This is a genomic window from Nocardia sp. KT25-26 (genome assembly GCF_056627695.1).
Map to the genome: position 1 here is coordinate 3,610,274 of NZ_CM152813.1, position 55,280 is coordinate 3,665,553.

Annotated in this window: 59 protein-coding genes and 1 tRNA gene (2 of these 60 running past the window's edge); 26 read left to right on the forward strand and 34 right to left on the reverse strand. The window is 67.5% G+C overall.

Annotated elements, in window-relative coordinates; translation table 11 throughout:
- Window positions 1-400: the start of a flavin monoamine oxidase family protein gene (locus tag AC1HFH_RS16460; RefSeq protein ID WP_480243662.1), read on the reverse strand. It extends 956 nt beyond the left edge of the window; 400 of the gene's 1,356 nt are visible here — the first part of the coding sequence; it begins with the start codon at window positions 398-400; its stop codon lies beyond the left edge, outside the window.
- 49 nt (window positions 401-449) lie between these two features.
- Window positions 450-1,430, reverse strand: coding sequence for an NAD(P)H-dependent flavin oxidoreductase (locus AC1HFH_RS16465; protein WP_480243663.1), 981 nt, complete (start codon window positions 1,428-1,430; stop codon window positions 450-452).
- A 153-nt stretch (window positions 1,431-1,583) separates the two neighbouring features.
- Between AC1HFH_RS16465 and AC1HFH_RS16470 the strand changes: the two genes are divergently transcribed.
- A complete protein-coding gene (locus AC1HFH_RS16470; RefSeq protein ID WP_480243664.1) occupies window positions 1,584-2,033 on the forward strand; it encodes a MaoC family dehydratase in 450 nt (149 codons plus the stop codon).
- 63 nt (window positions 2,034-2,096) lie between these two features.
- Here AC1HFH_RS16470 and AC1HFH_RS16475 read toward each other — a convergent pair whose 3' ends face one another.
- The 8 genes from AC1HFH_RS16475 to AC1HFH_RS16510 all read right to left on the reverse strand — a co-directional run bounded on the left by AC1HFH_RS16475 (window position 2,097) and on the right by AC1HFH_RS16510 (window position 11,323).
- Complete coding sequence (locus tag AC1HFH_RS16475) at window positions 2,097-2,789, reverse strand: transporter (RefSeq protein ID WP_480243665.1); 693 nt, start codon at window positions 2,787-2,789, stop codon at window positions 2,097-2,099.
- A 47-nt stretch (window positions 2,790-2,836) separates the two neighbouring features.
- Complete coding sequence (locus AC1HFH_RS16480; protein WP_480243666.1) at window positions 2,837-4,135, reverse strand: NAD(P)/FAD-dependent oxidoreductase; 1,299 nt, start codon at window positions 4,133-4,135, stop codon at window positions 2,837-2,839.
- 4 nt (window positions 4,136-4,139) lie between these two features.
- On the reverse strand, window positions 4,140-4,514 hold the full coding sequence (locus AC1HFH_RS16485; RefSeq protein ID WP_480243667.1) for a hotdog domain-containing protein: 375 nt from the start codon (window positions 4,512-4,514) through the stop codon (window positions 4,140-4,142).
- Window positions 4,511-6,175, reverse strand: coding sequence for a flavin-containing monooxygenase (locus AC1HFH_RS16490; RefSeq protein ID WP_480243668.1), 1,665 nt, complete (start codon window positions 6,173-6,175; stop codon window positions 4,511-4,513). The genes AC1HFH_RS16485 and AC1HFH_RS16490 overlap by 4 nt, the downstream gene beginning before the upstream one ends.
- Window positions 6,176-6,286: 111 nt before the next feature.
- Window positions 6,287-7,744, reverse strand: coding sequence for an aldehyde dehydrogenase family protein (locus AC1HFH_RS16495; RefSeq protein ID WP_480243669.1), 1,458 nt, complete (start codon window positions 7,742-7,744; stop codon window positions 6,287-6,289).
- A 40-nt stretch (window positions 7,745-7,784) separates the two neighbouring features.
- Window positions 7,785-8,879, reverse strand: a complete 1,095-nt coding sequence (locus AC1HFH_RS16500) for a Zn-dependent alcohol dehydrogenase (protein ID WP_480243670.1) — start codon at window positions 8,877-8,879, stop codon at window positions 7,785-7,787.
- Between the two features lie 22 nt (window positions 8,880-8,901).
- A complete protein-coding gene (locus tag AC1HFH_RS16505) occupies window positions 8,902-9,672 on the reverse strand; it encodes an enoyl-CoA hydratase/isomerase family protein (RefSeq protein ID WP_480243671.1) in 771 nt (256 codons plus the stop codon).
- A 10-nt stretch (window positions 9,673-9,682) separates the two neighbouring features.
- Complete coding sequence (locus AC1HFH_RS16510; RefSeq protein WP_480243672.1) at window positions 9,683-11,323, reverse strand: class I adenylate-forming enzyme family protein; 1,641 nt, start codon at window positions 11,321-11,323, stop codon at window positions 9,683-9,685.
- Between the two features lie 291 nt (window positions 11,324-11,614).
- Between AC1HFH_RS16510 and AC1HFH_RS16515 the strand changes: the two genes are divergently transcribed.
- On the forward strand, window positions 11,615-12,289 hold the full coding sequence (locus AC1HFH_RS16515) for a TetR/AcrR family transcriptional regulator (RefSeq protein ID WP_480243673.1): 675 nt from the start codon (window positions 11,615-11,617) through the stop codon (window positions 12,287-12,289).
- A gap of 67 nt (window positions 12,290-12,356) precedes the next feature.
- On the opposite strand, the gene AC1HFH_RS16520 is transcribed toward AC1HFH_RS16515, so the two are convergent.
- From AC1HFH_RS16520 to AC1HFH_RS16530, 3 genes are read right to left on the reverse strand one after another with little or no spacing between them, the layout of a single operon-like run.
- Entirely contained in the window at window positions 12,357-13,130 is a 774-nt protein-coding gene (locus AC1HFH_RS16520; protein WP_480243674.1) for a gamma-glutamyl-gamma-aminobutyrate hydrolase family protein, read from the reverse strand.
- Window positions 13,127-14,482, reverse strand: coding sequence for a glutamine synthetase family protein (locus AC1HFH_RS16525; protein WP_480243675.1), 1,356 nt, complete (start codon window positions 14,480-14,482; stop codon window positions 13,127-13,129). Before AC1HFH_RS16525 ends, AC1HFH_RS16520 begins: the two co-directional genes overlap by 4 nt.
- Window positions 14,475-15,137, reverse strand: a complete 663-nt coding sequence (locus AC1HFH_RS16530; protein ID WP_480243676.1) for a hypothetical protein — start codon at window positions 15,135-15,137, stop codon at window positions 14,475-14,477. Before AC1HFH_RS16530 ends, AC1HFH_RS16525 begins: the two co-directional genes overlap by 8 nt.
- A gap of 157 nt (window positions 15,138-15,294) precedes the next feature.
- Between AC1HFH_RS16530 and AC1HFH_RS16535 the strand changes: the two genes are divergently transcribed.
- The gene (locus tag AC1HFH_RS16535; protein WP_480243677.1) at window positions 15,295-16,320 is read left to right on the forward strand and encodes an alpha/beta hydrolase; all 1,026 of its coding nucleotides are present in this window, start codon (window positions 15,295-15,297) and stop codon (window positions 16,318-16,320) included.
- Window positions 16,317-16,739, forward strand: a complete 423-nt coding sequence (locus AC1HFH_RS16540) for a VOC family protein (protein WP_480243678.1) — start codon at window positions 16,317-16,319, stop codon at window positions 16,737-16,739. The genes AC1HFH_RS16535 and AC1HFH_RS16540 overlap by 4 nt, the downstream gene beginning before the upstream one ends.
- Window positions 16,740-16,779: 40 nt before the next feature.
- Here AC1HFH_RS16540 and AC1HFH_RS16545 read toward each other — a convergent pair whose 3' ends face one another.
- The 3 genes from AC1HFH_RS16545 to AC1HFH_RS16555 all read right to left on the reverse strand — a co-directional run bounded on the left by AC1HFH_RS16545 (window position 16,780) and on the right by AC1HFH_RS16555 (window position 17,723).
- Entirely contained in the window at window positions 16,780-16,947 is a 168-nt protein-coding gene (locus AC1HFH_RS16545) for a hypothetical protein (RefSeq protein ID WP_480243679.1), read from the reverse strand.
- Window positions 16,948-17,031: 84 nt separating this feature from the next.
- On the reverse strand, window positions 17,032-17,268 hold the full coding sequence (locus AC1HFH_RS16550) for a hypothetical protein (protein WP_480243680.1): 237 nt from the start codon (window positions 17,266-17,268) through the stop codon (window positions 17,032-17,034).
- Window positions 17,269-17,303: 35 nt separating this feature from the next.
- Window positions 17,304-17,723 carry an Hsp20/alpha crystallin family protein gene (locus AC1HFH_RS16555; protein ID WP_480243681.1) on the reverse strand — a complete coding sequence of 140 codons (420 nt, stop codon included), beginning with the start codon at window positions 17,721-17,723 and terminating at the stop codon, window positions 17,304-17,306.
- 158 nt (window positions 17,724-17,881) lie between these two features.
- Between AC1HFH_RS16555 and AC1HFH_RS16560 the strand changes: the two genes are divergently transcribed.
- The 3 genes from AC1HFH_RS16560 to AC1HFH_RS16570 all read left to right on the forward strand — a co-directional run bounded on the left by AC1HFH_RS16560 (window position 17,882) and on the right by AC1HFH_RS16570 (window position 19,971).
- On the forward strand, window positions 17,882-18,259 hold the full coding sequence (locus tag AC1HFH_RS16560) for a MerR family transcriptional regulator (protein WP_480243682.1): 378 nt from the start codon (window positions 17,882-17,884) through the stop codon (window positions 18,257-18,259).
- A gap of 168 nt (window positions 18,260-18,427) precedes the next feature.
- Window positions 18,428-19,306 (forward strand): AraC family transcriptional regulator, encoded by an 879-nt coding sequence (locus AC1HFH_RS16565; RefSeq protein ID WP_480243683.1) that lies wholly within the window; start codon window positions 18,428-18,430, stop codon window positions 19,304-19,306.
- A gap of 401 nt (window positions 19,307-19,707) precedes the next feature.
- The gene (locus tag AC1HFH_RS16570) at window positions 19,708-19,971 is read left to right on the forward strand and encodes a hypothetical protein (protein WP_480243684.1); all 264 of its coding nucleotides are present in this window, start codon (window positions 19,708-19,710) and stop codon (window positions 19,969-19,971) included.
- A gap of 68 nt (window positions 19,972-20,039) precedes the next feature.
- Here AC1HFH_RS16570 and AC1HFH_RS16575 read toward each other — a convergent pair whose 3' ends face one another.
- The gene (locus AC1HFH_RS16575; RefSeq protein ID WP_480243685.1) at window positions 20,040-20,423 is read right to left on the reverse strand and encodes a hypothetical protein; all 384 of its coding nucleotides are present in this window, start codon (window positions 20,421-20,423) and stop codon (window positions 20,040-20,042) included.
- Between the two features lie 50 nt (window positions 20,424-20,473).
- Window positions 20,474-21,601, reverse strand: coding sequence for an NADH:flavin oxidoreductase (locus tag AC1HFH_RS16580; protein ID WP_480243686.1), 1,128 nt, complete (start codon window positions 21,599-21,601; stop codon window positions 20,474-20,476).
- Between the two features lie 116 nt (window positions 21,602-21,717).
- Here AC1HFH_RS16580 and AC1HFH_RS16585 point away from each other — a divergent pair, with 116 nt between their 5' ends.
- The 5 genes from AC1HFH_RS16585 to AC1HFH_RS16605 all read left to right on the forward strand — a co-directional run bounded on the left by AC1HFH_RS16585 (window position 21,718) and on the right by AC1HFH_RS16605 (window position 26,852).
- Complete coding sequence (locus tag AC1HFH_RS16585; RefSeq protein ID WP_480243687.1) at window positions 21,718-22,149, forward strand: MarR family winged helix-turn-helix transcriptional regulator; 432 nt, start codon at window positions 21,718-21,720, stop codon at window positions 22,147-22,149.
- Window positions 22,150-22,303: 154 nt separating this feature from the next.
- Window positions 22,304-22,708 (forward strand): hypothetical protein, encoded by a 405-nt coding sequence (locus AC1HFH_RS16590; RefSeq protein ID WP_480243688.1) that lies wholly within the window; start codon window positions 22,304-22,306, stop codon window positions 22,706-22,708.
- 271 nt (window positions 22,709-22,979) lie between these two features.
- Complete coding sequence (locus tag AC1HFH_RS16595; RefSeq protein WP_480243689.1) at window positions 22,980-23,360, forward strand: hypothetical protein; 381 nt, start codon at window positions 22,980-22,982, stop codon at window positions 23,358-23,360.
- A gap of 324 nt (window positions 23,361-23,684) precedes the next feature.
- Window positions 23,685-25,937, forward strand: a complete 2,253-nt coding sequence (locus AC1HFH_RS16600) for an MMPL family transporter (RefSeq protein ID WP_480243690.1) — start codon at window positions 23,685-23,687, stop codon at window positions 25,935-25,937.
- A 177-nt stretch (window positions 25,938-26,114) separates the two neighbouring features.
- A complete protein-coding gene (locus tag AC1HFH_RS16605; RefSeq protein WP_480243691.1) occupies window positions 26,115-26,852 on the forward strand; it encodes a peptidoglycan recognition protein family protein in 738 nt (245 codons plus the stop codon).
- Between the two features lie 337 nt (window positions 26,853-27,189).
- On the opposite strand, the gene AC1HFH_RS16610 is transcribed toward AC1HFH_RS16605, so the two are convergent.
- Complete coding sequence (locus AC1HFH_RS16610; protein WP_480243692.1) at window positions 27,190-27,819, reverse strand: cysteine hydrolase family protein; 630 nt, start codon at window positions 27,817-27,819, stop codon at window positions 27,190-27,192.
- A gap of 120 nt (window positions 27,820-27,939) precedes the next feature.
- Between AC1HFH_RS16610 and AC1HFH_RS16615 the strand changes: the two genes are divergently transcribed.
- Window positions 27,940-28,971, forward strand: a complete 1,032-nt coding sequence (locus AC1HFH_RS16615) for a GlxA family transcriptional regulator (RefSeq protein WP_480243693.1) — start codon at window positions 27,940-27,942, stop codon at window positions 28,969-28,971.
- 477 nt (window positions 28,972-29,448) lie between these two features.
- Here AC1HFH_RS16615 and AC1HFH_RS16620 read toward each other — a convergent pair.
- Window positions 29,449-29,522 (reverse strand) — tRNA-Pro (locus AC1HFH_RS16620).
- A gap of 353 nt (window positions 29,523-29,875) precedes the next feature.
- Here AC1HFH_RS16620 and AC1HFH_RS16625 point away from each other — a divergent pair.
- Complete coding sequence (locus AC1HFH_RS16625; RefSeq protein WP_480243694.1) at window positions 29,876-30,640, forward strand: DUF2625 family protein; 765 nt, start codon at window positions 29,876-29,878, stop codon at window positions 30,638-30,640.
- Window positions 30,641-30,894: 254 nt separating this feature from the next.
- A complete protein-coding gene (locus AC1HFH_RS16630; RefSeq protein WP_480243695.1) occupies window positions 30,895-31,410 on the forward strand; it encodes a GNAT family N-acetyltransferase in 516 nt (171 codons plus the stop codon).
- 99 nt (window positions 31,411-31,509) lie between these two features.
- Here the strand turns inward: AC1HFH_RS16630 and AC1HFH_RS16635 are convergent, their stop codons facing one another.
- The gene (locus AC1HFH_RS16635; RefSeq protein ID WP_480243696.1) at window positions 31,510-32,253 is read right to left on the reverse strand and encodes a HEAT repeat domain-containing protein; all 744 of its coding nucleotides are present in this window, start codon (window positions 32,251-32,253) and stop codon (window positions 31,510-31,512) included.
- Between the two features lie 53 nt (window positions 32,254-32,306).
- Here AC1HFH_RS16635 and AC1HFH_RS16640 point away from each other — a divergent pair, with 53 nt between their 5' ends.
- Window positions 32,307-32,471, forward strand: coding sequence for a hypothetical protein (locus tag AC1HFH_RS16640; RefSeq protein WP_480243697.1), 165 nt, complete (start codon window positions 32,307-32,309; stop codon window positions 32,469-32,471).
- 35 nt (window positions 32,472-32,506) lie between these two features.
- On the opposite strand, the gene AC1HFH_RS16645 is transcribed toward AC1HFH_RS16640, so the two are convergent.
- The 3 genes from AC1HFH_RS16645 to AC1HFH_RS16655 form a co-directional block, all read right to left on the reverse strand.
- On the reverse strand, window positions 32,507-33,439 hold the full coding sequence (locus AC1HFH_RS16645) for a hypothetical protein (protein WP_480243698.1): 933 nt from the start codon (window positions 33,437-33,439) through the stop codon (window positions 32,507-32,509).
- Window positions 33,440-33,578: 139 nt separating this feature from the next.
- Entirely contained in the window at window positions 33,579-33,968 is a 390-nt protein-coding gene (locus tag AC1HFH_RS16650; RefSeq protein WP_480243699.1) for a hypothetical protein, read from the reverse strand.
- 114 nt (window positions 33,969-34,082) lie between these two features.
- Window positions 34,083-34,265, reverse strand: a complete 183-nt coding sequence (locus tag AC1HFH_RS16655) for a hypothetical protein (RefSeq protein WP_480243700.1) — start codon at window positions 34,263-34,265, stop codon at window positions 34,083-34,085.
- Between the two features lie 198 nt (window positions 34,266-34,463).
- Between AC1HFH_RS16655 and AC1HFH_RS16660 the strand changes: the two genes are divergently transcribed.
- A complete protein-coding gene (locus AC1HFH_RS16660) occupies window positions 34,464-35,147 on the forward strand; it encodes a hypothetical protein (protein WP_480243701.1) in 684 nt (227 codons plus the stop codon).
- Window positions 35,148-35,232: 85 nt separating this feature from the next.
- On the forward strand, window positions 35,233-35,742 hold the full coding sequence (locus AC1HFH_RS16665; protein ID WP_480243702.1) for a hypothetical protein: 510 nt from the start codon (window positions 35,233-35,235) through the stop codon (window positions 35,740-35,742).
- A gap of 199 nt (window positions 35,743-35,941) precedes the next feature.
- Here AC1HFH_RS16665 and AC1HFH_RS16670 read toward each other — a convergent pair whose 3' ends face one another.
- Window positions 35,942-36,907 carry an AraC family transcriptional regulator gene (locus AC1HFH_RS16670; RefSeq protein WP_480243703.1) on the reverse strand — a complete coding sequence of 322 codons (966 nt, stop codon included), beginning with the start codon at window positions 36,905-36,907 and terminating at the stop codon, window positions 35,942-35,944.
- Window positions 36,908-37,358: 451 nt separating this feature from the next.
- Between AC1HFH_RS16670 and AC1HFH_RS16675 the strand changes: the two genes are divergently transcribed.
- Window positions 37,359-38,372: an NAD(P)H-dependent flavin oxidoreductase gene (locus AC1HFH_RS16675; protein WP_480243704.1), complete on the forward strand. Its 1,014-nt coding sequence runs from the start codon at window positions 37,359-37,361 to the stop codon at window positions 38,370-38,372.
- A gap of 60 nt (window positions 38,373-38,432) precedes the next feature.
- On the opposite strand, the gene AC1HFH_RS16680 is transcribed toward AC1HFH_RS16675, so the two are convergent.
- Entirely contained in the window at window positions 38,433-39,836 is a 1,404-nt protein-coding gene (locus tag AC1HFH_RS16680) for a lipase family protein (RefSeq protein WP_480243705.1), read from the reverse strand.
- Window positions 39,837-40,046: 210 nt separating this feature from the next.
- Between AC1HFH_RS16680 and AC1HFH_RS16685 the strand changes: the two genes are divergently transcribed.
- On the forward strand, window positions 40,047-40,232 hold the full coding sequence (locus AC1HFH_RS16685) for a hypothetical protein (protein ID WP_480243706.1): 186 nt from the start codon (window positions 40,047-40,049) through the stop codon (window positions 40,230-40,232).
- Here the strand turns inward: AC1HFH_RS16685 and AC1HFH_RS16690 are convergent.
- The 4 genes from AC1HFH_RS16690 to fdxA form a co-directional block, all read right to left on the reverse strand.
- Window positions 40,205-40,969, reverse strand: a complete 765-nt coding sequence (locus AC1HFH_RS16690; RefSeq protein WP_480243707.1) for an SDR family oxidoreductase — start codon at window positions 40,967-40,969, stop codon at window positions 40,205-40,207. The genes AC1HFH_RS16685 and AC1HFH_RS16690 overlap by 28 nt on opposite strands.
- 73 nt (window positions 40,970-41,042) lie before the next feature.
- On the reverse strand, window positions 41,043-42,197 hold the full coding sequence (locus AC1HFH_RS16695; RefSeq protein ID WP_480243708.1) for a hypothetical protein: 1,155 nt from the start codon (window positions 42,195-42,197) through the stop codon (window positions 41,043-41,045).
- Between the two features lie 114 nt (window positions 42,198-42,311).
- Window positions 42,312-43,274 carry a helix-turn-helix domain-containing protein gene (locus AC1HFH_RS16700; RefSeq protein ID WP_480243709.1) on the reverse strand — a complete coding sequence of 321 codons (963 nt, stop codon included), beginning with the start codon at window positions 43,272-43,274 and terminating at the stop codon, window positions 42,312-42,314.
- A gap of 164 nt (window positions 43,275-43,438) precedes the next feature.
- Window positions 43,439-43,759: a ferredoxin gene (gene fdxA / locus AC1HFH_RS16705; protein ID WP_480243710.1), complete on the reverse strand. Its 321-nt coding sequence runs from the start codon at window positions 43,757-43,759 to the stop codon at window positions 43,439-43,441.
- A gap of 148 nt (window positions 43,760-43,907) precedes the next feature.
- Between fdxA and AC1HFH_RS16710 the strand changes: the two genes are divergently transcribed.
- The 3 genes from AC1HFH_RS16710 (at window position 43,908) to AC1HFH_RS16720 (ending at window position 46,869) form a co-directional block, all read left to right on the forward strand.
- A complete protein-coding gene (locus AC1HFH_RS16710; protein ID WP_480243711.1) occupies window positions 43,908-45,140 on the forward strand; it encodes a winged helix-turn-helix domain-containing protein in 1,233 nt (410 codons plus the stop codon).
- A gap of 81 nt (window positions 45,141-45,221) precedes the next feature.
- Complete coding sequence (locus AC1HFH_RS16715) at window positions 45,222-46,046, forward strand: oxidoreductase (protein WP_480243712.1); 825 nt, start codon at window positions 45,222-45,224, stop codon at window positions 46,044-46,046.
- A gap of 514 nt (window positions 46,047-46,560) precedes the next feature.
- A complete protein-coding gene (locus AC1HFH_RS16720; RefSeq protein ID WP_480243713.1) occupies window positions 46,561-46,869 on the forward strand; it encodes an NUDIX domain-containing protein in 309 nt (102 codons plus the stop codon).
- Window positions 46,870-47,141: 272 nt separating this feature from the next.
- Here AC1HFH_RS16720 and AC1HFH_RS16725 read toward each other — a convergent pair whose 3' ends face one another.
- From AC1HFH_RS16725 to AC1HFH_RS16735, 3 genes are read right to left on the reverse strand one after another with little or no spacing between them, the layout of a single operon-like run.
- Window positions 47,142-48,011 (reverse strand): ABC transporter ATP-binding protein, encoded by an 870-nt coding sequence (locus AC1HFH_RS16725; protein ID WP_480243714.1) that lies wholly within the window; start codon window positions 48,009-48,011, stop codon window positions 47,142-47,144.
- A complete protein-coding gene (locus tag AC1HFH_RS16730; protein ID WP_480243715.1) occupies window positions 48,008-48,850 on the reverse strand; it encodes an ABC transporter ATP-binding protein in 843 nt (280 codons plus the stop codon). The genes AC1HFH_RS16725 and AC1HFH_RS16730 overlap by 4 nt, the downstream gene beginning before the upstream one ends.
- A complete protein-coding gene (locus tag AC1HFH_RS16735; protein ID WP_480243716.1) occupies window positions 48,847-49,881 on the reverse strand; it encodes an ABC transporter permease in 1,035 nt (344 codons plus the stop codon). Before AC1HFH_RS16735 ends, AC1HFH_RS16730 begins: the two co-directional genes overlap by 4 nt.
- A 133-nt stretch (window positions 49,882-50,014) precedes the next feature.
- Here AC1HFH_RS16735 and AC1HFH_RS16740 point away from each other — a divergent pair, with 133 nt between their 5' ends.
- Window positions 50,015-50,683, forward strand: a complete 669-nt coding sequence (locus AC1HFH_RS16740; protein WP_480243717.1) for a TetR/AcrR family transcriptional regulator — start codon at window positions 50,015-50,017, stop codon at window positions 50,681-50,683.
- Between the two features lie 156 nt (window positions 50,684-50,839).
- On the opposite strand, the gene AC1HFH_RS16745 is transcribed toward AC1HFH_RS16740, so the two are convergent.
- Entirely contained in the window at window positions 50,840-51,985 is a 1,146-nt protein-coding gene (locus tag AC1HFH_RS16745) for an acyl-CoA dehydrogenase family protein (protein WP_480243718.1), read from the reverse strand.
- A 61-nt stretch (window positions 51,986-52,046) separates the two neighbouring features.
- Between AC1HFH_RS16745 and AC1HFH_RS16750 the strand changes: the two genes are divergently transcribed.
- Both AC1HFH_RS16750 and AC1HFH_RS16755 read left to right on the forward strand, forming a co-directional pair.
- Window positions 52,047-52,703 carry a TetR-type transcription factor C-terminal domain-containing protein gene (locus AC1HFH_RS16750; protein WP_480243719.1) on the forward strand — a complete coding sequence of 219 codons (657 nt, stop codon included), beginning with the start codon at window positions 52,047-52,049 and terminating at the stop codon, window positions 52,701-52,703.
- 529 nt (window positions 52,704-53,232) lie between these two features.
- Window positions 53,233-55,280, forward strand: the 5' portion of a protein-coding gene (locus AC1HFH_RS16755; RefSeq protein WP_480243720.1) for an amino acid adenylation domain-containing protein. It continues 14,290 nt past the right edge of the window; the window shows 2,048 of its 16,338 coding nt (coding positions 1-2,048); it begins with the start codon at window positions 53,233-53,235; its stop codon lies off the right edge, out of view.

Here is a 55,280-nt window from a genome sequence, read left to right on the forward strand (position 1 = left end):
ACGGTGTGGCCGCCAGGATGCGTGCCATGACCATGGCCATGCCGATCCGGTCCATCATGGTCATCTTGGTACGGAACGCCAGTGCCAGGGGATTCGCGGTGTCGACCGTTCCGCCGTTCAGATGCAGGGCGATGCTCTTACCGGCGAGCGAGCCCATCTCGATGCCGTGCCGTTCGAGAGCCTCGATCAGGGTGCCCGTGCCCTCGGTGAACTGGGTGCCGACATTGATCCAGTAATCGCCCTGCCGAACGGTCTCGACCCGGCCGCCCGTGCGATCTGTGGACTCCAGCACCACCACGTCGGCCTCCGGCGCCAACGTCGTCGCCGCCATCAGCCCCGACATCCCGGCACCGACTACGACCACATCGGTGGTTTCTTCCTCGATTTCGTATGTTGTCATATGAACTCCCAGCTCTCGATCGAAGGTGCACGGTTCTGCGAATGAAGCATCATCGTGCAAGGTGGTCAGGCAAGGTGCGGGTGATGATCTGCCGGGCTTCGGTGAGAATCGATCGTACGATTTCTTCGCAACTACCGATATCGTTGATCAGGCCTTGTGCCTGACTCGCCCACCACATGCCCCCTTCGACGTCACCTCCCGCATACACCTGTTCCCGAGCGCGATTGCCACTGGCCAGGTGCGCCACATCGTCGAATGTCGCACTCGGCCGACGGGAGATGGCCATGATTTCCTCGGAAACCGAGTTGCGAGCGACGCGGGCGGTGTTGCGGAATTCGCGGAACACGACCGCGGTATCGCGTTCGGTGTTATCGACGATCTGCCGCTTCACATTGTCGTGGATCGGGGCTTCGGCAGTCGCCATGAACCGTGTACCCATATTGACCGCGGAGGCGCCGAGGGCGAGGGCAGCAACGAGACCGGCGCCGGTGGCGATTCCGCCGCTGGCGATGATCGGAATGGTCAACGCCTGGGCGGCGGCGGGAATCAGAACAAGGCCGGGAACGTCATCGTCGCCCGGGTGCCCGGCACATTCGAACCCGTCGATGCTGACGGCGTCGACACCGAGTTGTTCTGCTTTGACCGCATGCCGAACCGAAACCGCCTTGTGGATGACCTTCACACCGGCTGCCCGGAATGTCGGCAGGTGCGGTTGCGGGTTCCCGCCGGCGGTCTCGACGATGGTGATTCCACTGTCGACGATGGCGTCGCGATACTCGTCATAGGGCACCGGCCGAATCGTCGGCAGAATGGTGAGGTTGACCCCGAACGGCTTATCGGTCAGATCCCGGCAGCGGGCGATCTCCTTCACCAGCGCCTCGGGGGTGGGCTGGGACAGGGCGGTGAGAAATCCGAGCGCACCCGCATCGGCCACGGCGCTGATCAGATCCGCGGTACCCACGGCGGTCATTCCCCCGCACACGATGGGGTGCTCGATCCCGAAGGTGTCGGTGAAGATATTGCTGAACATGTGCATCCCGATTCTGATCGGCCCGCTTGCCGGCGGGCGGACGGAGTAGGCGATCGACCACGAACCTTTGTAGTCAATCGTCTAAGTCATATGACTATGATGGTGGGGCGTGGTACGCGCTTTGTCAACGGCCCGAACAACAGAAGGATGAACATGACTGCCCCTACCCTCTGGCTCGACGACATCAACGTCGGTGACCGGTTCTGCACCGAGGCCTACGAACTCGACGCCGACGCCATCATCGATTTCGCCACAGCGTGGGATCCGCAGCCCTTCCACCTGGGTGAAGACCTCGCGCAGGACACCTTCTTCCGCGGGCTGGCGGCGAGTGGCTGGCACACCGCCGCAATCACCATGCGGCTGCTCGCCACCTCAGGACTTCCGCTGGCCACCGGCATCATCGGCGCGTCCATAGACCTGACCTGGCCGACACCTACTCGTCCCGGTGACCGGCTGCGCGTCGAACTCGAGGTAACCGCGGTCCGCGCCTCCCGATCCGATCCGAGCCGCGGATTCATCACCGCTGTCTACGACACCGTCAACCAGCACGGCGAGATCCGCCAGCACACCACCGCCCGGCTGCTGGCGTTCACCCGCCCCTGATCGCCGGAGCATCGCTGCGCCGGCAATCGGACGCGGTATGTGCCGTGGCAGCCGGGCGTCGGCTCACGCTGTCACCGGCACGCCGGCGGCCGCTCGGGCATCGATCCGCTTGTTGTAGGCATCGAATGCCCGGTAGGCGCGGTAGTAGACGAACATCTGCAGGCCCCAGGTCGACAGCGCGAAGATGTAGAAGATCGTGTGTTCGGCGTCGTCTCCCGGGATGGTGACGAAGTCGTAGGTCGCGGCGATGACGAAGCCGCAGAAGGTGGCGACGGCCGCCCACACGGCGTGCCCACGCTCGTCGATATCCCAGAGGCGCTTGACGAAGTAGATCAGGAACAGCGTGGTGAGCACGTTGGCCACGATGTAGAAGATCTTGCCGGGAGTGCCGATCTGTTCGGCGTAGGCGCTGAGGGCGAAACCGACCACACCCGCCAGGGCGAACGCGCCGATATCCACGGTGGCCGACGGCTTGTACCGGTGGGTGACCTTCATCAGCCCGAGCACGAGGATCAGCGTGATGCCGATGGACCGGGAGAAGGCGTCCAGGAAGTAGGCGAAGGCGTACATCGGGCTGTCGTGGCCGGCCTTCAGGAGACCGTAGATCAGGAAGTTGGTCCCCGAGGTCGCGACGATGATCCACTCGATGCCGAGCAGATAGTTCTTGTAGTTCCGGATGAACTTGATCCCGTAGGTGAACCCGACGGCGATCATCCAGATGTCCGCGACCGCGAACAACAATTCTTTGAGGGACATGATCTTTCTCCTTGCAGGCGGTGACCTCGGCCGACAGGCGGCGAGTGTCATGTCGTGAGGGAAGCCCAACGGTCGGCGGCACGGTCGGCGAGCCAGCCCGCATACAGTGCGGGGCCACTGACGAAACTGGGCCAGAACCGTTTGCGGCCGTGCCAGATCGCTGCCAGGTCCTCGTGCAGCGGTGCGCCGCCGACGTGGTCGGCCAGCAGGTGGCCCACGTATTGCGCCTGGGCGAAGCCGTGGCCGTTGCAGGCCAGCGAATAGAGCACGTTGTCGGAGGCTTCGCCCGCGACGGGAAGCCAGGTGGAGCTCATGCCGATCCAGCCGCCCCAGGCTCGTACCGGCCGGATGTCACGCAGGCCGGGGAACCGGTTGTGGAAGCCGCGGACGAGGTCGTCGGCGACGGCTCCTGCGGGAGCGCGCTCCGGCAGCGGGTTGCGGCCGGTCTGCAGACGACGAGTGCCGAACACGATCGTGCCCCGCGGGGTGACTCGGTAGCTCTCGAGGATCATGTGCAGGGTGACCATCGGGGCGCGGCTGGTCCAGCCGATGTCGTCGAGCCGCTCGGGGTCGACGGCTTCGGTCTCGACCAGGGAGGTCCAGACCGGACTGGCGAGGTGTTTCGGTGCTATGGACAACCCGTTGCTGTAGGCGTTGGTCGTCAGCACCGCCTTGCGTGCCCGGACCGTTCCGTTCGGGGTGTCGACGGTGACCCCGGCGCCGGTGTCGGTGACGTCGCGTGCCGGGGTGCCCTCGTAGACGCGCACGCCCGCCGCGATGGTCGCGGCCCGCAGGCCGAGAACGAACTCGCCCGGATTCAGCGTGCCACCGACACCCTCGCGGATACCACCGAGAAACCCTTCCGGGAGACCGGCGTCGCGGCCGTTGACGAGTTCGCCCGCCGATCCGGCTTCGGCCATGACCTTCGCGTTGCGGCGGGCATGCCGGAGCTGGCCCTTGGACACCGCCGCGATCACGATGCCTTCCTGTCGATAGCCGCAGTCGATCCCGTGCCGCTCGATCGCGTCTTCGGCGAAATGCACTGCGTTCTCGGCGTACCGGTACAGGTCGCGCAGCCGATCGCGCTTCATCAGCAGACCCAGCAGCTCCGGATCGGCGGCGACCGAGTTCGTGATGTAACCCGCATTGCGGGAGGTGGCACCCCAGCCGAGCGTCTTCGCCTCGAGCAGGACCACATCGACGCCGTTCTCGGCGAGGCGGAGCGCGGCCGACATGCCACCCCCACCGCCACCGATCACGACGACGTCGCAGCCGATATCGCCGGTCAGCGACTGTTCGAGAGTGGCAGGTTGTTCGGCCCAACCGGTGTCGTGAATCAGCTCCATGGCGTTACTCCGTCTCATCCGCAGGAATGACCGCAGTGCCACGGGCGCGCACCGCGACCAGGGGGGGCGCCAGGACCTGCGATCGGCCGGTGTCGTCGGATCCACGGCAGATCACTCGGAGCTCGAAATCGACTGTGCGGCTCCGGTTGCCCTTCTTCACCAGGGTTGCCTCGGCTTCGACGACATCGCCGCCTCGGACCGGGGCGAGGAATTCCACGGATGAGTAGCCGGCGAACAGGCCCTCATGGCCGTCCTGTTCGATCGACAGATTCGTACCGACGTCACCGAAGAGTGACAGCGCGTAGGCGCCGTCGACCAAGTTACCTGCGTAATGCGCATCGGAGAAGGCGACATAGCGCCGGTGGATTGCTTTGCTCATGCGATTTCCTCATGGATCGGGCCGACGGTGCGAGACTGCGTTTCACCGTCGATTGCGACTCCGGGGTAGCCGCGTTTGGCGATCTCGGTGCACATGCGGCGGTACTTGCCGACACCACCCACGTAGCCCATGAAGGTGTTGGGTTTGCCGTTGATGTTCGAGCCGCGGTACCAGGAGTCGGTGGTGGCGAAGAGCGTGGGCGCGACGGTCGCCTCGGTGATGTCCACCCACTCGTCCTCGGCCTCCCGAGTGGCCTCGATAACCGTGGCCCCGGTCTCCCGGGCATGCTCCAGTAGATCGGCGATCCAGTCGACGGCCTGCTCGATGGTCACCACCACATTGCTCACCAGCGCGGGACTCAGCGGGCCACCCACCATGAAGAAGTTGGGAAAATCCGCGACCATGATGCCCAGGTAGGACCGGATGCCCGCACGCCAGGCCTCCTGCAGCCTCTCCCCGGACGCGCCGGTCAGGCCGAGACCATACAGCGGGCCGGTGAAGGCGTCGAAACCGATCGCCAGGACCACGGCGTCCACTTCGTAGCTGCCGTTCGAGGTGACGATCGCGTTCTCGGTCATCGTCTCGATCGGCTCGTCACGCAGTGACACCAGGGACACGTTGGGCCGGTTGTAGGTCTCGTAGTAGTCGGTGCCGAAGACGCTGCGCTTGGCACCCAGGGGGTGGTATTTCGGCACCAGCAGCTCCGCGGTTGCCGGGTCGTCGACGATCTCGCGGATCTTGTCGTGGATGAATTCGGCAGCGGTCCGATTCGCCTCGGCGTCGAGGAGCAGGTCGGCGAACTCGGCGCCGACGCCCTGGAAGCCGCTGCGCTCGTACGCCTCCTCGTAGCGGCGTCGGCGCTCTTGCTCGGATACGTCGAAAGCGTTGTCGGTGACGGGGCGGTCGGGGATGCCGCCGGGCGAGTGCCGACATTCTTCTCGGATCGCCACGTAGTTGTCCTTCACCTCGGCGACCCGATCCGGGGCGAGTTCCGCATTGCGCGCGGGCATCACGTAGTTCGGAGTGCGCTGGAACACCGTGAGGTGTTCGGCGACCTGGGCGATCAGTGGAATAGCCTGCACGCCGGAGGATCCGGTGCCGATCACGGCGACGCGCTTACCGGCGAGATCGTCCAGGGAGATGTTCCAGCGGCTGGTCGACACCTGTAGTCCGGCGAAGTTCGCCAGCCCCGGCACGTCGAAGTCCTTCGGGGTGGACAGCCCGCCCGCGCCGGAGATCAGGTAGCGGCTGCGCCGGGTCTCGCCGTTGTCCAGCCGCACCTCCCACAGCTTGTCGGCAGCGTTCCACGTCGAGCCGACGACGCGGGTGTTGAAGGTGAAGTGCTTGCGCAGGTCGAAGCGGTCGGCGACATGCTCGATGTAGCTGAGGATCTCGGCCTGTGGCGCGAACCGTTCGCTCCAGGTCCACTCCTGCTGGAGGTCCTCGTCGAACGAGTACGAGTAGTAGATGCTCTCGACGTCACAGCGGGCACCCGGATAGGTGTTCCAGAACCAGGTACCGCCGACGCTGGGGCCGGCCTCGAAGCCTGCGAAGGTCCAGCCGGCGGTGGTGAGCCGGTGCGAGAGGTAGATGCCGGTGAAACCGGCGCCGACGCCGATGACGTCGACCACTTCGGTACCGGAGGTGGAGGTGGAGTTCATGAGATGGCCGCTTTCATTAAGATTGTCGACCGACTGGATCAAATGACTTGCTTGCAAGTACACCAGTGGTCCCGGTCACAGTCAAGGGGTGGTGCGGAAGTTTCGTGAGCGCTACATGGGCAGATCGGGGGAATCGACACCGACGACGCGGTCGCCGCAGAACACCCGCACCGATTCACCGGGGCCGTGGCCGCCGATTCCCGACGTACCCCAGAAGCTCTGCGCCGACCCGTCCGCGAGATCGGCGACCTTGGCACCGTTCACCCGGACTTCACCGGACTGCACCCGCGCGCCGACCTCGATGGCGCGGTCCAGGTCACCGCCGAAGACGTAGGCGTCGAGGCCGGACGGGGCGGCGTTGGCCACGCGCAGCGCCTCCTCGTCGGACTCGACGGCGTGCAGGCTGATGAGCGGCCCGAACAACTCCGCAGACGCCAGCGACGCGTCGATTCCCGAGGCAACGGTCGGCGAGAGGAAGAACCCGTCGAGTTCGGGGAGCTTCGCCGGCTGCTGGATGGTGGCGCCGTGGGACCGCAGCTCGTCGATACGGCTCTGCAGGGTGGCGAAATGCGGCGCGTTCGAGATCGGGCCGAGCTGGGTGGACTCGTCGAGCGAATGCCCGACCTGGATACCGCTGATGCGGTCGAGCAGCGCCACCGAGAGCGGTTCGACCAGACTCCTGTGCACCAGGACCTTTCCGGGGCCCTCGCACCATTGACCGTTGAGTTTGGTCATCCCCTCGAGGATGCCGTCGGCGGTCACGTCGATATCGGCGTCGTCCAGCACGAGGGCCGGGTTGTTGCCGCCGAGTTCGAGCTGGAGCACCTTGAAGTCCTCCGCGGCCGCGCGAGCGATCGCGCGACCGGCATTCGGGCCGCCGGTGAACGACACGACCTTCACCCGGGGATCGCCGGTGAGCGCCGCACCCACCCGGCCGTCACCGTGGACGAGCTGCAAGGCGCCGGCGGGCAGCCCGGCTTGCACGAAGCATTCGACGATGATCTGTGCGGAGCTCGGCGCGTGCTCCGACGGTTTGAGGATCACAGGACAGCCGGCGGCGAGAGCACTGACCATCTTCGCGGCAGGGATGAAGCTGGGGCCGTTCCACGGGGTGAGGATGGCCGCGGGCCCCCACGGAACCTTGTACAGCCGCACATCGCGACCGTCGGCGGCGAGGGCGCTACGGCGCGGAATGGTCCGCAGCTCGGCGGCCGACGCGCGGATCCGGTGCGGCAGGAACTGCGCCACCAAGCGGGCCGCGGCGATCGGGACGCCGCTGGTGAGGGCATCGGTCCGGGCGATGTCCTCGATCCGGGTCTCGACGAGGGCAGCGGCGCGCTCGATGCAGGCGGCGCGTTCTTCGCTCGCCGTATCGTCCCAGCGTTCGAAGCCGTAAGACCGTTCGGCGTGCCGCAAGGCGCGTTCCACATCGTCCCGGCCGGTGGTGACGGCACGATGGACCGATTGCCCGGTGTTCGGGTCGAGATTCCACACGTCCGGAATCGTCCGGCATTCGCACCACTCGTCGGCGATGTAGTTGATCGGCTGGGGCAGTTGCGTATTCGACATCTGCGGTCCCTTCGGTGGAGAGTTGGACGGATCGGTGCGCTCACACGGTGAGGTCGGCGACGAGGCGGGTGACATCGCCCGATTTCATCGCCTCGAAGCCCTTGTCGATATCGCGGAACGCGATGACATCGGTGACCATCTCGTCGAGCAGCAGGCGACCTTCCAGGTACAGGCGGGCGAACTGGGCGATGTCGTCGGATGCCTGGCCCGAGCCCATGTACGAGCCGATGAGGCGTTTCTCGCTGAAGAAGAAGTTCCAGGCCGGCAGCGTCAGGTCGGTTCCATCGGGGGCGATTCCGACCAGGCAGGCGGTGCCGGTGGGACGCAGCACCGCCAGCGCGGTGGCCGCGGTGCGTGCGCTGCCGACGGCCTCGAACGAATAGTCCACGCCCTCGCCGAGCAGCGCCTCGATCTCCGCAGGGATATCTGCCGCGCCGTTCACGACGTGGGTGGCACCGTAGGTGCGGGCCGCGACGAGCCGGGCGTCGTCGAGATCCACGGCGACGATCGCCGAGGCGCCGGCGAGCCGCGCGCCCTGGATGATGGCCGAGCCGACACCACCGCAACCGATGACGGCCACGGTGGCGCCGGGGCGCACCTGTGCGCCACGGAACACGGCGCCGACACCGGTGATGATGCAGCACGAGAGTAGGCAGCCGACGTGCAGTCCCACCTCGTCGGGCACCTGCACCAGGGAGTTCTCCCGCATCAGGGTGTGCCGGGAAAATGCGCCTATGTCGCCGAGCCGGTGGACCGCGGAGCCGCCGGGCAGCTGGAAGGCGGGCCGGGGTCGCTGCCGGATCTCGGCGACCCGCCCGCACTGCGTCGAGTGCCCGGCCCGGCAGTTGCGGCACATTCCGCAGGCGGGAGTGAGGGCGCCGACGACGCGGTCACCCGGCCGCAGGGTGGTGACGGCCGAGCCGACCGCTTCGACGATGCCTGCCACCTCGTGGCCGACCACCACGGGCAGATCGGCACCGACTGTGCCGGTCATGTAGTGCAGGTCGCTGTGGCACAGGCCGACATTCGAGACCGCGAGGCGGACCTCGCCGGGTTCTGGGTCGTCGACCTGGATCTGGGTGAACTCCAGGGGTTCGTTCACCGAGGTGAGAACCGCTGCTTCGGTGGTGATCATGTCGTCTCCGATCTCGATTGCTCTACGCGGGCGCCGACGGCGTAGCGTTCTTCGATGTCCAGAAGCCCTCGACGCCTTCGGTGAAGGCGCCCGATTTCCACGCCTGGTGTGCGGCGTCGTCTTCGCGGGCGAAGGCCGCCTCGATGTCTTCGAGGCGCGGCCGCAACAGCCCGAGGTGCAGCGCGGTGGTCCGGGGATCGGAGTTCCACTGCCTGACAAGCTCGGCCGCGCGGCCCACCAGTGCCGCCGGAGCCGCGATCTCGTCGAGCAGCCCGATCCGCAGAGCTTCGTCCGCGTCGATTCGCCGGCAGCCCAGGATGATGCGCATCGCGTGATTGCGAACCAGGCGGGCCATGAGGACGCTCGAGGCGTTGGAGATGATGATTCCGCGGTGGTTCTCCGGCTGGAAGTATTCGGCGGCGGGGCTGCCGATCCGGGCGTCGCAGCACAGCGTGATCTCCGAGGCGCCGCCGACTGCGATCCCGTTCAGGGCCGCGATCACGGGGACCTTCGTCTCGAGAATTGCGCGCGTGATGTCGTGGAAGGTGGCGAAGGCCTCGCGGAGTTCGTCGTAGGTGGTCGGCGCCTGCTGCAGGTCCTCACCGGCGGAGAAGGCCCGGCCGGTGCCGGTGAGCACGATCCCGCGCACCAGATCACCGGTCCCGAACCGGCGGATGGTCTGCGCGAGCAGCACTCGCGTCGCCACGCCCAGCACATTCAGCTTCGCCGGACGATTCAGGGTGAGCACCGCGACGTCGTCATCGACACGCACATCCAGGTAGTTGTCTGTCATCTCCAGCTCCTCAGTCGCCGTTGCGCTCTCGAGGGTCGTGACCCGAGGTGCGCGGTGGTTGCAGGTCGTACGTGATACCGGGCTGCTCGGCGGCGCGCGCCTTCAGCGCAGGCTTCGACACCCGCTCGGACGGGGTACGCGGGAAGTCGGCGACGAACTCGACGTAGCGTGGGACCTTGAAGCGCGCCAGCTGGTTTCGTATCCCGTCGATGATCCGCTCGGCCGTCTCGCGGCTCGGCGAGGTCGCCGGCGCCAGCTGCACGAAGGCTTTGACCTCCTCACCGAACAGTTCGTCCGGGACGCCGACCACCGCGGCCGCGACGACGGAGTCCGTACGTTCGAGGACGCGTTCGACCTCGGCGCCGGCGATGTTCTCCCCGCCGCGGCGGACCATGTCCTTGATCCGGCCGACCAGGCGGTAGCTTCCGGACTCGCGAACGGCGACATCGCCGGTGTGCAGCCAGCCGTCCCGCAGAGTTCGCGCGGTGTCGTCTGGCCTGTTCCAGTAGCCGAGCATCATCGGCACCCCCGCAGTGATCAGCTCGCCGGATTCGCCTTCGGCGACCTCGCGGCCCTGCGGATCGACCACCCGGACCTGTTTGGTGGGCACCGGCTGCCCCAATCGCCCGGAGCCGACATCGGCCGTGTCTTCGGGGAGACTGACCAGGTCGACCCCGCTTTCGGTCATCCCGAAGATCTCCCGCCACGGTGCGCCCCACCGCTGTTCGAGCTCCGCGTGCAGTCCGGCCGGGATCGCCGAGCACAGCACGAGGCGCAGGTCGTTGTCCCGGTCGCGCGGGTGCGGCGACTGCTTGTACATCAGGGTCGGCATCGAGCCGAGCACGTAGCAGAAGGTCGCCCGGTGTCGGCGGACGTCGGCCATGAAGCCAGAGGCGGAGAACCGGGGCAGCACCACCAGCGGTGCGCCGATCGTGAGGCACAGCACCGTGTTCCACTGCGGGTCCATATAGGAGAAGGGCTGTGCGGTGAGTGCCACATCGCCGGAGCCGAGGCCGGCCGCGTTGGCACAGACCCAGCCGAGGCGGGCCCAGTAGTCGTGGGTCAACATGCACGCTTTGGGGAATCCGGTGGTCCCCGAGGTGTATTGCAGATTCGCGAGCGTCGCACCGGAGATCGCCACATCCGGCCGGTCCGCCGGATACGCAGCCAGGTCCGCCGGCGATGCGGCGTCGACGGTCCGCACCCGGGCCAGGTCACCGTTGTCGGAACGTACCTCGTCGACGAGCGGGGCGTGCGCGGGGTCGGTGATCAGCGCTCGGGCACCGGAATCCCGGAGCACGAACTCCAGATCCGCGCGCTGGTAGGAGGAGTTCACCGGCACCGTGACCCCGCCGGCCTTCAGGATCGCGAGCCAGGCGATCGGCCACTGCACCACGTTGGGCAGCATGATCGCCACCCGATCGCCCGGGCGGATGCCGTCCTCGGCGACCAGGCGCTGCGCCAGACGCGACGTCCAATCCTCGACCTCGCCGAACGTCCACGACCCGTCTGCGAACCGGAGGAACTCACGATCGCGCGAGCTGGCGGCCTGGTCCGCCAGAAGCCCGACGAGGGTGTCGATCGGCGGATCCATGGTCAGCCGATCGAGCGCATTCTCTCGTTCGGGGTGAAATGATTCGACTCGGTTCATGTCGTCCTCTTCGGGATGTTCTGAGACCGGTGGTGAACCGGTGAATGCCGCCTCCGCCACCGCTGCGCAAAGCCACTCGCGCGCCGATCGCACGCCATGGAGCGGGGCGGGCCGCCGGACCAGCCGGCACGTGATGTCAGTCATAACCGTAGCTCAAGTGGATCATTTGATCAAGGCATGTGACTAACTATCCGTGCAGACGCTCCCGGGCACCCACTCCGGCAGCCCACCTCCAGTGGTAGTGTCATGATTGACTTGATCAAACGTCCTCAAATCAACAGGAGCAAACGCATGGCTCGCATTCCCGCTGCCGAACGACGTGCCGACCTGGTTGACGCGGCCGTGCGCATGATCGCTATACACGGGGTGGACGGTGCCACCACCCGCCGCATCGCCCAGGAGGCGAACGCCCCCCTGGCGACCCTGCACTACTGCTTCGCCACGAAGGAGTTGCTGTTCGCGGCTGTGTTCGATCATGTCGCGAGCCAGTACCGAGAGGTTCTCACCCGCAACGATGTCCATGGCGATGTGGAGACCAGTGCCCGGGCCCTGATCCGCGGCGTGATGGAGTGGTACCTGGACAATCCCGACTTCGGTGCGGCGATCATGGAGCTGATCAGCTGGGCCCGGCGCCAGGAGGCCAAGCAGGCCGAGATGGTGTACAACGAGGCGTTCTCCACCATGCGGACCATCCTGGAAACCGCAGCGACCGCCGGTGGCCGGACGATCGCCCCGGACACCATCGACGCACTGACCTACACCGTCTCCGCCCTGTCCGATGGATTCGCGCTCAACTGGCTGGTGTTCTCCGACCGCGCCGAGGCCCGGCGGCAGATGGACCTCACCCTCGGCATACTCGACACCTGGATGACCGCCAACCTGGGCTCTGGACCGGCAACCCCTGCGCCGGAGCCCTCACCCGAGCAGGCCCGGCGTGCGCTGGTCTCCTGGGTGAACCTGGACTGACACCGCCCGAATCCGGAAGCGGCTGTCGGCCACCGCTCTTCGAGGGCGGCCGACAGCCTCCTCCGGATCAGAGCCGCGCGCTCGCCTCGGCGACGACCCAGCTCAACGCAGGATCGTCGCGTTCCATCCACTCGGGGTGCCACTGGACACCGAGCACCGGCGATCCCGGCAGTTCGACCGCCTCGACGACGCCGTCGGCCGCGCGCCCGGTGACCACCAGTCCGGTACCGCAGCGGTCGACCGCCTGGTGGTGCCACGAGTTGGTCACCACGCTCGCACCGAACAGTCCTTCCGCGACCGATCCCGGTTCGAACGTCACCTTGTGGTCGTCGGCACCGTCGGTGACCGGGGGCAGTGGTGACAGGTGCTCGATGGCGCCGGGCGGCAGATCCGGGATCAGCGTGCCGCCCAGCGCGACATTGAGCACCTGCAGCCCCCGGCACACCCCGAGTATCGGGGTGTCTCGGTCGAGCGCGGCACGCGCGAGCGCGATCTCGAACGCGTCCCGTTCGGCGTCGTGCACCATCGGATCGTCCCGCGGATCCACATCGCGAACCACCGACGGATCACCACCCCAGTACGCGGGATGCACATCCTGGCCGCCGGTAATGACCACACCGGACAGCCAGTGGCACAGCGCCTGCGGGTCGGCATCGTAGGGCAGGTTCACCGGAACCCCGCCGGCGCGCGCGATCCGCTCGGAGAAGTCGGACATGAACGTGTCGGTGAACAGATGGCCGTAGCGCTTGTCCAGCCCCTCGACCAACCCCAGCCGAACCCGCCGCCCGGTGATGCCGATCATCGGGCGGACAGCGCCCGGCGCCGCGTCTCCCCCGCTCACGGGAACTCGAAGTATCGTGCCGACTCCCACTCGGAGAGCTCGGCGAACGGATCACCACCGGTCGTGTGGAACTGCATCCACTCCCAGCGCCGGGTACCCACCCAGTAGTCGACGAATTCGTCGCCGAGCTGCTCGCGCAGGATGAGGTCGTTCTCCAGCGCGGCGGCCGCCTTGGTCATCGTGTCCGGCAGCCGCTCCAGATCGGGTACACACCACGCCATATCGGACACCGGCTCGGGCGGTTCGATCGCGCCGTCGATGCCGGCGATCACACCGGCGAGAACTGCCGCGATCGCGAGGTACAGGTTCGCGTCGGCGCCGGGAACCCGGTATTCCAGGCGGGAGTATTCCGGGTGCCCGCACACCGCCCGCACCGCGGCGGTCTTGTTGCTGATGCCCCAGGTGACCGTCGTCGGTGGACCACTCAGGTCGACCAGGCGGCGGTAGGAGGTGATCTGCGGCAGCATGATCGAGGTCGCGCCCGGCATCGTCGCGAGCAGCCCGCCGACCGCGTGCCGCATCGTCGGCGACGGCCCGTTCGCCGCGTAGAACGCGTTGACGCCGTCACGCTGCAGCGACAGGTTGATGTGCGAGGCCTGCCCGTATCCGGCCGTCGGCTTGGCCATGAACGTCACGGTGTGGCCGAGATCGAAGGCCACCTCACGCATCACCTGCCGGGTACGAGCCCAGGCGTCACACACCGTGATCGGATCGCCGGGAACCAGATTGAGTTCGACCTGCCCGGCCGCGTCCTCATCGCTCCACGCCTCCCACTCGATGCCGATCTGTTCGAGGCGACGGGCGACCGCCGACATGTAGTCGACCCAGTCCTTCGACTTCGCGAGGTGGTAGGCGGTTCCCGCGGATCCGCCGAGCGGGGTCAGGTCGCGGTACCCCTTGGCCCGGGCCTCATGGATGGACTCCTGGAACAGGGTGGCTTCGATCTCGACCGCGACGGTGGCGGTGAAGCCCCGGGCAGCGAGCCGATCGACCAGCGTGCGCGCCAGGTTTCGCGGACAGGTACCGACCGGGGTGCCGTCGGCCTGCCAGTAGTCGCCGATCACCGACTGCACGCCGGGCTCCCACTGCACCAGCGTCGACAGGTCCGGCCGGAACTGCAGGTCGGCGAGGTGGCCACGCCACGCGGGGTAGGCGAAGCCGAACGTGGGGTCATTGCCCAGGTCGAGGCCGAACAGCAGATCCGCCATCGCGAACCCCGAGTCCGCGCCCGCGGCGAATTTCCCGCGCGCGATGTTCTTCCCGAGAAAGGAGCCGTCGTGGTTGGTGGACTCGATCCGGACGGTGTGCACGTCGGTCTCGAGCACCGTTGCGCCGGTGGCAATTTCAGACATCGTAACGAACCTTCCAGGATGCGGCGACCAGCACCGACAACTGTGAGAGCGTGCCGCGCACACCGAGGAGGCCGGTGGACAGGGCGGCGAGCAGATCGTCGGCACCGGAGAAGACACCGGCCAGCAGCTCCGGTGGACCGGCGATGACGTAGTGGGTCTCCCCTTCCCCCGCGACGACCTGGTCCAGGCCTTCGGGGCCCTCCGTGATCGCGATGAGCATGTCGGGAATGCCGGGGATCGACCGGGCCGCGGCCCAGAACGTCGCCGCAGCGGCCTTCCAGTCCGGCAGCGGCGGGGACAGCAACGCACCGGCCAGGGCAGCGAACTCACCGCTGCCGGTGGGGGCCCCGACCGGCGCGAAACGTCGGTTCAGGTCGACGGTCACGGTGACGTCGGGATCGACGAACACGCCGTTCGAGACCGCGACCACGCCGTCGGCGATGCTGATCGTCGCGGCTTGCGGCGTGTCATGGGACCGCACCGCGATGACACCTGCCGACCCGGACGGCAGCAGGGTGCTGTCGGCGCGGAGCGAGTCGGCAATGGTTCGGCCGATCAGCCGGACGATCGGACTCGCATCGTCCTCGATCCGAATGCCGACCCCGTCGACCGTCTCGGCCCCGCGCGTCGCGGGACCGATCGTCGTTTCGGTCATCCTTCTAGTCCTTTCGATGCGACGAGATCGTGCGCGCGGTATCCCGACAAGCAGCGGATCCCCAACGGAACGTGATTTTCCAGTCATTCGTCTGGGTCATATGACTATGATAGTGAGGCACAGATCACTTCTTGTCAACGACTTGCGAGGCTCTCGGATGAACGACAACCCTCCCACCTGGTGGAATCTACTCAACGACCAGGCAACAACCGCGGCCCGGATGATCGACGCAGCCCTGCGGAAACCCGTTCGCGAACTGGGAGTAGCGCAAGCGCGGGCACTGCTGGACACACCGCAGCCCGCCGAGCCGATCACGCCGCTCGACAATGTTGATCAATTGACCATATCGACTCGCGCCGGAGCGATCCGCGCTCGTCTGTACCGTGCCGGCAGCACGCCTCCCGGCGCTCGGCCGGCATTGGTCTACCTACACGGTGGCGGTTTCGTCATGGGCACTCTGAACGGCGCCGACGAGCTGTGCCGCGCGATCGCCGCCGGATCCGGCTGGACCGTCGTCTCCCTGGACTACCGGCTGGCCCCCGAAAACCCGTACCCTGCCGCACTGGAGGACTGCCTCGATGCCTACGGGTGGCTGACCCGGGCAGCACCGGAACTCGGCATCGATCCGGAGCGGATCGCCGTCGGCGGCGACTCCGCCGGCGGCAACCTCGCCGCCGCCGTCTGCCTCTACCGTCGTGATGCGGGCGAGCGTCTCCCCGTCGCCCAAGTGCTCGCCTACCCCGCTGTCGACGCGACGTTCACCAGATCGTCGTGGACGACATTCGCCGATGCACTTCCACTCAGCACGCCGGACGCACGCTGGTGCTGGGAACAGTACGCCGGCCCGGAGCACCGGCCGGACGACCACCTTGCCGCACCGATGCGCGCCGAATCGTTGTCCGGCCTGCCGCCCGCCCTGATCCTGACCGCAGAAGTCGACCCGATCCGCGACGACGCCGAAGCGTACGCGGCACGACTGGAGCACGCCGGCGTCCCCGTCACGCTCACCCGATACACCGGAGTTCTCCACGGCTTCGTCACCGAAGTCGGGGTATTCGCCCGAGCGCACGAAGCGATCGACGAGATCTGCCGATACCTGCACGGGTACGCACTTGACTCTCCCCCGACTGGAGCCCCGAACGTTGGGAGGACACATCGACCGACCATACGGAGAGACTCATGATCACCGGAATCTTCCCCACCCTGTGCAGCACCGACGTCGCCGCCACCCGCGAGTTCTACACGAGCCTGTTCGGGTTCCGGGTGGTGTTCGACAGCGGCTGGTATGTGCAGCTGGAGGCACCGGACGGCAATCGCCCGCAGATCGGCGTGGTCGAACGCGACCACGAGACAGTGCCGGCAGCGTTCCGGCGTGATCCGGCCGGTATGTTGCTCGCGATCGAGGTGGACGATGTCGACCGGCTGCACGAATCGGTGGTCGAGCGGGGTCTCGACATGCCACTTCCACTGCGCGACGAAGCCTTCGGGCAGCGGCATTTCATGACCATCGACCCGAACGGCGTCCTCGTCGACGTGATCACCCCGATCACACCCACCGCGGAGTACGAGGCACACTACGCTGCCACGGTCGCAGACGGGTGAACCTGGCCCGCCCACCCGTCACGTCCGCCGCACGAAGTGGTCACCCGGCCGCGCTGCGGGAGACACGCGTGGTGTTCATGACGGAGTTCCACCAGGATTCCAGCGGACTGGGTTCGGGCCAATGCACCACCGGGACATCGATGGCCGCGTCCGGCGGCAACTCGGAGTCGACAGGAGTTTCGGGGGTGATCTCGGAATTACTCGTCACTGGTGGTCCTCGAGCAGGTCGAGCCGCGACGCCACCGTGTTACCGGCCCTGCCGCGAACCGGGCCGGTAACACGGTCGCGGCGGTCACAGGGGCAGGCGGCGGTGTGGTCTCGGGCGGTCGAACCGATCGTCGTCGAGATCGAGCGGGGTGATCCAGGCCTGGTCGATTCGGTCCGGCCAGGCCGCACCTGCGATGACCGTGCTCGGGTCACCGGACAGTGTCCCGAGGTCCACTTCGCTCGAACCGTCGCCGACCGAGATGCGCTGCTCGGCCCGATCGAGGTCACTACCGATCGGAATGGTGGTCCAGGTATCCATCATCGTGATCTCCCTTCGCACGGCTCCCGAACGGCCGATCAAGCGTCGATCGCCGGTCGATCGTCGTGGCGGGTCACCTCGATCTTGCGAGGTTTGGCCTGTTCCGCCACCGGAATGACGAGCCGCAGGACGCCGTCTCGGTAGTCGGCGCGAATGGCGTCGACGTCGAGGTTTTCACCGAGGAACAACTGCCTGCTGAACACGCCGCGAGTCCGTTCGGCCGCGATCATCGACCGACCGGAATCCAGATCCGGTCGCGATGCCCGCACGGTCACCACGTTGCGCTCGACGTCCAGGTCCAGCGAATCCGGGTCTATACCGGGCAGATCCAGCTCCACGAAGAACTCGTCGCCTTCGCGCCAGGCGTCCATCGGCATCGCCGCCGGCCGCGCCGGTGTTCCGAATACCTGCTGAGTCAGGCGGTCCATATCACGGAACGGATCAGTGCGCATCAACATGGTCGCCACCTCCGAATCACTCCATTCTCAATCAACGTGGGAGACAAATCTGAGTCAACCAACTCAGATTTGTTTTAGCACTCTACCTATGCGAGTGCAAGAGGATGATTGAGGTAACCTGAACAGAGATGCGATCAGGAAGCAGAGGGAGCAGCACGTTGCCGGAGCGATCCGAGCGCGCGCCCGGCACCGGCCGGGGCCATCTACCCGGGCCGAGCCAGGCCGTGTACGGAATCTCGGTAGCCGCCGAACTGACCGGACTCGGCGCCCATTCCCTACGCCTGTACGAACAGCACGGACTGCTCACTCCGACCCGAAGTGCAGGCGGCACCCGCCGCTACAGCGACGACGATGTCGCCCGGCTGTCACGTATCGCTGCACTCACCGAACAAGGCATCAACCTCGCTGCCATCGCGCACATCCTCGATCTCGAAGACGCCAACAACGCACTGCACGATGCCAACGTCGCCTTGCGCGACGCCAACGCTGCCTTGACCGCCGAGCGCGACCGGCTGCGGCGCCTGCCGCGGGAATAACGGGATCCGCCGGGATGGCACGGGCCGGCGCCGACACCGTGGGGGCCGGCCCGACGGCACGAAGCGCACCGGCGAAACCTGTCCGACGGACCGCCTGATCGAATCGGGCCGCAACGATCGGGTACCACGCTGCGGACTTCGGCAGAGTGGGAGGCGAAGGGAGATCCTGTGATCGGTGCGCTCAATCGGCTGGTCGACGCGGTAGAGACCGGTATCGGCGGTGAGTTCGACCCGGCGGTGCTCGCCGCCGAGCTCGGCACGACCGAGTACCACCTGCGCCGAATGTTCTCGTCGCTCGCCGGTATGCCACTGTCGGAGTATGTGCGCCGGCGGCGGATGACCGTTGCCGCAGCCGATGTCGTCCGCAACGAGGACGATCTGCTGAGTATCGCGGTCCGGTACGGGTACGGCTCGACGGAGGCGTTCGGCCGGGCGTTCCGGGCGGTGCACGGCGTCGGTCCGGGGAAGGTGCGCCGCGACGGCGGTCCCCTGCGCACACAACAGCAGCTCAGGTTCCGCCTGGCAGTAGAAGGGAAGAATCCGATGCACACCCGAATCGTCGACCGCCCGGCCTTCCGGCTCGTCGGGCACGCGGCGCGAGTTCCACTGATCCACGAGGGTGTCAACCCGCACATCCAGGAACACATCGCCGCGATCCCGGCGCAGGCACATCAGCGGCTGAACGCCCTCGGCGATATCGAACCGCCCGGCTTGCTGCAGGTCTGCGATGATGTCGACCCGGACGGTGCCGAAGGCACCGAACTGACCTACCTGCACGGCGTCGCCGTCACCCGGGACAGCGCTGTCCCCGAGGATCTGGACGTCGTCGAGGTGCCCGCCGGAACCTGGGCGGTCTTCCGTACCGAAGGCCCGCATCCGCAGGCCCTCCAGGACGGCTGGGCGGCCACGGCTGCCGAATGGTTCCCGGCCAATCCTTGGCGGGCGCGACCGGGCCCGGCCATCGTCGCCACGCTGGAACGGGCCGCGGACTTCAGTACCGCAACGTGCGAGCTGTGGCTGCCCGTCGAGCCGGATACCGACCTGTGACGGGCTGCCGGCGGATGCGGCCGACCGCACAGCGGTTGTTGCCGGTGCACCCGCGCCGAATGCAGTGCACTCGCCGGTGGGCCGGATCCGATTCGGCTCGCTCTGCACCTCGACGGCGGCGCAGAAATATCAGGAGAAATGTAGTGAGAATCAGCGGGACGAATCGACAAACGTATCCGATTTATCCTTCCCGCCACCCACTGTCCACCCATATCCATTGCAACACAAGAAGATCGACCGGAACTCCGGTTCTCACACGACGAAATTCGTCGTGATCGACAACCCCGGAACTATCTGATTCGAACCCGTTGACTCACGGCGGGGCTGTGTTAAATTGTTCCTCGGCAAGCGCAGGTCTCCGATCGAGTAGTACCCGAACTACGATTTCAGAGGAGTGCACCATGCGATTCGTCAAGACCGGAACATTCGCTCTCGCATTCGCCGCGGTTTCGGTATTCGGAGCAGGAGCGGCCCAGGCCGTCCCCGTAGAAGTGACCGCCGAACTGGTGGCGTGCGCCGAGGCATCCGCCGACGTGAGTGCGGAGACCGTGGCGACATTGGAAGCCAGTGAAGAAGGCGCAACCGTCGACCTGTCGGCCGAAGCGGTAGCCGAACTCCAAGCAGCCGGTTGCCTCGGACTCGGAGGCGGACTCGGAGTCGGCTGACCAGTCCTGGATGCAAAGTGGTCCGGCCACCCTACGTTGGTGGCCGGACCGCACTTTCACGACAGAACTCAGCGCCCCGAGTTCCCGAGGAACACCTCCAAGGCGCTGACGTCCGGTAGCGATGCCGGAATTTCCGATCCGTAGGTAGCGTATTCGATCCCTGCCAGCACTCCAGAATCGATCCACAACAGGATCGCCCCCAGCGGCTGCCCGTCGGCGTCGTTGACATGGGCTTCGACCGGGGCTACGCCGGACGGTGTCTGCGCCAGCAGAATGTCTCCCACCGTACCGAAATCAACCGATGGACAGTTACAGGAACACGCCGCAACGACCCGCAGACAATCGACTTGGCTGCGAAGTTCGGCCGAACCGGGAAACTCCTCCTGCAGAAGTCGGTCGAGGACGGCGCGTTCACCGACCATGAGTGGACGTGGATCCACCGGAATACTCATGATTCGCCCCTGGCGCGAAGCTGTACCGGAATCCTCAGCCACCGTATCGTCTAGCTCAACGTATTCAGCGAGGCCGCATCGTAGGGCTTCAGATCGTCGAATCGCCCGGCCAGCACCTTGGCTGCCCACTCCGGGTCCTGCAGCAGCGCACGACCGACGGCGACCATGTCGAATTCGTCGCGCTCGAGGCGGTCGAGGAGGTTGTCGAGGCTACCCAGGGCGGCACCTTCACCCGTGAAAGCACGAAGGAAGTCCCCGTCGAGTCCGACCGAGCCGACGGTGATGGTGGGCTTGCCGGTGAGCTTCTTGGTCCAACCGGCCAGGTTCAGATCCGAACCGTCGAACTCCGGCCGCCAGTAGCGGCGGGTCGAGGCGTGGAAAGCGTCGACACCGGCGGCGACGAGCGGGGCCAGGATCGCTTCCAGCTCCTGCGGTGTCTCGGCGAGACGCGCATCGTAGGCTTCCTGTTTCCACTGGGAGTACCGGAACAGCACCGGGAAGCCGGGCGAGACGGCCGCCCGGACCGCCGCCACGATCTCGGCCGCGAACCGGGTTCGGGCCACCGGATCACCGCCGTAGGCGTCGTCGCGACGGTTCGTGCGCCCCCACAGGAACTGGTCGATCAGGTAGCCGTGGGCGCCGTGCAGCTCGACGCCGTCGAAGCCGATGCGCTCGGCGGCCGCAGCGGCGTCCGCGAAGGCGCCGATGACATCGGCCAGATCGCCCTGAGACATCGCCTTGCCGGCACCTTCGGTGCCGTCGACCCGGATACCGGAGGGCCCCACGGCCGGGGCGTCCGGGAAGGGCGGCTCACCGTCGCTGCGCACCATGCCGATATGCCACAGCTGCGGGACGATCGTGCCGCCCGCCGCGTGCACATCCGCGGCGACCCCGGCCCATCCGGCCAGCTGTTCCTCGCCGTGGAACCGCGGCACCCGATCGCTCTGCCCGGCCGACGCATGACCGACGTAGGTTCCCTCCGTGACGATCAGGCCCACCCCCGCCGCGGCCCGCCGGGCGTAGTAGGAGCGCACGTCCGCACCGGGAATTCCGCCGGGCGAGAACATCCGCGTCATCGGCGCCATCGCGATCCGATTCGGCACGGTCAGATCGTTCAGGACGAGGGGCCGGTCGAGGATCTCGGCGGTCCGAGAAGCCTCCGAAGCGGTGACGGTCACTGGATACTCCTGATAGCCACTTGGCAATGTCGATGGTTGAGAACTTCAAGCAATACGGCCCCACCGTAAGACCAGATATTTGAGATGGTCAAGTATCTGTCGATATGATCGTCCTCATGACCGGATCTCCGCACGCCGACACGGCCGAGCTGATGGATATGCTGTCGCTCGCCCTCGGCGCGTACTACGGGGACTTCACCGTCGCGGCAGCCAGCGAGAACCTGACCGCGAGCCAGGGCAAGACGCTGACGGCACTGCGCCGGAGACCGGTCGCGATGCGCGCGCTGGCCACCACCCTCTCCTGCGATGCCTCGAATGTCACCGGCATCATCGACCGGCTGGAGAAGCGCGGCCTGGTGCGCCGGGAGACGAGCGCTTCCGACCGCCGCGTCACCAACCTCGTGATCACTGCCGAGGGCGAACGGGTCGCCGATGCGATCCGCGCGAAGATGCAGGCTACGCACGACGGCCTGGACCGGCTCGACGATCGGGAACGCGAGGCACTGCGCGACCTGCTCGAACGGGTGTTCCGCACCCGGCCGGAGTGACCGCGAGTGGTCCCGAGGTGAACGGGGCGACCACCTCGTCGCTGCCGCGGATACCCGCCGAGGCGAATTCGCCACCGGCCCGACCAGGCACTACACCGATTGTCGGTGATCGGCGTTAGCCTGGTATCCACGACGACATCGAGGGGGTTCGACCGTGAATACACCACCGATACGACGTGGTGGCCAGATCCCCGCCACCCAACGCCGTCCCGGACACGATCGCAGCGGGCAGGCCTATGCCGAGCTGGCCGGGCTGGCGGCCGACATCGCCGACCACGCCCCGGAGCCGGACCGGATCGCGGAAGTCGCCGACGCACTCGACCGCACCGTCGGCCTCGTAGGGCATCTGTGCACCACCATGGCTGCCGCCTGCGACCGGCTCGCCGACCCCGATCTCGCGCCGCATGCCGGGGCCGCGGCCACCGTCCTGCGCGCCGCGGACAGCGCGGCTGCCGAACAGCAGCAACTGTTGCGTCAAGCCCGGGCGCTGCTACGCGACGCCGACCCGACGCCGCACCGGGACCCGGACGCCACACCGCGCGAAGAGTCCCACCCCTGATCGCGGGCGCCGCAACAGTCCGCGCCACGTGCGAGGTGACTACTCGCCGACAGCCGAACCGGCACAGCTGGATTCGAACACGAACCTCCGCCCCGGCAACAGGCCGAGCCGGGGCAAGACACGCGGCGGCCACGCCTCAGGAGCCCATCCAGGCCGATAGGGGACCTTACGACGCTGCGCAGGAGCCCTGCAGCATCCCACGCCGAGCACGCTGCCTGCATTATCCTCCATCGCAGGAGTGCAACATGATCGATCCGACCAAGGAGTGATGATGGCAGTGCTTCGAAATCTCATCAGCGGCATCATGATCCCGGCGGGCCTGGCTGCGGGGCTCGTATTCGCCGCCGGACCCGCCCATTCGGAAGAACTCGCAAAGTCCTGTGCCATCCCCTTCGAGGGAGTGGACACCGACCAGCCCAACGGGAAGTACCGGAAGAACGCCTCCATCAAGCAGCCCGGCTGGCATTATTCCTACTACGAGTGTGTGCCTGCCACCCTGCTCGGGAAGCCCGACAAGGCGATCTGGGCGAAGCGGGACTGCGAGGACGTGCGTCTGAGCGCCACCCAGGTCTACAACCGCGAGGTCATGGTGAATGGCCTCAAACGCCGCGAAGCACTTGTCGAATGCCGGCATCGGCCGTGGGCGAGCTGACTCCGTCCGGAGCAGTCTTCCGATCCATCCCGGTCGGCGTTCCCCGGTCTCGAACACCGGGGAACGCCGACCACAGCCGCCTTCCGCGACGGCGGACAGGACCGATCCGATCCTCTCGAGGAATCGCCGAGCATCCACCGGTCTCGGGAACCCGGTATGCAAAGTGTTCGTTCGGCATGGTGGTACACGGTCGTGCCATCGTGCGGGGAAGGGATCCGGTTCATGAAGATGCTCGAACAACGTTGCCCGGGACCGGCGAACGGTGATCGGCTGCCAGGCTGCGTTGCCGCAGCCGGCGCGCACACCGGTCGGTGGTGACCCTCGTTGTTCGCATGGTGGGGTGCACGGGTTTCCCGAATCCGATTCGCTGTCATCGGTGTTGTAGCAGCCGCGATGCTGGGTCTGGCCGGCTACGGGCTCGGCCTCGAGGACCATCTCAGTTCCGGCGGGATGTTCGATCCGGGCTCCGAATCCGCCGAAGCGGGCCGGTTGGCCGATGCGGCTTTCGGTCGCAATCACGACGTGGACGTCGTCGTGCTGTACACCGCGCCCGATGGGAAAACCGTTGACGATCCGGAATTCTCGCGCAAGGTTGTCGAGAATCTCGACGGCCTCCCCCGCCGGTACCCGGAGCAGATCTCCGGTATCAACGGCGCCTACTGGCCCACCGAGACCGGTAAGTTCAGCGGCGCGGCAGCGGCCACCGCGGACAAGAAGCGCGCGGTGGCCGCGATCGCGATCCGGGGTGACAACGACACCGAGCTGGCGCGCAACTACCGTGCGGTGCAGGATGCCTTCACCATTCCCGGTGTGCAGGTGCAGGTCGCGGGTCTGCAGCCGTTGGCCGGGGCGCTCACCGATACCGTTGCCGCAGATATCCACCGCATGGAGTTGCTGGCCTTCCCCGCGGTCGGCGTGCTGCTGTTCTTCGTCTTCGGCGGCGTCGTCGCTGCCGCGCTACCCCTGATCATCGGCGGGCTCACCGTCTTCGGCGCTTTCGGCATCGTCCGGTTCCTCACCGAATTCACCCCCGTCAACTCTTTCGTCTCACCCGTGGTGTCGATGATCGGCCTCGGCCTGGCCATCGACTACGGGCTGTTCATCGTCAGCCGCTTCCGTGAAGAGCTCGCCGAAGGTCACGACACGGCCACCGCGGTCCGCCGCTCGGTGCTGACCGCCGGTCGCACGGTGGTGTTCTCGGCGACCATGATCGTCGCCAGCCTCGGCGGCATGCTGCTGTTCCCGCAGGGCTTCCTGAAGTCGATCGCCTACGGCGCGATCGCGACGGTATCGATGGCGGCGCTGACCGCCGTCACCATTCTGCCTGCCATGCTGGCCGTCCTCGGCCCCCGGGTGGACATGCTGGGGCCGAAGCGATTCCGTCGAACCAGATCTGCCGACGAGGTCGAGAACGGATTCTGGGGACGTTCCACCCGCTGGGTGATGCGGCACCCGGTGAAGATCGCCGTGCCGCTGGTCCTCGTCCTCCTGCTCCTGATCCTGCCGATGTCGCACCTGTCCTTCGGCGGATTCAGCGAGAAGTATCTGCCGCCCGACGATCCGACTCGCCTGGCGCAACAGCAGATCGACCATCATTTTCCGCTGCGCAGGTCCGACCCGATCGAGCTGATCTTCGTTTCCACCGATACCGCCGCCATCGGCGCGCTGTACAAGGACGCCAACCGCGCACCCGGCCTGGCCGAACCGTTCGGACTACCGTCCCTGGCGCCCGACCGGCCCGATGTCTTCCGTGCCACCGCGGTGCTCACCGACCCCGACGACGCCGGACCGACCATCGACTACCTGCGCGGCCTCGACCGGCCCGACAATGTGGCCATGCTGGTGGGCGGTGTCCCAGCGATGCAGAAAGACAGCATCGACGCCCTGCTCACCCGGATTCCATGGATGATCGCACTCGTCGTACTCGTGACGACCGTGCTGATGTTCCTCACTTTCGGATCACTGGTGCTGCCGATCAAGGCCGCCTTGATGAGCGCGCTCGGCCTCGGCTCCACGCTCGGCGTCCTGACCTGGATCTTCATCGACGGCCACGGCTCGACCGTGCTGAACTTCACCCCGCAACCGATCCAGTCCAATGTCCTCGTGGTGATCATGGCCGTCATCTACGGGCTGTCCACCGACTACGAGGTGTTCCTGCTCTCCCGCATGGTCGAAGCCCGCAGCCGGGGCGCCTCGACGACCGAGGCCGTGCGGATCGGGACTGCCCACACCGGCCGCATCATCACCGCTGCAGCACTCATCCTGCTGGTCGTCGTCGGCGCCTTCGCCTTCTCCGACCTGGTGATGATGCAATACATCGCCTACGGCATGATCGCCGCGCTGGTCATCGACGCCACCGTCCTGCGGATGCTTCTGGTTCCGGCCACCATGAAGCTGCTCGGCGACTGGTCCTGGTGGGCGCCACGGTGGATGAAGAGGATTCAGGAGCGAACGGGTCTTGCGGAACCGGTGCTCGGAGCGGAGCCTCCGCGAGATGCGGACTCCGCGGCCCCGGCCTCCCCCGCGCCGACCACCAGCCGGTCGCAGACATCCACCGAGTTGCGAGTCCCCCGCTGACGAATCCCCTGCTGTGCGGCCCGACCCCGACCTGCGGTTTGCCGTCCGCCCCGGACGGGGCTCCGTGCCGCACACTCAGTCGGACCCGCCCTTCGGAGGTCAATCGCACTGTCGCACAATATGTTTCTACGACGTCTCAATTGTCGGTTTTGCACCGAGTTCGGATACCCTGCGAGCATGACGTGGACAGGGGACCCGACATGGCTGGCGGACGTGCTGCGTGCAGAGGGGTTGAAGGTAATCGAACACGACGGCTGGCGGCAGCGGGGACACGGGGACTTCCGTGAGATCCTCGGCGTGCTGTGCCACCACACCGCAGGCGGCGGCCCGAACGACTGGAAGATCGTGCAGAACGGACGGTCGGACCTTCCCGGCCCGCTGTCGCAACTCGTGCTGGAGCGCGACGGCACCTACCGTGTCGTCGCCTTGGGGATCGCCTGGCATGCCGGATACGGCAGCTGGCCCGGCTGGCCGACGGACAACGCGAACCATCACGTGATCGGGATCGAGGCGGTCAACGACGGGCGCGGCCAGGAGTGGCCGGAGGTGCAGTTGGATGCCTACCGGCGCGGATGTGCGGCGATCCTGCGCCGGATCGGCCGCGGGTCGCACGACTGCGTAGGACACAAGGAGTACTCGAGCGAAGGGAAGATCGACCCGGCGGGGATCGACATGCACCGGTTCCGGATGGACGTGCAGGCCCTGATCGATCGGGGACCGGCGGAGGACATGCCGGTGAGCATGGAGCGTCAGGTCGCACAGATCTGGGAACAGCTGCGCGGCCCGGACGGGAAGGGCTGGCCGCAACTCGGCCAGGACGCCGACGGGCGGGATCTGACTCTGGTCGACGCGGTGGCCGAGCTGCGGCGTGAAGTGGCTGCGCTGGCCGAGGACGTGGCCCACATCCGGGGATAGCGCCCGCAACCCGTGCAGCGGCTGCACCGGAACGGCGACCGCCCTTCCACGACGGATGGAAGGGCGGTCGCCGCATCAGCTGCCCACCTCTCGATGATCACCATCCGGGCCGGGTCGGCGGGGTCGACATTCGGGATACGGGCGGTGCGAGGACAGCCTTCCTCGGCCGGCGACGGTTCGATCGGTACGTTCAACTCGGCGAGCAACCGCTCATGCCATCCGGCGAACGCAGGGCGAGGGTGAACTCGTACCACGATGGGACCCGCTGGGCCACAGGCCCCGGGAAGAAGACGATGCCGCAATCGCCTGCCCACCCCCACTGCCCGGTTGCACAGGCTCAGAAGTTCGCCTGCCCCTTTTCCGCCGAGCTTGCGATATCGCTCTTCACCGACGCCGCCTCTTTCGACACTGCCTCGGCCCAGGTATCGGTATCCGTGACCGCGGCCCAGTTCGACTGCAGCAGCACCATCAGGGTCTCGTGCAACTGCTTCGCCGACACGGTTCCGGCCTCGTTCGCCAGGTGCACGGCGCCGGTGGCGTCCGAGAGCACCTCGACCGCGAACCCGAGCGGTTCGGCCGCTGCCGCGCTGGCCAGCACACAGTTGTTGGTCATGTAGCCGACCAAGGTCAGGGTGTCGATGCCGTTCTCGCGGAGCCACCCGGTGAGGTCGCCCGCGGTGAACACGCTGGAGTAGTTCTTCACCACGCGGTGCCAGCCCGGAGCGGCCCGGCGCTCCAGTTCCGGATGCAGTTTCCACCCCTCGGATCCGGCCGCGAACATCGGTGCGCCCTCAGGGTTTTCGTGCTGCACCGCCACCACCGGAATCCGGTGCTCTTCGGCCACATCGATCGCCTGCACAATCGCGGCCAGCGATTCGTCGCGGGGCGGGTAGCGGAGCGTCAATACACCATCGAAGTACTGCTGCTGGGCATCGACGATGATCAGGGCACGGCGCGGGGCGGTCATCATGGTCCTCCTTCGAAACGGTCGGCGGCCCGATCGGTGCCGCCACCACCGATCCTCCGACCTGTTCCACCACTACAGTGAGTGGCACGAAAGCAGTAATTCGATGAAATCGAGCCAACCATGCGCATCGCCATTCACGTCTTCGACGGAATCACCGCCTTCCACCTCGCGGCACCCTTGCTCGTGTTCGGTGAAGTGTCCCGCCTGGACCTGGCCGACGATTGGCAGACCACGGTCTGGAGTTCCGACGGCCGTCCCGTCCGCACCGCCGAGGGCGTCGTCATCGATGACCTCGCCGGCCCGGAGGCCGCCGACTCGGCCGGCCTCCTGGTCTTCCCGTCCTGGCCCATCGACCTTCCCGCGCCGGCCGCGCAGATCGTCGAATTGATCGTCGGTGCTCACCAGCGCGGCGTGCCGATCGTCGGCCTCTGCCTCGGCGCCTTTCCGGTGGCCGGCAGCGGAATCCTGGACGCCCGCACCGCCACCACGCACTGGGCCGCCGCCACCCAGCTCACCGAGTACGCCCCCGCCGTCGAGGTCCGCGCCGACGCCCTCTACCTGGACCACGGTGACGTCCTCACCTCGGCCGGCACCGCCTCCGCCCTGGACGCCTGCCTGCACATCGTTCGCACCCGACTCGGCTCGGCCGCTGCCACCACCCTCGCCCGCACTCTCGTCATCGCCCCGCACCGGGAAGGCGACCAGGCCCAATACATCGACCGTCCGGTACCCGATCACCCCGACGATCAGATCGGCCCCACCATCGCCTGGGCTCTCGCCAACCTGCACCGCCCCCTGCCCGTCGACGTCCTCGCCGACCACGCCTGCATGAGCAAACGCAACTTCACCCGCCGCTTCCACGAAACCACCGGCATGACCCCCGCCCGATGGGTACTCCAGCGCCGCCTCGACGAGGCCCGCCGCCTCCTGGAAACCACTACCTGGAGCATCGCCCGCATCGCCGACACCTGCGGCTTCACCAGCACCGTCACCTTCCGGCAGAACTTCGCGTCGCACTACGCCACCACACCCACCTCCTACCGGCACCGATTCACCGACCGGCAGACGGTGGGGCTAAGGACACAGCGTCCGCCTGATGTCGGTGCCATCGTGATCACCGAAGCCGCCGACGAGTTGCCGAATCCGATCTGATTCCCGCTCAACTCGAACAGCGCAACTCCGGTCGCCCCGCGAACGGACAAACCGCGACCATCCTCGACCCCGGGCACTACGGTGTTTGCCGGGCGCCTGTAGGTGTGCTGGGCCGCCCGCTCGGTAGCAGAGAGGCACGGCCCAAGGCGTCCGGGGGCCGGTCGACATTCGTGGATAGGCGGATGCCGTGCGCCGCACAGTTACCGCCGGGTTGCGCTGCCGCCGATGTTATTCCCCGGTTTCGTCGATGGCTCGGCGTCGAGACCACCGGCTTCGCTCGTAGCTGAGCTCGGCGAGCGACGTGTATCGCTGTCCGAGCTGAGATGGACGTGCGAATCGGCGCCCGGATGGTGCTCGATAGCTAGCAGATCGGATATGTTCCGGAGACTGCACCCCTTCGGTCACCAGATGGGCCCGCCTGCGAGTGGTGGGGAAACGAGAATACCCTCCGACGCAGGTCAGAGGGTATTTCTTCGGTCGGGCTGACAGGATTTGAACCTGCGACCACTTGACCCCCAGTCAAGTGCGCTACCAAACTGCGCCACAGCCCGTTCTGCGCCCGTCTCCGGGTGCTCGATGAGATTACCTCAACGGTTGGTGATGTTACTAATCCGCAGGTAGTAGCCTGTTTCTGGGGTAGCTCCCATCCTCTGCGGTGCGGCCTGGAGTACGGGCAGCGGTTGCCGTGTCGGGGCGTCGGGCTGCTTGACTGAGGATTGGAGAGGGGATCGACGGGCCATCGAAGCGTAGGATCGGGTTGCTCGCTGCGGAGCGCACAGGCGAGCTCGGTTGGTTGTCGGGGAGCTCAGGCTAAAGGTTGCACTCGTCCGACGGGTGTCCAGCCGGAGCCCAGACTCGCGACTACATCTGAGCACGATCGGGTGACAGCGGTTGAGCATACCGAATGCGGTTGGTACTGCAACGGCACTTGCCTGTACTGGGGGCAACGCGCTGGACGTTCTTGGTCGAGGTCTGGAATAGGCTCGTCCGGGTGATCGTGCGACCGATTCATGAACTCGTCAATGTCGATGATCCGGCGTGGCCATCGTTGAGCAACGAAATTGCGTCGGCTGCCATACCGGTGGAGGTGTTACCGGTTGAACCGGCTCGGGCCCAGCAAACACTGTTCCGGTTGCAGGTAACGGCTCGTTCGACACTCGGTGCGCTCGCATTGAACACTGGAGGTCTGCTGGTTGATCACTGCTGGCTGCGGATCCTCGGCGGTGGCCACTCCAGGCTACCCGACGTGGCCGAGATCAATCGTATGAACGAGCGGGGCGCCGACGGCAAGCCGTTGGGGGCGTTGACGGTCGCTATCGATGCATTGGGTGGACAGTTCGCCATCAACGGGGGCGCGCTGCCCGGTGACTCCGGCGAAGTGTGTTTCTTCGGGTCCGATAGTTTGCGATGGGAACCGATCGGCGGTGGTCATGCGGCCTTCGTGGCCTGGGTTATGCGTGGTGGACTATCTGATTTCTACCGAGGTGTGCGTTGGCCGGGATGGGCCGACGAGGTGGCGCGGCTCGCCCCTGCGGAGGGACTGTCCGTGCATCCACCGCTGTGGAGCGTGGAGGGGCAGTCGGATGTCCCGGCGACGAGCCGCCGAAGCTGTCCGCTCCGCGAGCTGGCCGCACTTCATCTCGAGACCGCCGCGCAGCTGAATGGCTGATACCGCATCGGCTCCTGTTGGAGCCGGTGCTGTTGGATCTCATGTGTGGTACTGGATCATGCTGTGGCGAAGTTGGATTCGTCGATATCTCGGATCGGGGCCGGTTCGCCCGGCCCGAGCCGCAGAATCAGGAGCAGGAGCATGTGAACTCGCCATCGCGTTCTAGACGGTTCTCCTGCTCGGCGTTCCGGTTGTCGCCGGCGGGCTGCGGGCGTGGCGGGTCAGTGAACTCGTCGACAAGGAAACCGTGCAGCGTGCTGCCTGAGATCGAGTCCGCACGCTTGCTGCTGCGCCGACCGATGCGGCGGGACGCGGTCGCGCTCGCCGCCACGGCCGATGCGGAGATGCTCGCAGGGAACGGGTTGACGCAACGTCATATCCGGGCAATGGTGAAATCCGTCGAGCGGGGACATCCGGAGCCCGGGCTTCTCGTGTTCGAAGCGCGGCCGGACGGCACCCTGATCGGTGGCGCGAGCGTGCACCCGAGTGACAACAACGCATCGTCGCGAACTCTTGGCTGGTGGATCGGCCCCCGACACCGACGCGCCGGTTACGCGAGCGAGGCGGTGGCCGCGTCGGTCGAAGTCGTCCACGACGCCGGTTTCGCTACCGTCGAGATCGGTACGAGCGAGTCGAATCTCGCGGTGCAGCGCATCTGCGCCCGGATCGGTGCGACGGAGAAGGACCGGCGTGCGCAGACGTTGCCGAACGGATCGATCGTCCCGGCAATCTGGTACGAGCACCGGCAGGTGACAGTGAACAAGCCCTGAATCGATGGCAGCACGCCGTTGAGCTGTTCACGGGACCCGGGACGCGGTCGCCGCCGCGGCGCAGCGTGCGGTGGGTGAACCGTTTGCTCGGCCTGGGCCTCATGCCTCGTCGTAGCGGACAATTCGTTCGGCGACGCGTCGATGCCACTTGTTCTTCGAGTTCAGGAACGGCTCGACGTGTTTGCGAACACCTTGTGCTCGGAGGCGCGCCAGGGCCTCGAGGGCATGCCCTTGTACGGTTTCGTCGTCGAGCTGGGCGACGGCGATGTCCGCGGCGCCAGGTCGGCGGCTCTTGCCGAGCCAGTCGACGACCATCTGCCGTTGCATGCCGAATGTTCGGTCCGCCGCGATATCGGCCAGTTGCGCGTAGTACTCCTTGCCCGCCGGAATGTCATAGATGGCGTTGCCGGCCGCCCACCGAGTGGTGGGCCTGATCTCCTTGCCAGGGGCGAACTGCGAGATGAGCGCGGGTACGGCAGCAGCCGACTTCCGTGCCCCCTTGCGGCCGAGGGCTTCGATCAGCGTGATCCGAGCAAGGTTGCGCGCCTGCGTTTCCGGCCCTGGCCAACGTGTTTCGAGCTCGGTCAACCATTGTGCGAGCACTGCGATGACCTCCGGTGCGAAGGCCTCACGCTGCGAGATCTCGGCAATGGTTGATCCGTATCCGCAGGCAGACCGGTAGTCCTCGAGCAGGCGTGCGGCTGCCGAGTCTTCGATTGCGGTCAACTCTGGAGGTCCGTTCTGATGTGTTCGATCTTGCTCTGGAGGACGGATTTTGCGGTTCGGCGGGGTCGATCCCGGCGCGTGCTTCGGCCTTGGCGCCCGCAACTTGTTTCTGCGCACGTTTTGCGAGGCGGCTCCGGCGCGATAGCACTCGCGAAATCGACACCCCCATCGTGAGCGCGTCGTACCCCGGCGACGTCGTTACGGACGACAGCCATGACGAGATCGACTTCTCCTGCATCAGCCACTACATGAGTATGCCGGGGACGGTCATCGATCAGCCTGCCCGAAGCTACGACGCCCGGAACGAATCCCCCGGCATGGTTCGGCGGCGCTGACGTGGCAACTCGCAACAGCCGGTCGACCGCGGCGCTCAACCGAGCGGGCGAGCCTGGTACCAACACTGATCAGCGATCAGGTGCAAGGTGTCGCCTCTGCCGTGTAGCCCGGTGTAGCCCCGCCGGCGGAGGCGGGGGACGACCAGCTTGTCCACTTGCTGGACGTCGAGGCTGCCGTCGCCGAGCCGACCGAGCACCAGTCGTTCCCGATCGTGACCGTAGCCGCCGTAGAGCGCGACTCTCCCGTCGGCCACGGCCAAGGCCTTCGTGCCGTCGACACTCCCCGGGTTGTCCCAGATCGTTGCGGCGCCCTGGGTGATCCGAGCGATCGGAAATTCCGTGTAGTAGTAGGCCCAGGCCGTGTCGCCGTCGACGTTGAGGGCATAGCAGTCGGCCATACCGGCGTCGTCGAGCGACCAGACCGGCCGCAGCGAGCGGTCGAAACGGACAAGTCCTGCACTGCCGATCGGTTCGGGTCCCGGTCCGCCCCACCCATGGCTTCCGAATACGCCCTCATCGAAGTAGCCGACCCAGATATCACCGGAGCTCGACACCACGACGTGCTCGATACCGTCGCCGAGAACACCGGTCCGCACCAGGGCTCCTTCCGGGTCGTATATCGCCGCGTTGTGCTCGGCGCCCTCCGGCGACCAACGGCACCGTGCCCCGACCACCAGCACTGCACCGTCCGGAAAGGTCTGGACCGTCGGGAAGGCACTTGTCAGGTCCGCGATCGGAACGACAGCACACACGTCGGGCGCATACGTCACCGCCCGCGCCGAAACCGGCCGGGTGACACGACTGCGCGCAAACGACGCCCCACCCGAATCCGTGTTGCGCGCAGTGAGCGCATCCGCGCCTTCCGCAGTCGCCCACAAGGTGATCATCGTCCCGTGGGGTCCAGCAGTCGCATCGATCAGGCAGTCGTGCTCGTCGACCGGGGTCAGCTCAGCATGAAACTCGAACACGAGGACGATTTTGCTCCCCGCGAAGGGCAGCCGGCCACCGATTTCACTGCCACCGGCGCGGCCCACCGGCTACGGCAACCGGACTCGAGTGCGACCGCCCGCTGAGAAAGCGGCCGCACCCGAGGCGGGGCGATGCGTGTCAGGCGCTGCCGGTTTCGATGAGGTCGAGCAGTGGATCGGATTCGGTGACTTCGACTGGGCCGTCGAAGACCTCGATTCCGTGCGGATTCACGAGACAGTCCGCGCCCTCGGCGACCTGCAGGACCACCACGACGTGGTGACTTCCGGGCGCGATGTCGGTGATCACGAACTCCGGATTGTCGGGTTGGGCGAGTGGCGCCTGAAGCTCACCGTCGACCAGGGCGTACGCACTCCAGCACGGGTAGTCGGACTCTGCCGACACGGTGATCTTCTCGCGGCCTCCGGTGACATTTGCCGTATCGGCTGCGGCAGCAGTCCCCGGTACCGCAAGCATCATCGTCGCCGCGGCGAGACCGGTTGCAGCAGTTGCGATCTTGAATTTTCTCATCTCCCAGCTCTAGCACAACGAACTTCCGAGGGTGACGCCGGATCCGGGAATAGCCAGGTTCCGACGTCGTCCAGCGAGCCGTAGTTGTCATTCGCCGACGGTGGCCTACCGCCATCACGCTCGCGGCCACCAGCACGGCAGATTCGCCACGAACACGATCTGTGGCTGTTCCCGGACGTCGTCACCGGCCAGGAGATAGCACGCGATGTTGATCAGCCACTGCCCGATCGACGCGGTCAGTCCCCGCGGCCGCGAGCTCCCGATGCCGAGGTAGCCGAGCACGATGGCGACTCCCATCACCGCAGCGCAGAAAGCAAGAGCGATGCCGGCACCGGGTTGCGCCGCGAGCAAGGCCGTCCAGCCCCCAGCTGCGGGGACACAGGCGAGGCGTTGAGGGGCGGGGCAACCCGTCGACGGGATCCTCGGCTGCCATGCTCGCGGGCATACCGAGCGTGCTCGGCACTCTGATCGTTGCGATACTCTTAGCGCCCCCTGATGGCAACCGAACAGTCTGTTTTTGGGGATTCTGTCCGGATGCCGTCAAAGATTCAACAGAAGAGAAGTTTGATGAAGCGCACAATTGCTGTCGGTCTGGCTTTCGTCGCGGTCGCCGCGGCCGCGGGCTGCGGCTCGGAGGAGTCCACGACCGCTGCCGCATCGCAGTCCGCATCGGCCTCCGCCGAGGGCGGCGATGCGCAGCAGATCCGTGACCTCGTCGCCGAGCAGGAGCTGGCGATGGCGGCCTTCGATTTCGACCGGATGGCCGAACTCACCTGCACCGAGTACCGCGAGGAGGTCAGGAACCTGCCGGACACCATGTTCCCACCGCTCAGTTCGGGAGGTACTGCCGAGGAGTGGGCCGGCAAGCCTGCCGATCAGCTGGCCGCCGCGCTGAAGGCGGAATTCCCGGCGGCCTCCGATGCGAACATCGACGACCTGGTCGACGCGATGATCCGCTTCGACGACCCTGCCTACAAGGCTGCGAACATGGCCGTCCTCCGCGAAAGCACCACGATCAGCATCGACAAGGTCGAGAACATCGAGGTGACCGGGAACAGCGCAACCGCCGACATCACCTCCACGTGGACGAAGAAGGGCACACCGCCGGAGATCAAGACCGAAAGCAATGCCTTCCTCGAGGAAGACGGTGAGTGGCTGGACTGCCAGCAGCCGTCGTAACGGGCACTGTCGCCGGGATGCCGGGTCGCCCGGCATCCCGTTGCCGTGCCACAGGTTCCCGTGCCGGCACGCTACAGTCACCGATGTGCCACCCGTTCTGCACCCGCGCGACCCCCTCTTCGTGAACTTGAAGGACCACCTGGACGACCACGCGTACAGGTGGATCCACATCGATCGGTACGAGCTGGCGCAGGCCGATCCCACCGATGCGGAGATCATTGCCGCGGTGATGAATTCGACCCTCTATCGGGACGGACACATCGGGGGCGGAGTCGTGCCGAACGGGACGATCCACGGGCCGTGGCGGATCGAGTGCATCACCGTGGCCGACTACGAACCGCTGAGCACCGCAGCCGCCGTGGAAAGGTTCGACCGATGGCTCGATGTCGACGCTGCCGGACCGACGAACTTGCGCTCCATCGTCGCCGAGGAGGTACACCGCCGACTGCGGTCCGCGGACGCCGTGTATTTCCTGCGCGATCTCGGTAACGGTGCACTGTGCGACTACGGCCGAATCCATAACGAGTACAACGAATTCCTCACCGTCGACCGAACCTCCGGGGAAGTGGCGCTGATTCTCGCCGCCGATGACTGAATGGGCCGAACCACTCGTTCCGGCTCCTGTGCTGAACTACCGGGCATCCAGAACCACCGGACATACTCGGGCAACCCCTACGCTATGGCTTCGGCGACGAACCCTGTCCCAGCGGAAGGCGATGGACCGTAGCGCTCGCGCCACGGTGCGAATCCACTGGGTCGACCGATGACGACCGGAGCACGCCCGGCCGAGGCGGTCAGCCGATTCGGCTGTGCCGGTAGTCGCCGGGGGTCATGGCGGTTTCCTGCTGGAAGACGCGGTAGAAGTGCCGTTCGGACGCGAAGCCCGATGCGAAGGCAACGGCGGCCGGTGGTAGTGACGGGTCGCGGAGCAGGAGCGTCTCGGCGTGCTGCATGCGGAGCCGCTTCACGGTCGCGGCGAAACTGTCGCCGGCGCGGTCGAAGATCCGGAACAGGGTGCGGCGGGAGATGTGGCAGGCTCGCGCCACCTCGTCGGCGGACAGATCGGGGTCGGTGAACCTGTCGTGCAGGTAGGTCATGATGTGTTCGCGGCTCAGCGCTTCCGCCGACGTGTCCACCGGCCGTGCACCGGCGGTGAGCAATACCGCGGATGCGAGGAGGTCCAGGGCGCTGGTCTCGAGGACCGCCGCCTCCTCGGGGGCTTCCTGCCGGACCCGGGCGAGATTGCAGAAGAAGTTCGCCACCACACCTGCCGGACTGTCGGCCGGCACGGTGACCGCGGTGGGCAGTTCCAGGCGGGCGAGGCCGGGCTGTCGGCGCAGCAGGGGCATCGGTACCTGTACCACCACTTGCTCGAACCCCAACCCGGTCGACCAACCATACGGTTCAGATGTGGTGTAGAAGACCATGTCCCCGCCACTGACCACAGCAGAGCGTCCGTCCTGATCCAGGCACGCGCGCCCTCCTGTATGGATGCTCACCAGCAGATATTCCTCATCCGAGTGAGCGATGTGCCGAGCTGATCGCCAAAATTCCTGAACACTGCCCACAAGGGTCGTCAAGCTGTAGTCGGCGGGACCGTCCAGCCTTCCGGTCGTGACTCGCCCATAGAACGGCCGATCGGGGTGTGGATCAACGGATAGCGGCACATAGGTCTGCGACATCAGCGCTTCCCACTCGTCGCGCGCCTCGCTGCGCGGTGTGGGCGACGCAAACTCCAGCGTCGTCGGAAAATCGACCATCCCCGCCCCACCTGAACACGAATCCTCGGCCGTGGTCGTTGCCACGACGACGAATGAGGATAGCGGGAACTTCGGCCGGCTGCGGCCACGATCATCGAATCACCTATTGTAAGCCATGATTCGCGAAATGCGGTGAGTGTCCCAGCCGTCCTCCGGCCAACCGGCGCCCACCTGGGTCCGACCGGAGTCACTCCCCAGAACTCACAGACCACCGATGTGCTCGTTCCGCATCGCCGGGCAGCGATCCGGACATCGAGACGGCCAGCAGCCATGCCGGGACAGCTGAAGCCCGATGGCGGCCCGCATTCCCTGCCCGCAGCGACGGCGTGTCCCCGTGATCCGAACCACACTCCCTATGCAACTGATTGCATAGAACCTGTTCCACCAATAGCGTCACACCCGACGAACCCCGGCGGCCCGGTCGCCGAAATGTCCCGTTTCGGAGGTTTACATGGCACTGCCCGAATGGCTCTCCAGCCGCCTTTCCCTGCCGGTGATCGCGTCACCGATGTTCATCGCCTCGGGGCCCGAGCTGGTGATCGCCCAGTGCCAGGCGGGCATCGTCGGGTCGTTTCCGGCGCTGAATGCCCGGCCGGCGGCCCTGCTCGGTGAGTGGCTGGATCGCATCACCGAGGAGAACGCCGCCTACGCGGCGACGCATCCCGGCGCGGTCGTCGCGCCGTTCGCGGTGAATCAGATCGTGCACCGGTCCAACGACCGGCTCGAACACGATATGCAGGTCATCGTCGAGCACAAGGTGCCGATCGTGATCACCTCGCTCGGCGCCCGGGAGGAGGTCAACGAGGCGGTCCACTCCTACGGCGGCATCGTGCTGCACGACGTCATCAACGACCGTTTCGCACACAAGGCGATCGAGAAGGGTGCCGACGGGCTCATCGCGGTGGCGGCCGGGGCGGGTGGTCACGCCGGAACCCAGTCGCCGTTCGCCCTGGTCCAGGAGATCCGCTCCTGGTTCGACGGCCCGCTGCTGCTGTCCGGTTCGATCGCGCACGGCCGGTCCATCCTGGCCGCGCAGGCCGCGGGGGCCGATCTCGCGTACGTCGGGTCGGCGTTCCTTTCCACCACCGAAGCCAATGTGGTCGCCGACTACCGGCAGATGATCGTCGACTCCGGTGCCGCCGATATCGTCTACAGCAACCTGTTCACCGGCGTGCACGGAAATTATCTGCGCGGCAGCATCGTCGCCGCCGGACTGGACCCGGACAACCTGCCGGAATCCGATCCGACCCGAATGGATTTCGGCACCGGTGATGCCGAGGACGGCAAGCCCGCGGTCAAGGCCTGGCGGGATGTCTGGGGCGCCGGACAGGGCATCGGGGCGATCACCGCCCAGCGTCCGGCCGCCGAACTGGTGGCGCTGCTCGCCGAGCAGTACCGCGCCGCCGTCGCCGACCTCGGTGGCGTCCTCGGCGGTGCGCCGGGTTCGCTCGTACCGGCGCGGTAGCCGATCCGGCCGGGGAGCCGGAGAACCTGCCGACAGCGCCTGATCCCGCTGCCCGGCGGATCAGGCGCCCCGCTCCGTCTTCGCCTGCGTTACCGGCGCCTCCCGAACGGTGGTGCGCAGCCCACCGGAACCTCGGTCGGCGGAGGCTCGCAACGGACATCCGAACAGCGTGCGGACGGCGGTTCCGGTCATGGTCCGGCAGTGCCGGATCGTCCTGCGCGAGGTGGCGATCGACCATACGGTCCGCGTGCTGCCGGTTGCGCCGCGGATTCCGGCCACCCGATCGTCGAGCCAGTCCAGGGCGGTGGGCGCGGACAACATCATCAGCGTGAAATGCTCACTGAGCCGGTCACGCAGGTAGGTGAGTTCGACGCCGTGGCGGCGGTACCGGTCGGCCTGGGAATCGACGCAATCGGCGGGAATGACCTGGTCGTGGACCGGTTGCAGCATCAGCAGCGGACAGGCGGGGCGGTTCCGGCCGAGTTCGAGGTCGTCGATGATCTGCCGGATGCCCGGTCGCGCCAGGACGTCGTCCAGCGGCCGGTCCAGGTACGAGGTGAGGTCTCGCTTCGCCATGCGGACCAGAGCCGCGGCGGGAGCGAGCGTGCGGATACGGTCCAGGAGCGACCGACCGGCCGGGGTGGCGTGGGCGTGCACGGCATGGTCGATCGCGGGATAGGTGTTGCGCAGTGCGGCGATCACCATCGTCGGGAAGCCTGCGAACAGTCCGCCGTCCAGGCGGCGCAGAACTTCACCCGGGTTACCGACCGGTGCCCCCAGCACGGCTGCGGTGAGGTCCAGTTCCGGGGCGTATCCGGGCGCCATCTCCACGGTCCAGGAGGCCGCCATGCCACCGCCGGAATAGCCCCAGACCGTGATCGGGGCGGCGGAGTCGATATCGATCCGGTCGAAGGCCCGCACCGCGCGGATGCCGTCGAGGATGCGGTAGCCGGGTTCGCGTGGGACGCCGAAACCGCCGTGTGGACCGCCGTGGTCGGCGATGGACACCAGCCAGCCCCGGCGCACGGCCGCCGCGATCATCATCGGCCATTCGATCTGGGTGATCGAGCCGAGCGCGGCGGCGCCGAGCCGGAGCGCGTACGACGGGGCGCAGTGTTCGGCGATCGCATCCACGGCCGAGGCGAATGCGAGGATGCCCCGATAGCGGACCCGGCCCGGTGGCGCCACGATCGTGGTGACCCCGACTTCGGGTGTGCCGTGCAGATCGTTGGTGCGGTAGGCCACCTGCCATGCCGATACGTGCTGGCGGACCACCCCGAACAATCCGATCTCGACCGGGCGGCTGCGCAGGATCGTGCCGGGCGGGAGCTCGGCGAGGTCCGCCGGTGGCCGGAAGAAGGGATCCTCGGACCTGCGTAGCGGAGCCCGGTGCACCGATTCCAGCGGGATCACCTCGCCGCCGACCGGCCGACTCGGCCGCGCCTGTGGCCATCCGATACTCACACCGCTCCCATCGCCGGACGCCGACACTCCCGAACGGTTCCGGTGTTCTCGGCCCGGTCCCGGACGTCGGACACCGTAGACCGCCCGGACAGCGTTCGACAGGCGGTCCGGTCCGCTCCCCCCGCAGTCACAACTTCGCCTGCTCGGGACTGGTGTGCACCCCATATGGTGCGACCGCCCAGCCAGCCGGTCCCGCGCTATCGTCGAATCATGGGCATCATGGGCGAACTGTTTCCGGGGAAGAAGCTGATCCACGACGGTGATCGGGAGGGAACCGGAGACCTGGACCGCCCGCGGGTCGAGTTGGATCTCGACTCGGGGGTGGTGCGGCTGTCGCCGTCGGCGCCGGAGCCGCGCAGCGAACCGGATCAGGCCTTCGGGCCGCCCGCGACGTAGAGCACCTGGCCACTGACGAATCCGGCGCCTTCCGAGGCGAAGAACGAGGCCGCGTGCGCGATATCGGCCGGCACTCCGGTCCGGGCCACCGGGATCTCCTTCGCCACGGCCGCCTTGAAGTCCTCGAACGGCACGCCGACCCGTTCGGCGGTGGCAGCGGTCATCTCGGTCTCGATGAAGCCCGGTGCGATCGCGTTCGCGGTGACGCCGAACTTGCCGAGTTCGAAGGCCAGGGTCTTGGTGAAGCCCTGGATGCCGGCCTTCGCCGCGGCGTAGTTGGCCTGGCCGCGGTTGCCCAGTGCGGAGGTGCTCGACAGGTTGATGATGCGCCCCCAGCCGGCTGCCGTCATGTAGCCCTGCACCGCCCGGGTCATCAGGAACGAGCCGCGCAGGTGCACGTTCATCACCGAATCCCAGTCGGACGTGCTCATCTTGAACAGCAGGTTGTCGCGGATGATGCCGGCGTTGTTGACCAGGACCGTGGGCTCACCGAGCTCGCCGGCAACGCGCTCCACCGCCGCTGCAACTCCGGCTTCGTCGGCGACGTCCGCGCCGACGCCCAGCGCCCGGCCACCCGCAGCCTCGATCCGGTCGACCACCGGCCGGCAGGCGGCCTCGTCGAGGTCGAGCACCGCCACCGCGAAGCCGTCGGCGGCGAGCCGCTCGGCGACACCGGCACCGATTCCCCGGGCGGCGCCGGTCACGATCGCGGTGCGGGTGACACTGGGGTTGCTCATCTGGATGCTCCTGTCGGTCGGGACGGTTCTCCCCGGAAAACTATCCGACCGCGGAGCACGCCGCGACCATGCCTCAGCGGGCAGTCGCCGGCTCGAGGCCCGCCGCCGTGCCCGGCGGCAGCGGAGTGTGCACCGAACCGGCCGCCAGCACCAGCTCCTGGACCGGCCGGGTCCGGCCCGGCGGGTCCACCAATCGGCGCAGCTGCAGCGGATTGCCGCGGCACCGGCACCAGATCCGCTCCGCGAGATCCGGATCCACATCGGAACCGACCAGTTTCGCCAGGATCTCGCCGACACCGGACACTGTCAACGAAGGCACCGGGAGTTCGGCGAGCTCACCCGATCGGACGATGGCGCACACCGTCTCCGGGATCGGTTCGTCATCCCGCACCGTCAACAGCACCCGGGCGCGCCGATGCACCATCAGCTGATGGATGACGAACCCGGTGGACTCGTCCAGCAGGTGGGCATCGTCGACGACGATCAACGGCAGCCCGTTCGGACCCGGGGTGCCGAACAGCTCGATCGCCGACCGGATCACTTCCCGCTGGATACCCGGCAGCCGGGGCAGCACCGCCGCCAGCGCACCGAAGGGCACCTCCCGGGCACCGGGCGATCCGACGATCCACCAGGTCGGGGTTCCGGCCGCGTGTTCGGCGCGGGCGAGCTCGCGGGCCAGCCGGGTCTTGCCGACCCCACCGGCGCCGATCAGTGCCGCACCGTGCCGGTCCAGCGCGGCCCAGGCGGCGCCGACCAGCCGGGCGCGTTCCGCCAGCGGCCACTCGTCGGTGCCGTGCGGTGGTCCGGGCGGTGTGGCCGTGCGGCGACGCCGCACGCCGGCCTGCGCAGCCTGGGCGCGGAGCCGGTCCCACTGCACCATCGGCGTGGCGCGGAACGACCGGCCCCGATGCCGGGCGAGATGCGCCGCCTTCTCGGTGAGCGCCCCGATCATCAGCTCGAAGTGCGGATCAGTGCCCGACCGCGGAATGCGCCGCACCGTGCCATCCGCACGGGCCGGCAACCACTCCCGGATCTTCTCCGACACCGGCACCCCGAGGTGGGCACAGACCTGCGCGGCGGTCGGCCGCCCCGCGGCCTCGTGCAGAGCGCGCAACTCCCGCACGTATGCCGCGCGGCCCGGCAACTCCTCGGGCCGCTCCCGATTTCCCGGCTGCCTGCACAGGTCACCGGCCTGTCCCACCACGAGTTCCCTGGTCCCGTCCCGCATGACATCTATCCCCTCATGCTCCACCGATCATCGGTCCCCCAGTGTCGGGCAACCGGCCGGACCGGCCACAGACTTCCCGTGCCAACCTTCTGACAACCGGCGCCATCCCGGGGATCAGCGCAGGTGTGTGTGCCGGTATTCGCCCGGCGTCATCCCGACCTCGTCGAGAAACGCTCGATGGAAGGTCCGTTCGGAAGCGAATCCGGAGGCGAACGCGACCGTCGCCGCCGACATGGTTCGATCACACAGCAACAGCTTCCGGCCGTACCGCACCCGCATCCGGCGCAAGGTGGTGGCGAAACTGCATCCGGTGGCTTCGAATATCCGGAACAGCGTGCGCCGCGACACCTTGCAGGCGAACGCGACTTCGTCGACCGTCAGATCCGGATCGGTGCAATGCTCACGCAGGTAGGCCAGCGCATGCTCCCGGGCCAGGACTGCGCCGGTCGCCCCGGGCCGCTGCTCTCCCGAAGCCAGCACCACCGCCGAGGCGAACAGGTCAAGCGCACCCGAGGCCAGCAGTTTCGCCTCGGTCGGCGATTCCTGTTGTATCCGAGCAAGATTGCGGAAGAATCCGGACACCACTCCGGCCGCTCCGTCGGCCGGCAACCGGATGCCGACCGGGAAGTCGATCCGGCCCAGGCCCGGTTGTGCCCGGACCAGCTGCACCGGCACCTGAACGGTCACCATCCCGAAGTCCACCCAGTCCGGCCAGTAGAACGGTCTGCTGCAGTCCAGGAAGACCATTTCGCCGGGCGCGATCACCGTCTCCCGGCCGGCGTGGCACAGCCGGGACCGGCCTCTGGTCTGGATCACCGAGACGAGGAACTCGTCGTCGGACCGGCCGATATGCCTGGTGGTTCGGCGGAACCGCTGGTTCCGGCCGGATAGGGTCGCCAACCGGAAATCCTCCCGGCCGGCCAGCGAATCACTGTGTACCCGGCCGTAGAACGGCTGCTCCGGATCGGCCTCCACCGCCAGCGGCACATAGGTTTCCGCCATCAACGCCAGCCACTGGTCGTACGCTTCGCCACGTCCCGTCGCCGCCGACAACTCCAGCGCCGGTTCGACTGCCAACTCGGCTGCCCCCCTCCGCAAAGCCACCTCGAGCACTGCCGCTGCCGCGGCACGGCTCGTATGGTAGCCCGCCGTGTTCGCGCGCGATGGCCGACCGACCTCCGCCCCGCACCGCGGGCCCGGCCGCCGCCGACCGTCTTCTGCCTCCCCCGGTGTGGTTGCGGTCAGTCGGCGCCCGGCGCCAGTCCCGCCACCAGCGGGGTGTCACTGTCGATCTTGCCGATTCTGGTCGCCCCGCCGGGGGCGCCGATGGTGTCGAAGAAGTCGACGTTGGTGCGGGTGTAGTCGGACCACTGGTCCGGGACGTCGTCTTCGAAGAAGATCGCCTCGACCGGGCAGACCGGTTCGCAGGCACTGCAGTCGACGCATTCGTCGGGCTGGATGTAGAGCATCCGGTTGCCTTCGTAGATGCAGTCGACCGGGCACTCCTCGAGACAGGCCTTGTCCTTGACGTCCACACAGGGTTCGGCGATCACATAGGTCATGCGAGGCTCCTTCGGGAGACGTGTCGGGCCGGGACGTTCTCGTACTACGAAGCCGGTCGGGCCGTTCGGGCACCCGTTCGCATCCTATCGCCGATCCGGACCCGTCGCCGCGGAGCCGCATGTCGGAGGTCCGGTCTAGCGTGACACCATGCCCGCCCCGCACTCCCGCCGCGCCACCGAACTCTCCTTGCCCCAGGCCCGCCGAATCGCGCTGGCCGCTCAGGGATTCGCCGATCGGCGGCCCGATCGGCGGCCGACGCTCGCACATCTGGGCCGGGTGGTGCGCCGGGTCGGGATCCTGCAGATCGACAGTGTGAACGTGCTGGCCCGCAGCCAGTATCTGCCGGTGTTCGCCCGTCTCGGCGACTACGACCCCGCCCTGCTGGACCGGGCCACCACCACGGCGGCGGGCACCGGACCGGCACGGCTGGTCGAATGCTGGGCGCACGAGGCCAGCCTGGTACCACCCGCCACCCGGCAGTTGATGCGGTTCCGGATGGAGCGCAACCGCACCGCGCGGGGTGCCGGCTGGTTCACCGCCATCCGGGACAGCAAACCCGAACTGGTGAAGGCTGCGTTCGAGGAGGTTGCCCGGATCGGGCCCGCGACCGCCCGGGAGGTCGAGGCGGCGCTCGCCCACGACGTGCCCCGGGTGAAGGAGCACTGGGGCTGGAACTGGTCCGAGGTCAAGAAGTGCCTGGAGTACCTGTTCTGGACCGGGGAGCTCACCGCCGACGGACGCAACGCCGCCTTCGAGCGCCGCTACGATCTGCCCGAGCGGGTGCTGCCGCCCGAACACCATCTGGCCCCCGAACCGTCGCCCGAGGAGGCGCATCGCGAACTGGTGGCGATTGCGGCCCGGGCGCACGGTATCGCCACCGAACGATGCCTGCGCGACTACTTTCGCCTGGGTGCTGCGGAGGCGAAAGCCGCGGTCGCGGATCTCGTCGACGCCGGCGAACTGGTGCCGGTCCGGGTGCGCGGCTGGGAGCGCGCCGTCTACCTGCACAAGAACGCCCGGATCCCGCGGCGGATCGAGGCCCGCGCGCTGCTCAGCCCCTTCGACTCGCTGATCTGGACCCGCGACCGGGCCGAAGAGCTGTTCGGGTTCCGCTACCGGCTGGAGATCTACGTCCCGGCGGCCAAGCGGGTGCACGGCTACTATGTGCTGCCGTTCCTGCTGGGCGAGCAGTTGGTCGCCCGGGTTGATCTGAAGGCCGACCGGGCATCGGGGACGCTGCTGGTCCGGCAGATCACCCTGGAGGACGATGCCCCGCCGGACACCGGCACCGAGCTGACCGCCCAGTTGCGTGAGATGGCCGAGTGGCTGGGCCTGGACCGGGTGGAATGCCAGGCAGTCGACGGCACCGTGCAACGGTGACCGGTTCCGGCAGGCGGCGCATCTTTCTACGCTGGAGACGACGGCGGTCGCCGGGGCCGCCCCGGAACGGAAGCGAAGAGCATGCCTACTGCATTGGTGACCGGCGCCTCGTCCGGGATGGGCGAGGAGACCGCGAAGAAGCTGCTCGACGCCGGGTACACGGTGTATGCCGCCGCCCGGCGCGTGGACCGGATGGCCGATCTGGCTCGGCTGGGTGCGGTCACCCTGCCGATGGACATCACCCGGGACGCCGATATCCAATCCGTGGTCGACCGGATCGCCACCGACCACGGCGGGGTCGACGTGCTGATCAACAATGCCGGTTTCGGCCTGTACGGTGCGGTCGAGGACATTCCTCTAGAGGAAGCCCGACGGCAGTTCGAGGTCAATCTGTTCGGGCTCGCGCGCCTCACCCAGCTGGTGTTGCCGCATATGCGCCGCCAGGGTTTCGGCCGGATCGTGAACATGTCGTCGATGGGTGGCAAGGTCTACACCCCGCTCGGCGCCTGGTATCACGCCACCAAGCACGCCCTGGAGGGCTGGTCGGACTGTTTGCGGCTGGAAGTGGCGCCGTTCGGGATCGACGTCATCGTGATCGAGCCGGGCGTGATCGAAACCGAATTCGGTGACGTACTGGTGCAACAGCTCCAGGAGCGCTCCGGCACCTCGGCATACGCCGATATGGTCCGGAAAATGGCGGAATCCAGCCGGAAGAACTACGAACCCGGCAGCGGCACCCCGGCCGCCCGCCCCGCCGAGGTCATCGTCCGGGCCGTCACCGCCCGCCGCCCCAGGACCCGCTACGTCGTCGGCAAATACGGCAAACCCATGATCCTGCTGCGCACCCTGCTCAGCGACCGGATGTTCGACCGCGTGGTGACACGGGCCGCGGGCGTCCAGCAGTGAGGAGGGCTTGCTGCGCCCACACCGACCGGCACCCCGGATTCCCGGCCGGCAATGTCGTACGGCATTCCGCGAGGCAGTCGTGCGAGGATTTCGCGATCCCAGTGTGTCGATCCGAAGATCCGGCGTACACAGCGGCCCAGCAGTTGGCCCACGGCGCCACTTCGAGACACGTCCTGGGCCCATCCCTGCCCTACAGCCTCCAGCGCCAGCACACCGAGGCGGTGCGCCTCCTCGTGTTCGCGCTGGATCAGGCGCGCCTCCGCGGGCCCGAGCCGGTCGAGAGTCGCAGACCGCCACCGGTTCGGCGCCCGGGTTGCGATGGCCCGGTCGATCGCCTCCGCCGTCTCACCGGCATATGTCGGCTGGTGCCGGGCCACCTCCAGCAGGCGGCCATCGTGCCATCGACCGCTGCCGCGTCGAAGTAGCGCAGCCGATATGGATCGGCGTCATGATCGGACAGCGCGAACTCGGCGCGCCGACCAACCCGGCCCGACCGACACCCACGAGGAACACCATGGCTGAGGGATCGAACATCATCATCCGGAACTCCCGGGACCAGGTGCTGTTGTTCCTGCGCGACGACAAACCCAGCATCCCCTGCCCTGGGATGTGGGCGCTGCCGGGCGGCCACCGAGAACCCGGCGAAACCCGGAAGGAATGTGTGATCCGCGAGATCCAGGAAGAAATCGGAATCGCCCTGGACCCAGCCACAATCGAGCATCACTGCACGCGAGACCGACATTGGGGTCTTCGGGAGCACACCTTCGCCACCGTTCTCGATCTGGATATCGATGAGGTGACACTGACCGAGGACAGGGTTTGAAGTGATTCAGCGCGTCCGACATCGCCGCAACCGAGTTGGGATTCGAGGAAAACGCCATGCTGACCGCATACCTCGCCGGCGGATCACATCCCGTGTCCTGACCTCCGGCAAGTGTGTACCCGTCGAGTGAGAACGCACCACGTCGGTCCGGCACCCGCATACGGTCTATCAGCTCCGGCCGGTACAGGCGGCCGCGGTCCCGCATGCGATATCGCCGAGTCCCCTATGGGTCCGTATCCGGCGCCGGCCGAGATCTGCAGGCAGCCGTCTACTCACCCCCGTTCCAACACCGTCATCCGTTCTTCCAGAGTGGCCGGCACCCGGTGGACGGTCCCGGTGACGTCGGCCTGCGCGAGGGCGGCGCGGATGGTGTCCGATGGGGTGTCGGCGACGCGGACGCGGCGGCCTGCCAGGGTGACCGGCAGGCCTGCGGCGGTGAGTGCGGTGAAGGCCGCCGACCAGTCGGCGGACGGGGTGTCCACTTCGCAGGCTTCGGTGTCACCGATGATCTCGGCTGTGGTGCCTGCGGCGACGGCCCGGCCCCGGGACATGAGGACGAGGCGGTCGCACTGTTCGGCCTCCTGCATGTAGTGCGTGGTGACCAGGACGCCTACGCCGTTGTCGGCCTGGTCGTGCACGATGTCCCAGAGCCGGGCACGGGACAGTGGGTCGACGCCGGAGGTCGGTTCGTCGAGGACCAGCAGCCGGGGCCGGTGTGCCAGCGCGATACCGAAGGCCAGGCGGCGCTGCAGTCCCAGCCCGATATCCCCGACGAGCCGGTCCCGTTCGGCGGTCAGTTCCGCCGGGAGCCGAGCGGTTCCGGCGCCGTCGAATGCTGCGGCCGCGAAGGCGACGTTCTCGGCGACGGTCAGTTCCTCCCACAGGCCCAGGCCCTGCGGAACGTAGCCCAACCGGTTCCGCGTGTCCCGGGCGGGAGCCCGGCCGAACATGGTGACCCGCCCTGCCGACGGCACGGTCAGGCCCAGGAGCAGCCGGATGAGGGTGGTCTTGCCGGCGCCGTTGGCGCCCAGCAGCCCCACGATTTCGCCGGGGGACACCGTCAGCGACACGTCGTCGACCGCGGTGCAGGCACCGAAGTTCTTCCCCACCTGTTCGGTGGCGGCCAGTACCGGTTCGGTCATCGCGCTGCTCCTGCCTGCCGGGTGGCTCGCCGCGCCAAGGTGGTGGCGATCACGGCATCCTCCAGATCGGGCGGCCAGGCCGTCTCGCCGGGTCGTGGCGGTCCGGGGTGCCACGATCTGCGCACCCGACCGCGCCGCCAGGACAGTTCCGGGTCGTCCGCGGGTTCGATGCCGGTGGTGATCGTGCCCGGAGTCGCCGCGATCACCTCGTCGGCGGTACCGGTCGCGACGGCCTGCCCCTCGTCGAGGACCAACACCGACGATGCGCGTTCGGCTTCATCGAGATAGGTGGTGGCCATCGCCACGGCGGCACCGTCGGCAGCGGCCCGGGAGATCAACCGCCACAGGTCCACTCGGCTGACCGGGTCCACACCGGTGCTGGGCTCGTCCAGCACCACCAGGCGCGGCCGGTGCACCATCACCAGGCAGAAGGCCAGCTTCTGCCGCATACCGCCGGACAGTTCGCGGGCCAGGCGCTTACGTGCGTCCGTCAGATCGGCGGCCGCCAGCAGCTGTTCCCGGCGCTCCTGCAGCACCGAGCCGGGCAGGCCGTAGGCCGCGGCAACGAAGGCGAAGTTCTCGTCCACGGTGAGATCGGCCCACACCCCGGCCCCTCCGGTCGGCATGAAACCGCAGTCCGGTTGCGGCGGGGCGACGATCGCCGTACCCGCGGCATGGCCGCTCACCAGCGTCCGCAACAGGGTGGTCTTACCGGCACCGTCCCCGCCGACGACCATGGTCACCGCGCCACACGGCACCGGAAAGGTGATGTCGTCGAGGACCGTCCGGGCGCCGTACCGGACCGTCAGCCCGTACGCGCCCCATGCCCGGGCGCTCATCGTCCGGCCTGCGCGGTCGCGGCGGCGGGGGCGAGATCGCGGCGGAACCGCAGCACCGCCGCGCCGAACACCAGCACGGCCATCACGGCCAGTACCGTCAACGGCAACCACAGCGAGCCGAGCGAGGCGCCGCGCAGCATCTCGCCCTGGGAGATCTTCACGAACCAGGTCAGCGGCAGCAGATAGCCGATCCAGCGCACACCCGCCGCCATCGATTCCAGCGGAAAGATCATGCCCGACAGCAGGATCTGCGGCAGCATCACCATCAGCGCGAGCTGCATCGCCTGACCCTGGGTCTGCGATACGGTCGACACCAGCACCCCGATACCCAGCACCACGAACAGGAACAGCGCCGCGCCGAGCGCGAAGATCGCGACATTGCCGTTGAACGGCACCCCGAACACCGCCATCCCGAGCACCGTCACGACGACCATGTCGAAGGCGGCCAACAGGAAATACGGTGCGATCTTGCCCGCGATCACATCCACCGGACTGAACGGCATCACCGCCAGCTGCTCGAGGGTGCCGGTCTGACGTTCCCGCACCAGACCGATCGCGGTGATGATCGTGCCGATGAAGGCCAGGATCAGCCCGATCAGGGCCGGCACCATCACCCAGGACGTTTCGAGATCCGGATTGAACAACACCTCCGGTGTCACCGCGCCCCCGGTGCGCCCTGCGGCCGCCGTCGCCTGCTGGGCGGCGAACAGCTGCGACCCGTCGATCAGCAGCGTCGGCGGACCGTCCGCCGCGGTCACCAGCACGACATCGGCGCCCGCATCACGCAGCGTGGCCTCCCCATCCGCGCGGGTGCCCGCGGGATCGACGTCCTGCACCTCGAACAAACCCGGCAGCTGCCCGGCGGCCACTTCGGCCCGGGGGCCGACGACATCGGTGCGCAGAGAATCCACGCCGAAGTCGGCCGCGTATCCGAATACCACCAGCAGGACCAGTGGTAACGCGATGATCATCGCCATCGTCCGCTTGTCCCTGCGCAGCTCCAGGAACTCCTTCAACACCATCGCCCGCATTGCGACGCTCCATCCCCGGATCCCGGCCCGCCACCCGAACCCGATCGGTATCCCGGCTCGATGTGCCGGACAACCTCAGATTAGGACTCGCAGCCCATTTATTCAACAGGTGATGAATTACTAGACTGGACGCATGAGCACCGCACAGCCGAACCCGCGAGCACGCCGCTCCCGTGGCCGCCCACGCCGCGTGACCGCCGATCCGGGAACCCGGCAGCAGATCCTCACCGCCGCCCGGACCGAGTTCGCCACCAACGGCTACACGGCTGCCACCATCCGGGGAATCGCGACCGCGGCGGGCGTGGATCCTGCTCTCGTGCACCACTTCTACGGCACCAAGGCGGACCTGTTCGCCACCGCGATGCGGTTGCCCGACGATCTGCCGGCGCGTATCGCCGGACTGCTCGCTGCTCGCGACGAACCCGGGCTGGGCGCCCGGGTCACCCGGTTCTACCTCGGATTGTGGGAAGACCCGGCGAGCCGGGACCAGCTCCGGCTGATCATCGCCTCCGCGGTCACCGACGGACAGGCCGCCACCGCCTTACGGCAGTTCCTGACCGCCGAGATCCTCACCCCGATGCTGGCGGTCGCCTCCCCGACCGGCGAACAGCCGGCGGATGCGGCCCTGCGCCTCCCTCTCGCCGCCAGTCACCTGGTCGGTCTCGCGTTGGCCCGGTACGTCCTGGCCGTTCCGGCCCTCGCCGACGCCGATCTGGACACGCTCGTCGCCCGGGTCGCCCCGGCCATCGAGCACTATCTCGTCGGCACCCCGGTAGCCGGTTCTCCGGGTAGCGAGGGGTAGCCCCGCAATCTCGCGAGCCGACCGGCCGCACCCCAGGTCACCGCCGCAGCGATCCGTCATTATTCGGCCGCGACGCGCGCGACCCGGCTACCCAGCCGTGGGTGCGGCCGCCCGCCGGTAGTACGGGCCAGCCGTGCGACCGACCGGAAGCAGCGGTCAGAGTTCCAGATCGCGGCCGATGATCTCCTTCATGATCTCGTTGGAGCCGGCCCAGATCTTGGTGACGCGGGCGTCCATCCAGGCCCGGGCGACGCGATATTCGCGCATGTAGCCGTAGCCACCGTGCAGTTGGACGCAGTGGTCGAGGACGTCGTTCTGCACTTGCGCGGCCCACCACTTGGCCTTGGCGGCGTCCACGGCGGAGAGCTCGCCGGCGGCGTGGGCGACGACCGCGGCATCGACATAGGCCTGTGCGACCTCGATCTTGGTGACGAGTTCGGCAAGCAGGAACTTGTTGTGCTGGAACGAGCCGATCGGCGAGCCGAACGCCTTGCGCTCCTTCGCGTATTCGATGGTCTCCACCAGGATCTGCTTCGCATGCGCGACGTTGGAGACCGCGGATCCGATCCGTTCCTGCGGCAGGCGTTCCATCATGTAGGCGAACCCACGCCCGGCCTCACCCAGCAGCGCATCGGCGGGCAGTCGCACATTGTCGAAGAACAGCTCGGCGGTGTCCGCTTCGGGCTGGCCGACCTTGTCGAGTTTGCGGCCCCGTTCGAAACCGGGCGTCGCTGCATCCACCAGGAACAGGCTGATGCCCTTGGACCGCTTCTCCGGATCAGTGCGGGCCGCTACCACGACGACATCGGCGGTGTAACCGTTGGTGATGAAGGTTTTCGAGCCGTTGAGAATCCAGTCGGAACCGTCCCGGACCGCAGTGGTCTTCAGCCCGGCCAGATCCGAGCCCGCCGCCGGCTCGGTCATCCCGATGGCGCTGACCACCTCACCGGTACAGAACCGGGGCAGCCACTGCTGCTTCTGCGCGTCCGAGGCCAGGTCCACCACATACGGTGTCACCACATCGAAGTGAATGCTCACGCTGGAGGCGAGCGCCATCGAGACGGCGGCGAGCTCTTCGATGGCGACCGCGTTGAACCGATAGTCCTCGGCACCGCCACCGCCGTAGCTGTCGGGCACTTCGAGCCCGAGAATCCCCTGCTCCCCCGCGGCCCGCCAGACCTGCCGGGCGATCAGCTTGTCCTCGATGAACTGCTCGGCGGCGGGAACCACCTCACGAGCGAGGAAATCGTGTACCGACTTCCGGAACTCCTGGTGGTCCTGGACGTACGCCGAGCGCTGCATTGGGATCCTCTCGAACACAATCTACTAAGCAATCGCTTATTGTTCGCGGTCACATGCGAGGATGTCAAGGAATGACTTCCCGGAAGGCGGTGGACGGGTGACGGGCTCGACAACGGATACGAAGGCGGCCACCGGCCCGACGCCGGACCGGCCGGCCGTCCGGCGCCTGCTGGACGCCGCCCGCGACGCCTTCGCGGAGAAGGGCTTCCACGGCACCTCCACCCGCGAGATCGCCGGCCGGGCCGGGATGAGCCCGGCCGCGATGTATGTGCATTTCGGTTCGAAACAGGACGTGCTGTCCCATCTCGCGACCGCCGGGCACGCCGATGCCCTCACCGTCCTGACAACGGCGGCCGCACCGCCCGGCGGCCCCGCGAAACGCCTCCGGGCCGCGGTGTACGCCTTCGCACACTGGCACGCCGAGCACCACACCACCGCCCGGATCGTGCAGCACGAGTGGCAGGCCCTCGACGAGGCGCAGCGCGGCGGCATCACCGAACTGCGCCGCCGCACGGTGGCGGTGATGCGGGAGGTGATCGCCACCGGCGCCCGCACCGGCGAGTTCGCCGTCGACGATGTCGACACCACCACCCTCGCCGTACTGTCGCTGTGCATCGACACGGCGCGCTGGTATCCCTCCCGCGAACTGCACACGCCCGACGCCGTCGGAGCCGCCTTCGCGAACCTGGCCGAGCGAATGGTCAAGGCAGTCGATTAAGCGATCGCTCACCCCGGCGTTCGACCACCGACCACCGGCCGTTGCGACCACTCGCCCGCCCATTCGGCCACCGGGCCGCGGCACCCGACTGCGCACCACCCGGCCGTACCCGACGGGCGCTTGCGCGAAGTTCGCCTCGGATTCACCGCGTCTGCTCGCCGCCCTGCAAGGAACCCCGACCGGCCCCGCGGCGTAGCCGATCGCACGCCGGACAACGGCGCCGACACAATTGGGACAGGCCACAATTAGTGTTACGTAGCGAATCATTCATTTCACCGAAGCACTGGAGAACTTCCGAGAAACCCCCGGTCTGTTTGTAATTCGACACAAATCCCGATCGGGAGCGCCACGCACCCGCCAGAAGCGGGATGGTCACTTGCCCGGAGCGGCGCGAACTGTGGTCTCATGTTCGCCGGATGTCCCCGACATCGGCTCTTCTTGTTCGTTCGACGCCGGTAGGCGCAGTACGGCCGGATCCATGGGTCGTGACGCGTCGCGGGTCGAGTGAGCAGAAGGATGAAGTACTCGGATGGATGACGTTCGTCGAGCAGCACGGGCCCGGCGCCGCCGCAGGGCGGGAGCACCACACTTCGTCCAGCTCCTGACCGCGGCGGTCGAGGACCGCGGCGCATCGACCGCCCTCGTACACCCCGCGGGCGGCGCCGGAGAACGGCGCGAACTGACCTACACCGAGCTGGACGAACGCTCGTCGCGGCTGGCCCGGGAGCTGCTGCAGCGCGGGATCGGGCCCGGCGATGTGGTCGCCCTCGGATTCACCCGCTCGGCCGAATCGGTACTGGCGGTGTGGGCGGTCGCCAAGACCGGGGCGGCGTTCGTTCCGATCGATCCGGGCCTGCCCGGCGACCGCCTCGCCTATCTCGTCGCCGACTCCGGGGCCGGGCTCGGGCTCACCTGCTCCGCACACCTGCCCGCACTCGGCACCGACCTGGAGTGGCTGGCCGTCGACGCCGCCCCGCACTGCGGCCGGATCGCAGCCCACCCGGCCCACCCGGTCACCTACCTCGACCGGGTGCGGCCCCTGACCGAGCAGCATCCGGCCTACCTCATCTACACCTCCGGGTCGACCGGCCGGCCCAAGGGCGTCGTCGTCACCCACTCGGGTCTCGCCGCACTGGTTGCGGCGGCCCGGGACCGGTACCGGGTGGGCGCGGACGCGCGGGTGCTGCACGTCTGTTCGCCGAGCTTCGACGTCTCGGTCCTCGAACTGCTGCTGGCCTTCGGTTCCGGCGCCACCCTGGTGGTGTCGCCCCCGACGGTCTTCGGCGGACCGCAGCTCGCCGAACTGCTGCACCGGGAGCAGGTCACCCATCTGCTGATCACGCCTACCGCGCTGGAATCCGTCGACCCCCGAGGCCTGGACACCCTGCGGACGATCGTGGTCGCCGGCGACGCGTTCGGGCCGGCCCTGGTCGCCCGATGGGCCGGCGGCGGCCGCGCCTTCCACAACGGCTACGGCCCGACCGAGGCCACCATCCTCGCCACCGGCAGCGCCCCGCTGGCCCCCGATGCACCCATAACCATCGGCACGGCATTTCCCGGCGTCGGCGCGGTTGCGCTGGATCCGCAGCTGCGGCCGGTCCCGGCGGGGGTGACAGGTGAGCTGTACCTGTCCGGCCCGGCACTCGCGCAGGGTTATCTGGGTCGGCCCGGGCTGACTGCGGAACGGTTCGTCGCCTCCCCGTTCGCCGGCGGCCCGGCCGGGGCACGGATGTATCGGACCGGGGACCTGGTCCGGCGCCTGCCGACGGGCGACTTCGAATACGTCGGGCGCACCGATTTCCAGGTGAAGGTGCGCGGGTTCCGGATCGAACTCGGCGAGATCGATGCCGCGCTGACCGCGCACCCGGACGTCGAGTACACGGTGACGCTGGGCCGCGCCGCTGCCTCCGGAGCCACCCAGCTGGTGTCGTACGTGCTGCCCCGGTCCGGAGTCACGGTCGACACGGCCGAGCTGATCCGGTTCGTCACCGAGACGCTGCCCGCACACATGGTGCCCTCGGTCGTGGTGCCACTGGACGAGATCCCGCTGACGCCCAACGGCAAACTGGATCGGGCCGCGCTGCCCGCCCCGGTGTTCGAGGCCGCATCCCGCGCCCCCGAAGGGGCCCTGGAGACGGCGATCGCGGAGTTGTTCGCGCAGCTGCTGGGCATGACTTCGGTGGGCGCGGAGGATTCGTTCTTCGCCTCCGGCGGCGACAGTATTCTCTCGCTGCAACTGGTGTCGCGGGCGCGTGAGGCCGGTATCGCCTTCACTCCGCAGGATGTGTTCGAGCACCGCACCGTCGCCGGTCTGGCCCGGGTCGCGGTGACCGGCACCGAGACACCGGCGCTGCCCGAACTTCCCGGCGGCGGTGTCGGCGAGCTGCCGTTGACCCCGGTGTCGGCCGCGCATTTCGCGGATGGACGGGTCTTCGGCCGGTTCTCCCAGCAGCTGGTGCTGGCCCTGCCGCCGGGCATCGACAACGCCGCCTTGATCGAGATCCTCACAGCGATTCTCGACCACCACGACATGCTGCGCGCCCGCCTGGAGTGGGCCGGCGACGACCCGCGCCTGCG

Excerpts from the sequence above, each read along its gene's own strand:
- AC1HFH_RS16670 (WP_480243703.1), bottom strand. The coding sequence starts at position 36,907 with ATGGTCGATTTTCCGACGACGCTGGAGTTTGCGTCGCCCACACCGCGC.
- AC1HFH_RS16510 (WP_480243672.1), bottom strand. The coding sequence starts at position 11,323 with ATGAACCGAGTCGAATCATTTCACCCCGAACGAGAGAATGCGCTCGAT.
- AC1HFH_RS16655 (WP_480243700.1), bottom strand. The coding sequence starts at position 34,265 with ATGGGAGTCGCCATCGTGCTCGGCTACCTCGGCATCGGGAGCTCGCGG.
- AC1HFH_RS16470 (WP_480243664.1), top strand. The coding sequence starts at position 1,584 with ATGACTGCCCCTACCCTCTGGCTCGACGACATCAACGTCGGTGACCGG.
- AC1HFH_RS16650 (WP_480243699.1), bottom strand. The coding sequence starts at position 33,968 with ATGAGAAAATTCAAGATCGCAACTGCTGCAACCGGTCTCGCCGCGGCG.
- AC1HFH_RS16750 (WP_480243719.1), top strand. The coding sequence starts at position 52,047 with ATGTCAAGGAATGACTTCCCGGAAGGCGGTGGACGGGTGACGGGCTCG.
- AC1HFH_RS16710 (WP_480243711.1), top strand. The coding sequence starts at position 43,908 with ATGCCCGCCCCGCACTCCCGCCGCGCCACCGAACTCTCCTTGCCCCAG.
- AC1HFH_RS16675 (WP_480243704.1), top strand. The coding sequence starts at position 37,359 with ATGGCACTGCCCGAATGGCTCTCCAGCCGCCTTTCCCTGCCGGTGATC.
- AC1HFH_RS16525 (WP_480243675.1), bottom strand. The coding sequence starts at position 14,482 with ATGTCTGAAATTGCCACCGGCGCAACGGTGCTCGAGACCGACGTGCAC.
- AC1HFH_RS16730 (WP_480243715.1), bottom strand. The coding sequence starts at position 48,850 with ATGAGCGCCCGGGCATGGGGCGCGTACGGGCTGACGGTCCGGTACGGC.
- AC1HFH_RS16555 (WP_480243681.1), bottom strand. The coding sequence starts at position 17,723 with ATGTTGATGCGCACTGATCCGTTCCGTGATATGGACCGCCTGACTCAG.
- AC1HFH_RS16605 (WP_480243691.1), top strand. The coding sequence starts at position 26,115 with ATGACGTGGACAGGGGACCCGACATGGCTGGCGGACGTGCTGCGTGCA.
- AC1HFH_RS16490 (WP_480243668.1), bottom strand. The coding sequence starts at position 6,175 with ATGAACTCCACCTCCACCTCCGGTACCGAAGTGGTCGACGTCATCGGC.
- AC1HFH_RS16595 (WP_480243689.1), top strand. The coding sequence starts at position 22,980 with ATGGCAGTGCTTCGAAATCTCATCAGCGGCATCATGATCCCGGCGGGC.
- AC1HFH_RS16690 (WP_480243707.1), bottom strand. The coding sequence starts at position 40,969 with ATGAGCAACCCCAGTGTCACCCGCACCGCGATCGTGACCGGCGCCGCC.
- AC1HFH_RS16685 (WP_480243706.1), top strand. The coding sequence starts at position 40,047 with ATGGGCATCATGGGCGAACTGTTTCCGGGGAAGAAGCTGATCCACGAC.
- AC1HFH_RS16480 (WP_480243666.1), bottom strand. The coding sequence starts at position 4,135 with ATGGAGCTGATTCACGACACCGGTTGGGCCGAACAACCTGCCACTCTC.
- AC1HFH_RS16550 (WP_480243680.1), bottom strand. The coding sequence starts at position 17,268 with ATGATGGATACCTGGACCACCATTCCGATCGGTAGTGACCTCGATCGG.
- AC1HFH_RS16585 (WP_480243687.1), top strand. The coding sequence starts at position 21,718 with ATGACCGGATCTCCGCACGCCGACACGGCCGAGCTGATGGATATGCTG.
- AC1HFH_RS16740 (WP_480243717.1), top strand. The coding sequence starts at position 50,015 with ATGAGCACCGCACAGCCGAACCCGCGAGCACGCCGCTCCCGTGGCCGC.
- AC1HFH_RS16540 (WP_480243678.1), top strand. The coding sequence starts at position 16,317 with ATGATCACCGGAATCTTCCCCACCCTGTGCAGCACCGACGTCGCCGCC.
- AC1HFH_RS16625 (WP_480243694.1), top strand. The coding sequence starts at position 29,876 with ATGCGGTTGGTACTGCAACGGCACTTGCCTGTACTGGGGGCAACGCGC.
- AC1HFH_RS16505 (WP_480243671.1), bottom strand. The coding sequence starts at position 9,672 with ATGACAGACAACTACCTGGATGTGCGTGTCGATGACGACGTCGCGGTG.
- AC1HFH_RS16725 (WP_480243714.1), bottom strand. The coding sequence starts at position 48,011 with ATGACCGAACCGGTACTGGCCGCCACCGAACAGGTGGGGAAGAACTTC.
- AC1HFH_RS16485 (WP_480243667.1), bottom strand. The coding sequence starts at position 4,514 with ATGAGCAAAGCAATCCACCGGCGCTATGTCGCCTTCTCCGATGCGCAT.
- AC1HFH_RS16695 (WP_480243708.1), bottom strand. The coding sequence starts at position 42,197 with ATGCGGGACGGGACCAGGGAACTCGTGGTGGGACAGGCCGGTGACCTG.
- AC1HFH_RS16475 (WP_480243665.1), bottom strand. The coding sequence starts at position 2,789 with ATGTCCCTCAAAGAATTGTTGTTCGCGGTCGCGGACATCTGGATGATC.
- AC1HFH_RS16575 (WP_480243685.1), bottom strand. The coding sequence starts at position 20,423 with ATGAGTATTCCGGTGGATCCACGTCCACTCATGGTCGGTGAACGCGCC.
- AC1HFH_RS16715 (WP_480243712.1), top strand. The coding sequence starts at position 45,222 with ATGCCTACTGCATTGGTGACCGGCGCCTCGTCCGGGATGGGCGAGGAG.
- AC1HFH_RS16745 (WP_480243718.1), bottom strand. The coding sequence starts at position 51,985 with ATGCAGCGCTCGGCGTACGTCCAGGACCACCAGGAGTTCCGGAAGTCG.
- AC1HFH_RS16530 (WP_480243676.1), bottom strand. The coding sequence starts at position 15,137 with ATGACCGAAACGACGATCGGTCCCGCGACGCGCGGGGCCGAGACGGTC.
- AC1HFH_RS16500 (WP_480243670.1), bottom strand. The coding sequence starts at position 8,879 with ATGATCACCACCGAAGCAGCGGTTCTCACCTCGGTGAACGAACCCCTG.
- AC1HFH_RS16465 (WP_480243663.1), bottom strand. The coding sequence starts at position 1,430 with ATGTTCAGCAATATCTTCACCGACACCTTCGGGATCGAGCACCCCATC.
- AC1HFH_RS16495 (WP_480243669.1), bottom strand. The coding sequence starts at position 7,744 with ATGTCGAATACGCAACTGCCCCAGCCGATCAACTACATCGCCGACGAG.
- AC1HFH_RS16735 (WP_480243716.1), bottom strand. The coding sequence starts at position 49,881 with ATGCGGGCGATGGTGTTGAAGGAGTTCCTGGAGCTGCGCAGGGACAAG.
- AC1HFH_RS16535 (WP_480243677.1), top strand. The coding sequence starts at position 15,295 with ATGAACGACAACCCTCCCACCTGGTGGAATCTACTCAACGACCAGGCA.
- AC1HFH_RS16720 (WP_480243713.1), top strand. The coding sequence starts at position 46,561 with ATGGCTGAGGGATCGAACATCATCATCCGGAACTCCCGGGACCAGGTG.
- AC1HFH_RS16615 (WP_480243693.1), top strand. The coding sequence starts at position 27,940 with ATGCGCATCGCCATTCACGTCTTCGACGGAATCACCGCCTTCCACCTC.
- AC1HFH_RS16660 (WP_480243701.1), top strand. The coding sequence starts at position 34,464 with ATGGCAACCGAACAGTCTGTTTTTGGGGATTCTGTCCGGATGCCGTCA.
- fdxA (WP_480243710.1), bottom strand. The coding sequence starts at position 43,759 with ATGACCTATGTGATCGCCGAACCCTGTGTGGACGTCAAGGACAAGGCC.
- AC1HFH_RS16570 (WP_480243684.1), top strand. The coding sequence starts at position 19,708 with ATGCGATTCGTCAAGACCGGAACATTCGCTCTCGCATTCGCCGCGGTT.
- AC1HFH_RS16610 (WP_480243692.1), bottom strand. The coding sequence starts at position 27,819 with ATGACCGCCCCGCGCCGTGCCCTGATCATCGTCGATGCCCAGCAGCAG.
- AC1HFH_RS16515 (WP_480243673.1), top strand. The coding sequence starts at position 11,615 with ATGGCTCGCATTCCCGCTGCCGAACGACGTGCCGACCTGGTTGACGCG.